This window comes from Hymenobacter lutimineralis, assembly GCF_008271285.1.
In the GTDB taxonomy this organism is placed as follows: Bacteria; Bacteroidota; Bacteroidia; order Cytophagales; family Hymenobacteraceae; genus Hymenobacter; species Hymenobacter lutimineralis.
This window is the reverse complement of the sequence record NZ_VTHL01000002.1, coordinates 172087-229757: the sequence shown is the minus strand read 5'-3', so window position 1 is coordinate 229757 and position 57671 is coordinate 172087. Positions and strand designations below refer to the sequence as shown.

The following is a 57671-nucleotide window of genomic DNA, read 5'->3' as shown; positions in this document are numbered from 1 at the left end:
AAGCTGTAACTTTGCCACAAGCTGGTAGAGAACAAGTCAGTAGATCATACTTTTCTTGTGCCCCACGCTTGCCTGAACTCCGGCATAATGATATTTTTGTATCGGAATACTTGGAGTTTCAGATTTAATTCTTAACTTGAGATGTTCGAAAGCAGTTCTTCACTGCGCTAGACATCCAGATTCTTTTTGATTACTCACTTTTTTCAGCCTACGACCATGAAAAAAGCCTTACTCCTTCCTGTTTTGAGCCTGATGCTGTTGCTGATGGCTGCTCGCCCCGCTGCTGAGGTTGAACTCATCAAAAAGCGCGTGCTGAGCGAACGTGTTGAAATCCTCATCCCCAAAGGGTTTGAGGTGATGAGCGAGCAGCAAATGGACTTCCTCTACGCCAAAGCGCAGAGCCGTCCCAGCCTGATCTACACCAACAACAAGCAGGCAAGCATCTCCTTTACCTACACCGACAACACGGCTGATCAGGACATGATCCAGATGTACACGGACAACTTTATCAAAACCTACAGCAAGCAGTTTCCCGATGCTCGTTGGTTTGGTAAAGGTCTCAAGGAAATCAGCGGCCGTCAGGTAGGTTACCTGGAGCTGATGAAGCCTGAGCTTGGCCATGAGGTATATAACCTGATTTTCTTCACTGACGTGGAGGGCAAGTTGCTCATGTGCACCTTCACCTGCGCCGACCGTCAGAAGCCGGAGTGGGAAATGGTTGCCAAGCAAATCATGAATTCCTTCAAGTCGAACGGCTAAGCTAGCCTACTCGTCTCTTCAAGGTCGTTAGTATAGTTATTCCGACCAAGCTCGCGGTATCCCGAGCTTGGTCGGAATAACTGCGTTTATAGGGTGCGCGTAATTTTCGTCAAAAACCGTTTGGCTAAATCGAATACCTGCGGAAACAGGGTAAGAGGCAGTTGCGGTGCTTGGTCGTGAACATCATGGTAGGCAGCCGTGCCACCCCGGGTGTACCAAAAGAACGCAGGAACCTGATACTCCGAAAAAGGAAAATGGTCGGAGTTGGCCGCTTGTCCTCTAGCAGCTATGGAGCCTATAGCGCCCGACTCTGAATTAAGTTGTTGGAGTAACTGGAACTCGGCAGCGTGTACTTTTCCGTTGACGACGGTTATCCCTTCTGCGCCAGTACCCACTAAGTCCAGGTTGAGTAGGAAACGAATGTTTGCCAACGGAATAGTGGGCTGATGCACGAAAAACTGCGAGCCGAGCAGGCCTGCTTCCTCCCCGCTGAAACCAATGAAAGCCACAGAATACCGAAGCCGATGGGCTGGTTGGGCAAAATAGGCAGCCAGTTCCAGCAGCATAGCCGTTCCGCTCGCGTTATCATTGGCGCCAGGGAAATATGCCTTTCGGCCGAGTTCCCCCAGATGGTCATAGTGGGCTGCTACCACTACAAAAGAGTCGGGTACTGCCGTGCCTGGAACATAGCCCAAAACGTTTTGCGTAACATATCGGGGAAGCAGGTTTGCTTCAATATTCAGGGAAAGCCAGGCTTCCCTAGTGGGCCATGCGGCTGCCCGGACGATTAGACGCGCTTGCCCACGCTGCGTAGCCGCAACAGATGCCGTAAGCTTATCCGTAGTCAATACCACCACTGCCGATGCCTGGGTTAGCTTGGCTACCAACTCAGGCCGTTGCGCCAATCGTGCCTGAACTGCTTGCGAGTACACTACTGCCGTATGCCGCAAGTCCTGCTGAAGCAGTTTGCTTAAGCTAACTGGATCTGTGAAAGCCAACGTATCGAAGTAGACGACGGCTAATTTCTCCTGTAAGGAGCCGGAAGTAGGATCAGGAATAAAGTCCTTGCCAGGGCGCAGCACGTGCTTGCCGAGCGTTACGCTTAAAGCGCCCGGAAAAGTGTTGACGGCGAGGGGAAAGGGCTGCCGGTACTTTTTTGTCCAGCTTTTTAGGCCCAAGGTCTTGAAGCGTTTGGCTAAATAAGCTGCTGCCCGTTGGTCGCCCCGGTGCGTATATCCGCGCCCATGCAGCCGCTTACTGGTAAGCACCGTTAGGGTCTGACGAACACGTGCCATATCCTGAGATGCGGCCGGTAGTGCAGTGAGTAGCCAAAAGCCTAGAAAAGGCGACGCGACCCAGCCGCCACGCAAGTAGTTGTGCCGCATACCCAGGACGGAATCAGCTGAACTTATGTCTAACTCCCCAAGCCATTAGTAGGCCGAGGCCCATACCGATAGCGTCGCTGAGGCCATCGGTCCATTCGCCGTGCCGGCCCACTGCCATGGTGGTTTGCAGTAGCTCAATCAGCAAGCCGAAGGCAACCCCCGCTACCAATAGTACCCACACGCAGTGGCGCTGTAACCAAGGCCACGTAAGCTGGCGGCGGGCCGAAAAGTAGCTAAGCACGGCCAGCATCCAGAAAACACCCGCATGCGCCGCCGTATCAAACGAAAGGAGTTGCCAGCGGGGCTGAGGCGGCATCTGGTTGGCGGGAGTAAGCGTAAGGACCAGAATAAACACCGCCCACGCGACGGGCAGCGCAAGGTAGGCGCGGCGGCGTGGCGTGGGCGGGGCCGGAGACATCAGGAAGAAAATTAAGCTCCTACCAGTTCACCGTAGGTTTCGGCGGAGAGAAGGGCTTCCAGCTCGGCGGGGTTGCTTACCGAAATCTTCACCATCCAACCATCCCCGTAGGGGTCGGAGTTAACCAGCTCGGGGCTGCTGTCGAGCTTGTCGTTTATTTCGAGTACGGTGCCGGTGATGGGGCTGAACAGATCCGAAACGGTCTTTACTGCCTCAACGGTACCAAATACGTCGTTCTGAGCTACTTCTTTATCCAGGGTGTCGATGTCAACATATACGATGTCGCCGAGTTCACGCTGGGCGTGGTCGGTGATGCCGATATACGCTACGTCGCCTTCAACACGAACCCACTCGTGTTCTTTGGTGTACTTGAGGGTGGCAGGCAAATTCATAAAAGCAGGGGTGAAATAAGAGTCTGGGATGCCACGGCAATGGGCCGTGCCCAAAAGTAAGGGTTAAATCCTGGATTGGCTAACGCAGAAGCCAGCCGAAGAGGTTAGAAAAAAGCCTCCTGTCTCACGAAGATAGGAGGCTTTTCTGTTGGCGCCGGGCGGTTACTGGGAGAGGCTATACCGCAGCTGCAGGCCGCCTTCCGTGGCCGCGTTGCGGTAGCCGGAAGTGCCCCGCGGTTCCGAAATCACGCGGGTAAAGTAGAACTGCAGGTTGAGCCGCTGGTTGAGGACATAGTCGATGGTAGGGCGTAGCTGCACCTGCCGGCTGCCATTCACAATCTGCCCGCGCGGGGTACCCAATTCGGTCGTGCTGGCATCCACAATAGTGCGCTGCGCCGTGGTGTTGTCACGGATGGATAAGTCGAGGCGGGCGGTTAGCTCGTTGCGCAGGATGCGCTGCTCCCCGCCGATGCGGAACGGTAGCTTCAACTGGCTGGTCACGTAGCCAAAGCCAAAGATTACTTCCTCCGTGTGAACTTCGGTTACCTGGGCGTTGATAGTGTTCAGGGAAACCTGGCGCTCCGTCCGGTACTCCACGTTGCCGGTCAGGTTGTTCAGCGTTTGCACGTTCAGTCGGATCAGCGGCGACATCCGCTCGATGATACTTACCTGCCCCAGCACGTAGTACGGAACAAACAGCCCGTCCTGCACCACCGTCGGAAAATCCTCGGGCTTGCTCAGGTACTGCGCCGAGGTGGAGTAGCTGCTCACATTGTACACCGAGGAGTAGGCGTGCGACAGGGTGACGGAGCGGAAGTAGCGCTGAACCAGGGGCAGCTCGCTCAAACCGTTGTAGTCGACGCGCCAGTTGGGAACCGGTAGTACCGAGAAGGGGTCGAACTTCTTGGCTTTGTAGCCGCTGGAAGACCGGCCGCGGTAGGCATCCAGGAAAGCCGGAATCAGCACGTCCTGGGAGTTGTAGCTGTACTTAGGGTCGTTGGCATCGGTAGCGGCTACCAGCTTATCGCGCACAAAGCCGCGGTTCGTCACAAACTGGCTGAAGGCCTTGGAATCCGTGCCGTCCCGGCTTAGGTCGCCAAACAGAGTGCCTACCGAAATAAAGGAAGCGGAGAAAGACCCCGTTTCCAGGGGCAGGCGGGGGGCCAGCTCGTTCAGTGGAAGCTGGGTAGTTTCGTCAATAGCCCGCCGGTAAAACGACTCGTTGTTGCGGACTGTCTGCTGGCGGGCATCCAGCTGAATGTTGAAGTCGCGGAACGGTTCCAGGCTGGTGCGCAGGTTCAGGTCCGTGGTAGCAAGGTTGCTGAGCGGGGTATTGAGGTACTGGCTTTCCGGGGTGTACCAGCCGCGCGAGTTTGCCCGGTTGTACAGCTCTTCCAACTCGTACTGGCGGCCAAGGATAAAGGGCAGGCCCGGGGCATTAAAGTCACCATCCAGGCCGAGGAACTTGGTGCGGGGCAGGTAGCCCGGCAGCAGCGTGCCGGCACTGCGGGTGTAGGTAAAGTTGAGGCTACGGGCCGTCATCAAGGAGCGCAGCACGGCCTTCACCAAGCGCAGCTCCGACTTCTTGGTGGTATCGGCCGCCGCTGGCGTAGCGGGGGTACGCCCGCGCGGGGCGTTGGGGTCGGCTGGGGCTGGGCGCTTGGGCGCGGGGGCGTTGTTGATGATGTTGAGGAAGCGCACTTTGTTGTAGAGCTTCACCAAGTCAATCTTGCCGTTGGCGCTGAACTCGCTGTTGTTTTGAATCGTGTTACCCAATTTCAGCGTTTTCAGGCTGTCGATGGGGTCTACCAGCGCCGTGGAGGCCGCCTGCCAAGAGTAGGTAGCCGCGTAGCGCGTGTCGGCCGTGAGCCAGTCAGTCAGCGGGAATTTGTCGAGCGGCAGCCGGTACGTGAGAGCTACTACTTGATTGAAGTTGGTAGTACGTCCACCGCGCTTCAGGTTTTCCCGAATCAGGGCGCGGTTGCGCTCGGCCTCGGGCGAATTGCCCAGCGTAGCCCCCGGACCTTCATCAATAACCCCACGGTTGGTGGCCGTGTAGTCAAATGCCAGGCTCTTGGTAAGGTCCCACTTCAGGTCGTAAATGCGGTTAACGAAAAAGCTCTTCTGGAAAACGCCCGGAATGCCAGCCGGAGACGGAACTTCGCCGGGCTGGGTGATGCGCTGCAGGAACCGCTCGTTGTAGCGGCGGTCCAGGTCGGCCCGAAAGGCAAACCGGCTGGGCAGGGGCGTGAAGTTGAGTTCCTTGAAAAACTTCAGGTAAGGCGAGTCCAGGGCCTTCACATTGGCCAGCGGCGTATAGTTCTTGGGCGTCGTCTGGTAGGTGTAGGCCAGCGCGCCGGTGTAGGTGCGGGTGAAATCCTTATCGGTGCGAATATCGGTGTGCAGCTGTTCGGTGAGGGCGTAGCTCAGCGCAAAGTTCTCGATGTCGTAGGGGCGCACCTTCTTTTCGGGATTGGTGCGTTCCTTGCGCAGGTTCAGCACGCTGAAGCTGCGGCTGCTGGTCTGGTCGATTACCTCTTTTCGGTACTCTTCCCGCTTGCCCGCATCCTCAAATTTCTGCAAGGACTGGCTAAGCTTCACATCCGGGTCGAGCGGGTCGTACTGGGGCGAGCGGGACTCATGCCCAGCCTGCACCAGCACTGGAATGCGCAGGCCCAGCTTCTCCGGGAGCAGCTTATCCACCGCCACTGTAGCGTTCAGGTCGCCGCGGGTAACGTCATCCAGGGAGCGTTGCTGCACCCGGTCCTGCAGGCCGCCAAACCCAATGGAGGTATAGCTGCCCGTAGCCGTAATGTTTGCCAGGTCGGCCAACTGGGTATTGAACCGGGCCGTGGCCGCCCAGCCCACCGTGCGGTCGAAGTCGAATACGCGCAGCTCGTTGGCCCAGATGCATACCGACTGATCATTCCCGTTGTCGGTGGGGTTGAAAACGCCAATCATCACGCCCTGCACGGCCGAAAAATCAGGGTTGCCCAGCACCGTGATGGTGCGCCCGTCGGCCAGGGTTTTGGTGTAGGGCGTCTGCAGGGAAATACCCAGGCGGTTGCGCTCCACCTTGGCATCGACGAAGTCCTGGAAAGCCACATCGATTACATTCTGGGGGTTCCATATCTGGGCTTCGGTGGTACTGCCCTGGGGCGTAATCTTCAGCGGCAACGAGTACTCGTAGTAGTTCTGGGTGTAGTCGGTGCCGATGCGCAGGAAGGCGCGCACCTGGTCGTCGCGGGTGCCGGTTTCACTTTCCGCGTGCAGGAACATGCGCAGGCGCTTGTAGCGCAGCATGTTAGTGCTGATGTTTTTGTAGGAAGCTTTGCCGTAGCCTTCCCGGAGGCCTTCCACGCACAGGCGCAAGCTCTGCTCATTCTGCTCGCGGTTTACCGTGCTGGAGCCGTACTCCTGGTCGCGGCGGATGCCGGGGGGCAGCACGTAGGGAATGGCGTCGCCGCCGCCGGCGCCGGAGCGGCCGTTTTCCTCAATGCTCACCGTCGAGATTGTGAACAGGTCCGCATCCGTATCGGTATTCACGTTTGGTTTGCCTGGCTCAGCCACGGTGCCCAGATAGCGGCGCCACTGGTTAGCCACAAACTGCATCTGCACAAAGCGCAACACGGTGGGCTGCTGCCACTGCGTGAGATAAAGGCGCATGAAGCGGATACTCTTAAAGCCGAACGGCTCGTTTTTGCCATCGGCGCTCCGCACGGCCGAGGGCTGACGGATGGGAATCCGGAACTGGTACCAAGTGACTATATCCCCGTTGATGCGGTTGCTGACCTTATCGATAATGTAGTTCTGGCCTACTTCCAGCTCCCCCGGGCGCAGCGGCACCCGGTACTCGTAGTAGCGCTCCGTGTCCTGGATGATGTTGTCGCGGTTCAGGTCCTCCTTGTCGGGTAGGGGCGTGGAGCTTTGCTGGCTGTTCTCGGCGGAGTTGCCCTGCAGCCCGTTGTACTCCTTGTACCGCCCCAGAATCTTGACGTCGCGGCCGCCGGAGGAATAGTAGTCACTCAGGTGGTGGCGGAAGTTGTCGGCGGAGGGGTCATCCACGTTGGCCAGCACCCCCGTCGAGAACTTGGCTTTTTCTTCGGCATCGTTCAGGCCGTCCAGGCCCACATCCTGCCGGTCGCGGCCACCGGGGGCAGTCGAGAAGGCATCGGTGAGAAACTGCAGGCGGCTGGCCCGGCCATACTGGGTTTCGTCCGTGTCGCGATTCGGCTCCGCGGGGTTGTCGGAGAGGCCGTTTTCAAACTCGTAGCGGCCATCCTTGAGGGCGTCCTCCGAAATAGTGCCCAGGTTCAGGTACAGCTCGCCGCCCGTGATATTTTCGGTGGGTGTGTTCTGAGAGTCGTTGATCTGGCCATTCTTTCCCTTCAGGAACGGGTCCATCAGCCAGAACTCCAGGTACTCAATGTTGGCGTTGTCGAAGTCAGTATCGAAGGTGATTTCCCGGCTAATGCCTGCGTAGTTGCTTGCAGCACCGGGCAGCGTGCGACCATCGGCACCCACCTGTGGGTTATAGTTGTAGGGGCCGCGCTCCGCCGGGAAATACGCCAGGTCCAGGGGGTATTCGTAGCCATTGCCCACAGTGCCTACGTCGCGGTTGGGGAAGATTTCCTTGCGCTGCACCCCCCGGGTGTAGTGGTTCAGCAGGTCGTCGGCGGTGATGTTGCTGGGGCGGCTGGGGCCGCTGTTGTAGTAGCTCTGGTCTACGCTGTACCAAGCCAGCTTGGCGCGGCGGTAGTTGGCGGCCAGGTCCGTGGTAGAGCTGCCGCTCAGCAGCGGGGTAGGCGTAGCCGCCAGCCGCCAGGCCGTGAGGGAGCTTACACCGCCCGTGAGCGTGTAGGGCGTGCGGGCGGCCTCGAAGTCATCAATGTAGGAAACCCCGTTTTCCCCGCGGCCCAACTGAGTTTTGCCGGGAACCAGCTGGGCAAATTCGCCGCTGAATGATACCGTGGAAGGGGCCTTCGTGGAAATGAGGGGCAGCATGTCCAGGTACCGCGTCAGGGCCCGCGACTCGCGGCGCAGGTTCACATCGAGGCCGTAGATGGTGTTGTTGCCCGGCTCATCGCCAATGTTCACCCGGTTGATGCCCGGGGCCTGGTTTTCCAGCAAGTGCAGTACCGTCGCCCCAAAGTTGATGTCGTCGTTGAGGCGGTAGTCGAAGCGGGCTCCCAGCAAGCTGCGGGGCTGCACCTGCACCAGGGCGTCCTTCTCAAACGTCACGCGCAGCTCGTTGGCGGCGTTCAGGTAAGCCGGGTTCAGGACTTTTACCTTGGCCTGGTCGTAGAAAACCTGGTAGTCGGTGCCTTCCGTGAGCAGGGTGCTGCCGGCGTATACCCGCACCGAGCCCTCGGCCACCCGGATGCCGGGTAGGTTAATTTCATCGGAGGAAGTAGCCTGGTAACGTCCCCGCAGGAAGAACTTGTCTTTTTCCTGGCGCTGCTGGGCGTCGCTCTGCACCTGCTCGTAGAGCTCCTGGTACACGTATTTTTCTACCAGCAGCCTTTCCCCTACCGTGTCAAACTTCGACTTCAGGTAGCGGCCAAACGGCTCCACCTGCGGGAAGATGATGCGGCCCTGCTCCGGGTCGATAGTGATGCCGGTCAGAAAGTCGAAGTTGCCATCGGAGGGCCGGTCGTTATTGGCGTTGGCGTTGTCGAGGTTGAAAACCTGCACCAGCGGAATGTTGGCAATTTTCTCCCCTTCTTTCAGCGAGAGTAAGTCTACACCCGTCTCGTCGTCCTTGTAAATGATATCCAGCCGGAACTGGTCACGGTTGAGTTGGGTAGCATTCAGGGAGTAGATGTTTTTCATCATCAAATCCCAGGTGGGGTACTGCAGTGCCGGGTTAGTGCTTTTCAGCATCTTCAGAAACACTACCTGATCCTCCTCCACGCTGGCCCCGTACGATTCCGAGGTTTCGCCCACTTTGTAGGGCTTGCCATTGTAGGTGTACTCGTACGATACACCCAGTACCTGCTCGGGCAGTAGTTGGGTGTTGAGGGAGATATAGCCTAGCTGCTCGTTGAAGGTGTACTCGCGGGGGTCGAGCTTGCGCGCCCGCACGTGCTCAAAGTCGATGTTCTTGGTGAGGCCCATGCCCGCCAGGGAAGCATCCACGCCAAGGTTGTCGCGGTTGCCTTTCACCAGGTCATACTCCTTGTTGGCGGTGTTGTCGGTGGGCGTGCGGGCGTTGCCGCCTTTGTCGAACAGGTCGCGCTGGTAGATAACTTCCGGCTCGCCCAGGTCCATGAGCGTAACCACGTTGCGTAGGTTCTCGGTGGTGCGGTTGTCGTTCGTGACGTACACCTCCAAGCGCCGGATCTGAATGCCCGACTGCAGCGTGGGCAAGTTGCGCAGGGAAGCGTCGTACCGGTCGCGGAAAAACTGGGAAAGGAAGAAGTGCCGGTCCCGCTCGTATTGGCTGGCCTTGATTTCAAACGTGCGGCTCTGCCCGCCGTTGGATACACGTACCTCGTCGGCCTGCCCGCGCAGGGTTGAGGCTACGGCCGTCACAGCCAGCTTGCCAAACTGCAGCTGGGTTTTAGCTCCAAACAGGTTCTGCCCGCCTTGGATCAGGGAGTTGTTGAGCGGCAAGCTCACGTTACCCAACTCTACCTTGCGGATGATATCCGTATCGAAGCCCGTGAAATCGAGCTTCATGTTGTTTTCGAAGTCGAAAGCAGCCTTCGTGTCATAGTTGAGCGTCACCCGCATTTTCTCCCCGATCTGGCCGGTGAGGTTCAGGTTCATGTTCTGCTCAAAGTTGAAGTCTCCGGTTTTCTGCTGGCGCAGCGTTAGGGTAGGGTTGCGGTTGCGGTTGAACTTGGCCCCGGCCCGCACCGTCACCGAGCCATTGGGTCGGATATCGACGTAGTTACCCCCGAAAATGCGATTGGCGGCGGGTCCCAGGTAAATCTTCGGAATCAGGCGCTGCGCAACGGCGGGTGCGCCGGCTTCCCCGGCTACACCGCCCGCCGCGCGGGTGCGGAAGTAGTTGCGGATGGTTTGCTGCTGCTGCCAGCGCGAGTACTCCTCAAACGACATACGCGTGGGGTCCCGGAAGTCAATGTCCGTTCCCACGCGCTCCGACACATCCACGCCCTGCAGGCTGTCGTCCACGCTTACGTTCAGGTTCACGTTCGGGGGCAGTTCCAGGAGCAGGGGGGATTCCCGGCGCTGGGGGCTCAGCCGGTTGCCGATACGGTCTTCCGGATCTACGCGGGGCCGGCGGCTGGGTCGGTAGCGGGTGGTATCGGTGGGCGTAGTGCGGGGCGTATCGGGTAACCACGCAAGCCGGCCGGCCGTATTACGCCAGGTAGCCCAGCTTAGCCGGAAGGCCGCGCTGGCGCCGCCGGTGGCACCCGCCTGCGACCACCACGCCAACAACGACGCCAGAACTAGGGATACGGTGGTAAAGGTCTTCTTGCCGGTATTCAAGCAGGGTAAACATCAAGCCGCAAGCCACGAGCCGCAAGCTGTTAGGTAGGAGGAATGGAAGGCGTAAGCGGATTTCTCCCCGGCTGCTCTGAAGTAGCTGGTAGCAGGCGGCTTACTTAATGGGACTTAAGAGCAAATTTAATTAATTCTTCCACGCTCAGGTCGTTGCCGTGACGGTTCTGAATCTGGTCGAGGGTCTTCTCGGCAGCCGCGCGCGCAAAGCCCAGGGTCACCAGAGCAGCTAACGCCTCGGAGCGGTTTGTATTGTGCGCTTTGGCCAGGGGCACGGTATCGATGCCGGCTTTGGCCAGCAGCTCATCTTTGCGCAGCTTGTCCTTAAGCTCCAGCACCACGCGCTGGGCCGTTTTAGGCCCTACGCCCTTGATGCTCTGGATAGCCCGCACATCTTCCTGCACAATGGCCTGGCGGATTTCGCCCACCGACATCGACGATACCATGACAATGCCCGTACCCGGCCCGATACCCGACACGGATATCAGCTGCATAAACAGGGCCTTTTCATTCGGGTCCAGAAAGCCGTAGAGCGTTTGCCCGTCCTCTTTGATATGCTGATAGGTATAGAGCTTGGCCAGTTCTCCTTCGGCGGGCAGCTTGGAGTAGGTAGCCAGCGAAATGCGCACTTCGTACCCAATGCCGCTCACGTCGAGGATGGCTTGGGCGTGGTCTTTATAAGCGAGTTTTCCGTTGATATAAGCAATCATGCGTGAGGAAGGAGAAAAGGTTTTCTGTAGCTAGATAACACCAGGTATGAGATTCTCTCCCAAATCTACCGGCTTTTTTCAGCAATAGCAGGGTTAGCCTTCTGTATCATTCCAGTGAAATGGATAATGGATTTAGTCGTATTCTCCACAAAGAAACTACGTGTCGTAGACCAACGGGAAACCTGTTTTCCGTTAGCGGGAAGTAATAGCTTAGCACGCAGGAAATGTAGCGCTACGCACGCTTTCTGTTGGCACTGGTAGTGGTAAATGATTATTTGTCAGCTAGTTAAACAAGTGCCCTTTGTATGTAATTTTTACTATATCGGTTTCGCAAACAGTGTAGGGGGTATAGAGACGCGACACTTCGCGTCTCCACGGTGCTGGATTTTGGTCAGGCGGCGCGAACGTAAAGACGCGAAGAGCCGCTTCTCTCCACGGCGTCTGAATCGGCCATATGAAAACGTTTTTTCCGCTCAGTCTTCGGCCGACTGAACGAAGCGGCACGCTGGCGTTTGAAGCAGAATACTTGGAGCAGCGCCTCGAAGCCGGCGAATGACAAAAAAATTGCTGACAATGAGACGGATACACGTACGGAGGCACGCGAGTTAAGACGGAAGCCAACGTTACGTTCCAGTAGACCAAGAAAGCACAAGTACTCTGAACAGCAAGGTACTCTCCGATTTTCGGACGAGCTTGTACTTTCTTTGTTTTCAATCCTACCGCAAGCACACACTATGTATAAAGGACTCCTTCTCTTTGTCGTACTAGCTATACTATTAAGTTGGCCAGTCGTTGCACAAGTGCGCCTGCTCGGCAAAGTGACGGATGCGGTAACCGGGCAGGGGTTGCCGTTCGTTAGTGTGCGGGTACCTGATACCGCTCTCGGAACGACGAGCAATGCGGATGGCGAATTTGAGTTGATATTGCCAGCAAAAGGCAAGCAACTCATCTTCTCGGAGCTTGGGTACGTGCCCGACAGCGTGCTCGTGGGTGAAGAAAAATCCTTGTTGGTGAAGCTGAAGCCTTCTCCGATGCTGTTGCCCGAAGTGCAGGTGCCCAATTACGTGGAGAACTTGCTGACTCGGGCCTATCGGGTGCTGCTTCGCAACAACCATGTCCACAGCTATGGGCAGGCGTTTTATCGGCAGGTTACGCGCCTGCAAAAGGAAGCCACGGAAGTGCAGGAGCAGCTGTGGAATACCGAAACCTGCAATACCGGGGTTAAGGGTACGGCCTTGATGCAAGGCCGGTACGCCAAGAAAAAATCACTGGTGACCTTTGAGAATTTTTCGGTAAACACCAGGGGCAATATTGACTTTATGCCGGATGCTGACAGCACGAAGGCCCGGTCTTTTCTTAGTCCCAACGCCGGACAATACTATACGCTCAAACTGCTGGGCATTGAGCAGCAGGGGGCGCAGCAACTGGCCGAAATTGGGTTTGTAAGTAAGTCCAGCCAGATGGCGGGCAGCGCAGTCATTGACGTTGTGACCGGGCAACTATTGCGACTCAAAGTAGCCATGAAGGGGTTTTCCTTCACATCCAGCAATCCAGATTTTGAGCTTCGCAACGGTGTTATGAACTTCGAATGCGCTTTTCTGCCTGGAGACCGAGTGCCAATCCTGAATTACATCAATACCACTTATACCGCTGACGCAAAGCGCAAGTTGAAGCCTACGCTGGCTGTGCACGTATCGGCCTTTGCTTTCTTCTACGGAGGGCAACCTACCCCATTACCTGGGGTTACATACGAAAAGCCTAATTTGAACCAGGCGGACTTAGCCGCCGTGAAAATGGCGCCCTATGACCCGGTGTTTTGGCAAAATAATAGCGTGGTGAAACGGACGCCCCTGGAAGAGGAGGTAATCAAGTCATTTGAGCGGGAAAAAGTTTTTGGCAATATGCTTTCTCCGCAATAAGGCCCGCACGGGCCTTATTGCGGAGAAAGCATAATTACAGTCCTTTGCCACCCGCTTTTTGCGCGTCGACCACGGCAATGGCGGCCATGTTCACAATCTCGCGCACGGAGGCGCCCAGCTGCAGAATGTGCACCGGCTTGCGCATGCCCATCAGCACCGGCCCGATTACCTCAGCCCCCCCGATTTCCTGGATAACCTTGTAGGCAATGTTGCCGCTAATCACGTTCGGGAAGATGAGCGTGTTGGCTCCGCCTTTGTCGGCCAGCTCCGAGAAGGGATATTGCTCCTGCAGCAACTCGGGGTTCAGGGCCGTGTTGGCCTGCATTTCCCCGTCCAGAATGAGTTCAGGATAGCGCTGCTTGGCCAGTTCCGTGGCGCGGCGGGCTTTGTCGGGCAGCTCGCCGGGGTTGGAGCCGAAGTTGGAGTAGCTGATAACGGCTACCCGCGGCTCGGTGTCAAAAAAGCGCACGGCATTGGCCGTCAGGCCAATGATATCCACCATTTCCTCCGCCGTGGGGTCGATGTTCACTGTGGTGTCGGCGAAGAAGTAAGGGCCCTTTTTATGCTGAATGATGTACATGGACGCTACCCGCTTGACGCCTTCGGCCACCCCAATAGCCTGGAGGGAGGGAATGATGCTTTTCCCGTAGTCTTTGCTCAGGCCGGTAATAAAGGCATCGGCCTCCCCATTCTCCAGCATCATAGAGCCGTAGTAGTTTCGCTCCCGTAGCAGGCGGCGGCCTTCGTAGCGCGTCATGCCCCGGCGCTGGCGCTTCTCATATAGCAGCTCGGCATACTGCTCCCGCTTGGCTTCTTCGTGCAGGATGTCGATAATTTCGCAGCCTTCCAGGTCAAGGTTGTTTTCGGCGGCGAGGCGGGCAATCTTGTTGCGGTTACCCAGCAGGATGGGCTGGGCAATGCCTTCGTCCTGCAGAATCTGGGCGGCTTTCAGGATCTTGTAGGTGTCGCCTTCGGCGAATACCACGCGTTTGGGGTTGCTCTTTGCCGCGTTGGTGATGCGGTTCATCAGCTTCTGATTCACGCCCAGGCGGCTCCGCAGCTCATCCTCGTAGGCGGGCCAGTCGGTGATGTGCACGCGCGCCACCCCGCTGTCCATAGCGGCTTTGGCTACGGCCGGGCTGATGGCGGTAATCAGGCGTGGGTCGAGGGGCTTGGGAATCAGGTAGGTTCGGCCAAAGCTTAGGGTATTGTCGCCGTAGGCCCGGTTTACCATATCCGGCACGGGCTCCTTGGCTAGGTCAGACAGGGCGCGCACGGCGGCCAGCTTCATGGCTTCGTTGATGCCGGTAGCCCGCACATCCAGGGCCCCACGGAAAATGTAGGGAAAGCCCAGTACGTTGTTTACCTGATTGGGATGGTCGGAGCGGCCGGTGGCCATGATGATGTCCGGGCGCGTAGCCATGGCCACCTCGTAGGCAATTTCCGGATCGGGGTTGGCCAGAGCAAACACGATAGGGTTGGGGGCCATTTTCAGCAGCAGCTCGGCGGGCAGCACGTTGGCCGCCGAAAGCCCCAGAAATACGTCGGCCCCATCCAGGGCTTCGCCCAGGGTGGTAATGGCCCGGGAAGTAGCAAACTGCAGCTGCAGGGAGGCCAGGTCCGTGCGGCCGGGGTGAATGATGCCGTCCTTGTCGAAGACCACAATGTTTTCCAGGCGTAGCCCCAGCTCCAGGTACAGGCGCAGGCAGCTGATGGCCGCGGCGCCGGCCCCGCTCACCACGACTTTAACTTCCTCGATTTTCTTGCCAACAACTTCCAGCGCATTCAGCAAGGCCGCCGACGAGATAATGGCGGTGCCGTGCTGGTCGTCGTGCATCAGCGGAATGTTCACTTTATCCCGCAGCTCCGTTTCAATGCGGAAGCACTCCGGGGCCTTGATGTCTTCCAGGTTGATGCCCCCAAACGTCGGCTCCAGCGCCTTTACGATGCGGATGAACTCGTCGGGGTCAGTAGCGTCTATTTCAATATCGAAGCAGTCGATGCCCGCAAACTTCTTGAATAGTACGCCTTTACCTTCCATTACCGGCTTGCTGGCCTCAGGACCGATGTTGCCCAGCCCGAGCACGGCCGTACCGTTGCTGATAACGGCCACCAGGTTGCCCTTGGCGGTGTATTTGTACACGGCATCTTTGTCGGCCGCAATTTCCTTGCAGGGCTCCGCTACGCCGGGTGAGTACGCCAGCGCCAGGTCCAACTGGGTGCTGACGGGCTTGGTGGGAATTACCTCAATTTTGCCGGCCGGACTCTGGGAATGATAATCAAGGGCCTCTTGCTTGTTGATTTTGAGCATGGGTGTGCAGTACTAGGTGGTACCCGCGGGGCGGGGTAAGAAGCAAGTTGGGGCGAAAACCGCCGGAATCAAAGTTTGCGCGGCATGTAGCGGACACAACAGCGCCCCGAACCGCAGGCGGCCGGGGCGCTTGTCCTAAGCAGCTCCGTTGGAGCTATTGAATTGGAAGGTTGGAAAATGTGCCCCACAACGTCAGGTTGCACCGCTCCTTGTCTGTGGGGTCCCAGGAAGCATCGGTGGGGTCCGTAATATTTTCCATGCGCATCTCATAGCTGCCGCTCAGCAGGTGGCGCTTGGCATCGTAGGCTGTTACAGTCAGCTGTCCGCCCATATGCGAGTTGTTACTGTCGTAAATGCTGCCGGATATGCTTCCGGGCTTATTCTCGCGGTAGTATACATATCGGACATCAGCAGCACCACTTTCCGTATTAGGCATTGATTTCAGCGTATACGTGCCGATAATAGCGGCCGTAAGCTGGCTGCGTTCTATCGTGAAGTTTACCGCGTCCCGGCCTTCTTTGGCATCAAAGTGAACATACAGCAACTCATCGTTCAGGATGGCCTGGTGCTGAACGTCCCCCGAGGGGTAGCTGATGGCTGCAATGACGTTTGGGGACGGATAATAAATGCTGCTGCCCATGGTAAACGTAGCTGCCGGGGCTGGAGCCTCTGGTTGTGGGTCATTCTCTTTGGAGTCACAAGCCGCCACCCCCAAGAGGAGAGTAGCGGCCAGGACGAAGCGTGCTGTTGTTTTCATAGCTAGTAGAAAAGAGTGTGGCAGGGCTTTTTGCAACCTTCGTGCCCGTTTCCAGGAAAAGTTCCTCGGATGGGCTATCTTTTTCGTGCACACAAATTTTCTAAAAGAAAATGGGAGCCTTGCTTGTGCAAGACTCCCATAAACATGTGGTTCACAGCAAAATTATCCCTGCACAATCAGCTTCTGGCCCGGTTTTACTTCATCCGAAGTCAGGTTGTTGAGTTTACGGAGTTTATCCACCGTCACGCCCTGGTAGCGCCGCGAGATATTGTAGAGCGTGTCGCCGGGCTGTACCAGGTGCACGCGGGGCGTGGGTAAAGCAGAGTGGGTAGAGCGTTTCGCAGGCGTCTGCACTGCCTGAGCCACTTCTGGGCGTGGCTCTGCTCCTGCGGGCATATCAGCGGGAGCCCGCAAGGTTAGCTTCTGCCCCGGCACAACCTGTTTAGATTCGAGCTTATTCCAGGAGGTAAGCTGGCCGACCGATACATTTTGCTCACGGGCAATTTTGGTGAGGTAGTCCCCCTTGCGTACCACGTACTCCGTAGGCAGGCTGTCGTCGGAGGAGGAGGCAACCGGCTGCAGATTTGCCACAACTTCAGGTTGCTTTTCGGCGGGTTCCGTTGGGCGCGGCTGACGGGTGATTTTGGTCGTCGGCTTTTTCGCGGCAATGGGGGGCGCAGATTGAGATACAGCGGGTGATGCGTCTTCTACTACAGCTGGTAAAGGCGTTTTCGCTTTCTCAGGAGCCGTTTCCTTGGCTGCCTTTGAAGCTGTAGCTACCGCGGGTAGTTGAGTGGGTACGCTAGGCCGAGCAGCTGCCGCAACTGTGGACACTGATTCGGCATCTACAGGCACGTACACAAAAATCTGCTGGTGAGGCGTCAGGTTCTGGCCGCGCCGCAACTTGTTCCAGCGCCGAATCTGGCTAGGGTCTACCTCGTAGCGAGCCGCTAGGCTAGCCACCGTTTCGCCCCGGCGCACGGTGTGCCGGGCCCGGCGGTAGCGGGGCTTCTCAGGCGCTGTCGCAGCCACAGCAGCCTGGGTGGAGTCGGGGGGCGGGAGCAAGGGGCTAACCGGCGTAAGCGGAGCCGGGGGCGGCAGCGTCACCTTGCAGAAATCAAGTAAGGCGGTCCGGTCTTGCACGGCCAGCTCGGTGCGCACGCACACTGGCACCTGCAGCGGATAATTCTGAAAATACTCGGGCAGATAGTGCTTACGCAACTCGGGATTATGGGCCAGAATAGCCGTCGAATCGAGGCCCACCGATTTCGCCAGCTTGTACAAATCCAGGGAGCGGCCCGAAATCAGCAGCGTGTCCGTCGGCTCCGGGTAGCGGTAGTGCAGGGCTGCATCGTGCAGGTTGTGCTCCTTGGCGTAGTTAAGCGTGTAGAGAATGGCCGTAAACGTGGGCACATAGTCGCGCGTCTCCTTGGGCAGGTATTTGTAGATAGCCCAGAAATTACGCTGTCCCCCCGCCCGGCGAATAGCCTTGTTCACGTTGCCCGAGCCGTAGTTGTAGGCAGCCAAGGCCAGCTCCCAGTCTCCGAAGTAGCGGTGCAAATCCCGGAGGAACTTGCAGGCCGCCTCCGTCGATTTCTCCGGGTTCATCCGTTCATCAATGAACTCATCACGACGCAGGCGCAGGTCGCCGGCCGTGGGACCCATGAATTGCCATAAGCCCACGGCGCCCACCCGGGAGCGAGCCTGGGGCAGCAGTGCCGATTCTACCACGGCCAAGTACTTCAGGTCCTGGGGTAGATGGTACTTGGCCAGATACTTCTCGAACAGCGGGAAATATAAGTTCTGCCGCTCCAGCACCCGCTGGGTGTAAGCCCGGTTACGCACCGTGAAGTAGTTCACGAAAGCCATAACCGTGTTGTTGAACACCAACGGCATCTCCGACTCGTAGCAGCCAATCCGGTCGGCTACCAGGTCCCGCATTTCGGGCGGAGTCTGGCGCCACACCAGCTTGGCTGAGTCGGGCGAAAAGGCGGGCTCGGCCACCAGCGAATCGGCGCGGAGTAGCTGTTGCTGGGCTTGTAGTGTATCGTCGGCACTTACCTGTCCGGGCTGTAGCACGGGCTCCGTTTGGGCCAGGGCCGGGCGGGCCGCAGCGGCCAGCAACAGAAGAAGGGCAGAGGTGCGCAACGATTTTTTCATCAGGACACGGTTGGGCTAACGGTTTCCGTGACAGCCTTGGCAAAGGCCAGCAGTTGCTCCTCGCGGAAGGCTCCGCTCAGAATCTGCAACCCAATCGGCAAGCCGGCGCTGTCTTCTCCATTCGGCACCGACACGGCCGGGACGCCCGCCAACGATGCCTGAACTGTAAAGATATCAGCAAGATACATAGCTAGCGTATCTTTATTTACATCGCCAATGTGAAAAGCGGTGGTAGGCGTGGTGGGCAGTACAAGGAAGTCGTACTGGCGCAACAGCTCATCGGTGGTGTCTTTGATAAGCCGGCGTACGCGCTGGGCCTTGGTGTAGTAGGCATCGTAGTAGCTGGCACTCAACACGAAGGTACCCAACAAGATGCGCCGCTGCACTTCCGGGCCGAAGCCCTTGGCGCGGGTCTTCTTGTAGAGCGACTCCAGATCCGTGGCATCGGGGGCGCGGTAGCCATACTTCACCCCATCAAAACGGCTCAGGTTGGAGCTGGCTTCGGCGGTGGTGAGGATGTAGTATGTAGGCACGATGTAGTCGAGGTAGGGGAAGTCGACAGCTTCCACTACGTGACCCTGCGAGCGGAACTGCTCCAAGGCATTTTCCGTGGCAGCTTTAATCTCGGGGTTCAACCCGGGCCGCTCCAGGCAGTCTTTGATATAGCCAATGCGGTAGTGCGGAGCGGGCTCCAGCTGCTGGCTGTAGGCGGGCACTTCCCGCTGGCTGGCGGTGCTGTCGAAATTGTCGGGGCCGGCCATTACTTCTAAAAGCAGCGCGGCATCGTCCACGGAGCGCGTGAGCGTACCAATCTGGTCGAAGGAAGAGGCGTAAGCCACGAGGCCGTAGCGGGAAATGCGCGAGTAAGTCGGTTTAAAACCAACAATTCCGCAGAAAGCCGCGGGCTGGCGTACCGATCCGCCCGTGTCTGAGCCAATGGAGGCTAAGCACATATCGGCCTGCACGGCTACGGCCGAGCCGCCGGACGAGCCACCCGGGACGCGGTCTGGGTCAATCTCATTGCGGGCCGGGCCAAAGTACGACGTCTCGTTGGAGGCGCCCATGGCAAACTCGTCGCAGTTCTGGCGGCCGATGAGGATGGCGTCTTCGTCGAGCAGGCGCTGCACCGCGGAGGCGGTAAACAACGACTTGAAGCCATCCAGGATGTGGCTGCTGCTCTGCAAGGCGTGGTCTTTGTAAGCCAGCACGTCTTTCAGGCCAATCACCATACCGGCCAGCTTGCCCGCCGTTCCGGCGGCCAGCTTGGCGTCTACGGCTTCGGCCTGGGCACGGGCCTCTTCGGGCCACACTTCCAGGAAAGCATTCAGCTGCGGATTTTTCTGGTTGATGTTATCCAGATAATACTCCACGAGCTGACGGCAGGTCGTAGTGCCTGCCGTCAGCTCGTGGCGAACTTCCGTGAGGGAGTTGAAGCGTCTCAAGACGAAAAGGGTTTAGTTCACTTGGTCGAGGCGGGGGCGCTCAGCGGCGGGCTGTACGGGAAGAGTAATACCCCCATCCATGGGCGGCGCGAGCGGGGTTTCGGCTACAGGCACTACCGGGGCCGCGGGGGCTTCAGTAGCGGCCGTGGCCGGGTACTGTGGCTGTTGAAACTGGGGTTGCTGGAACTGCTGCTGGTAAGGCTGCTGCTGGGGCTGGCCGGCGTTTTCAAACTCGCTCCGGATTTCCCGGGAAGCATCTTTGAACTCGCGGATGCCTTTGCCCAGGCCACGCGCCAGTTCCGGAATCTTGTTAGCGCCGAAGAAAATCAGGATGACCACCATGATGAGCATAATCTCACCACCGCCGAGGTCACCCAGGAAGAGAAACAAAGGAGTATGCATGGCAGAAAAGCTTAGTACCGGGGTTGGTTAGGATCATTGGGGTTGGCTGGCCGGTCGCGAAACTCCGGCTTCTCCTCTTTGGAGGCATCCTTGAACTCCCGAATACCCTGGCCCATCCCACGAAACAGTTCTGGAATACGCTTAGCCCCGAACAACAGAATAATGGCCAGCACAATCAGCAGGATTTCGGTGCCGCCGAGGCCGCCAATACCCAAAAACAACGAAGCAAACAGCATAAGAAAAGCCCAGGTGGGCGGGTTTGAAGTGGAAAGTCCCTTATACGCACAGCGGCGCTGCTTGGGATTGGTAAAGGTACCCGATAATTTTTTATTTCGGGGTCTCCCAACGCAGAACATGGGGTGCGGCGTGTGTGCTGAATCCAAAACCGCCCGGCGTTCCGTACGTACTTAACGGAGTTCAGTATTCGGGCGCTGGTTTGCTTGACTTACGTGCAGGTTAGCCGCCCCGGGAACTGAAACGCGCTTACCGTAATTACAGTAGTTCAGGCATACGTGTTTAGTGGGCTTACATTTTCCATCTTATCCCCCGTTCTATGGGAGTCAGGCCAGCTTCTTCCGCTACCGCGCTATCAGAAACTACCCTTATGCGCGTCGTCTCGGATGAGCAGCGCCGCCTGGATGCATTGGAGAACCAGCCCGCGTCAGAGGCGGCCCCAGAAGCTTCCCTGCAGGGCCTGACCCGGCTGGCAGCTCTCATTTGTGGCACTCCCTTGGCGCTGGTTTCGCTGCTGCCCACCGAGTATCAGTGGTTTAAGAATGGTTCGGATTCTGTATACTCCGCAGCAACGCCCCAGTCTAACCTTTTTTGCCAGCAGGCTTTGCAGAACCCCACAACTATCCTGGAAGTACCCGATGCTTCCCAGGACCCGCGGTTTAAGGACACTGACCTGCTCTTAGGCCATGCCAACGTCCGGTTTTGCGCTGGTGCCCCCTTAGTGAGCCCGGCCGGGCAGGCCTTGGGCACCCTGTGCACCATGCACACGGAACCGCACACGCTTACCCGGGAGCAACGGGAAGCGTTGAAGCTGCTGGCCCAGGAGGTAACGACGCACTTGGAACTGCGGAAAACCAATCTACGCCTGGAGCAGGAGAAGCAACGGCTGGATGGACTACTGCAGTTGGCCAACGACGCCCCACAGGCCTTGCTCACTGCCGGTCGCGACGAGGTATTTGTAAAGCACGAGCAGCGCCTCTTACGAATCAAGCTGGCGGATATCTGCTATCTGGAGGCCCTCGGCGACTACGTAAATATCTATACCTGGGCCGAGCGGCTCACGGTGTACACCACCATGAAAGACATGGAAGCCAAGCTGCCTGCAAAGGACTTTACGCGGATTCAGCGGAAGTATATTATTCGCTTGGCTTGCCTGCAGGCTATAGAGGGCGACGCCGTATTGGTAGATGGCCCAAAAGGCGCTGTGTACATTCCAATCGGAAATTCGTACAAGACGGGTTTGCTGGGTAGGCTAAATATTATTTGATTTGTCCCAAACCTTTCGGGGATAGTTACCGTTAAAAACAGTCATTCACCGAGGATTAATCAATATTTGGCGAATAGTTGGCTTCCGAAACGCCGGAATTTTCCTATCTTTCGCCTGTTATCGGGGGCTCCCTTTATTGCTTGCTGCCGCCAGCATGAAGGATAGACTGATAGCTAAGTTTGTTTTCATAGCTCAGAAAGGCACCGTACGCTGTACGGTGTTTTTTTTTTTCTTGAAGCTCAACCGTAAAGAAAAGGGCCCTTATCCTGTAATAGGATTTTTGTCAGCTAGGTCTCTGGGCGGGTTCCGGCTATTTGCGGCCCAGCCAGTTTTCGGGGTTCAGGTTAGCGCTGTTGCGCCACACCTGAAACTGCACCTCACTGGTCCCTTCCGAATCGGTATACACCGTCCCGATCTGCTGACGAGCCTGTACCGTCTGCCCTTCGCTGACCGATACGCTGCGGAGCTTGGCATATACGGTGAAATATTCGCCATGCTGCACCATCACAATGGTATTCATCCCCGGCACACTGGCTACAGTCAGCACTTTGCCCTCAAACACGGAGCGCACCGCCTCGCCCGAATTGGTTTGGATATCCACGCCGCGGTTTTCGATGACTACGTGTTTGAGCACGGGGTGCGGGTGCTTGCCAAAGCGCTGGGAAATAAACCCCCGGCTCACGGGCCACAGCAGGCGGCCGCGGTTATCGGCAAAAGAAGAGGAAAGAATAGCCGTTTCCGGCGTCAGCGTTACCCGGTCGGTACGCTCCACGGCGGCTTCACTTTCGGCCGTTTCGTTGCGGTTGGTCGCGCCCGGGCTGCGGCCGGAAGTGCTGCTGCGGCCAGCCGTATTTGACCGAGCGGCCCGCGCCGCTGCGGCCCGGGCAGCCCGCGCTATTTCCTCGCGTACCCGCTGGGCAATCAGGTTGTCGAGCCGGCGCACCGACTGTTGGCGCTTGGCCAGCTCCTGCTGCAGCTGTTGCTCTTGCCGGCTGAGCTGCGTAACTACCTGGTCTTGCTGGGTTTTGATAACGAGCAGGTTGCGGTTCTCACTCAGCTGAGTGTTGAGCAAGCTGGACTTCTGCTGGCGCTTGGCCGTGAGCCCCGTAAGCTGCTGGTGCAGCCGGGACTGCGTTTGACTAATCTCCGCGGCCTGGGCTTTGCGCACCTCGGCGTACTGGCGGACGTACTGCAGGCGCCGCACAAACTGGTTGAACGACTCGGCCGCAAACAGGAACATGATGCGGTTGTAGCTGTTGGCCGTCTTAGATGAGGCGTAAATCAGTCGGGCATACTCGGCGCGCAGCTGCTCCAGGTTCTGCTGGGTGTGCTGCACCTGCGTCTCCGTCTGGCGTACATCCGAGTCTAGGTACTTTAGCTCAGAGGATATGGTTTGAATGACGTTCTTCTGAACGGTGATTTTTTCCTTTAGCGCATTCAGCTGGCCCAGCGTGGCTTCTTTCCGCTGCTGGGTTTGCTGCAGAATGCGCGTGGTTTCCTGGATGCGCTTGAGAGCAGTGCGCTTCTCGCGTTCCAGCTGCGTGCGTGACTTGCTGGTGCGGCCCCGGCTGCGCTGCGCCCACGCGGGGCCGCACATCAACAGGAAGCCGATCAGCGCTAACGCCAGCCAGGCCTTACTTTTTCCGGGCATAATCTGAGGGCACCGAGAATGGAAAGGCAAGACGCTCTTTATCGACGTCTACGTTACGAAAGTTGATGGAAGCGGAGGAGGGCTTGGCCTTGGGCTGCTCAATCACCACGAGTAAAGCATTGGCAAACTCCTGGGGCAGGCGCTCCAGCGGCCGGAAATCGGAGAAGTCCACCGTAAACTGCAGCTGGGTGCTGTCGTCTTTCACGGCCAGCTTTTGCACCCGGCGCCGGGTGGTTTCCAGCAGTTGCTCCACCAGCAAGGCCTGTTGCTGGTACACTACTTTTTGCAGAGGCCCTTCCGTGCTCACGGTAGGGGAGGAGCCCGCCGGCGCGGCTACGTAGTTGCCCGCCAGCAACGCCTGCACCTGCTGAAAGGTGACGGGTACGTTGAAGCGCCGCCGCAACGCGGTGAAGTTGCCCGCAAAATACTCCCGATGCAGCCGGTCAATTACCTGCACGGAGTCGGGAGTAATGTGGGCCCGCATCACTTCGCCAATTACCGGCGCGGCTATGGAAAGCCAGATGAGGCTATCCTTGCGCATGCGCAGCGTGAGGGTAACGTTGGGAAGTTTGTCGCCGCCGGTTTCAATCTGGGCCTTGGCTTTGGCCGACAGATACCGGAAATCCAGGTTGGCAGTGTTGACGGCATCCTCGACCTTCGGCGCTTCTGCCCGCGACTGGGTAGGAATGGCTTTGCGGGTACAGGCCCCCAGTACAGCCATGAGCAACCCTATTACAAGCGGGGCGCAGCGTTTATTCATACAGTTTTCGGTCTTTAATCTTGCGGTCAATCAGCTTGGAAGCGCCTCCCTGGCGCTTGGCCTGCTGCCACTGTGCATGCGCCCCGACAATATCGCCAAGTTGATATAAAACGTCGCCATAGTGCTCCGTTACGGTGCCATCTTTGGTGGTACGCAGCGCCTTCTCCAGTTGGGTGCGGGCACCAGCGTAGTCCTTTTGCTTGTACAGCACCCAGGCGTAGGTATCGAGGTAGGTGTCGTTATCGGGGAACTGCTTTACCAGCTTGCTGGCCATGGCTTTCGCTTTGTCGAGCTTTTCACCGCGCAGGGACAGGTAGTAGCTGTAGTTGTTGAGCACCTGGGCGTTGTTGGCATCAAACGCCAGCGCCGCCTCATACGCGGCATCCGACTTCACAAAGTCTTTCAGCTCGTGGTAGGCGTCGCCCAGTTGAGTGTCAAACTGAGCCTGCAGCTCGGGGTTGTCGGCGGCCAGCTTGCGGCCATATTCCAAGGCTTTCACGCCCTTGGTAGCATTCTTGTTGAGCAACTGGGCTGCCCCGTTGAAGTACCAGAACACGGCCTGGTTCGGGAAGAGCTCCAGGGCCCGGTCGGTGTGCACCAGCAGGGAATCGGTTTGCCCCAGCTCGGCGTCAATGCTCACGACTTGCTGCCAGAGCTGAAACTTGGAGCTGTCGAAGCGCAGGGCTTGCAGGTAGTTGTCCCGGGCTTCCTTGCGGTGTTCGGTCAGGGCCTGGATGTCGCCGGCTACGGCGTAGGCTTTGGCTTCCTTGGGGTGGACTCGCGTGGTAATGGCCGCTAACTCCAGGGCATTCTTCTCCAGGGTTGGGTTGGGAAGCTGCTTGATGAAGTCGACGAGGATACGTACTTTCTGGTCGATGTCCAGCCCCGGGCTTTCGAAGGCCTGCTTCAGGTAGCGCTGCGACTCGACAGGGTTGTTCTGCTGCCGGTACACGTCGGCCAAAATCATGTGGGCCTGGGCGTTGCCAGGATCCTGTTGTAGGGCTTGGTTGGCAACCCGAATAGCGTCGGGGAGCCGGTTGTTGGCCGCGTACATTTCGGCCTGGGCCAGCACATAGCGCACTTCGTCGGGGTTGGCAGCAATTAGCGACTCACCTTCCTTGAGGGCTTGATCGAGCTTGTTCTGGCGCAGGTAGATCTGCTGGCGCTTAAACGAAACTTCATCCAGCGCCCCAAACTGCTTTTCGGCCTCATTCAGGGTGGTTAGTGCTTCGTCGAGCTTGTTCTGAGCCAGATACAGGTCGGCCAGATTAAAGAGGTAGTACCCTGAGTCGGGCACGTTTTTGATTAAGGTTGTATACACCTGCGCCGCCGCGTCGAACTGCTTTTGGGAGGCGTAGATCTGGGCCAGCAGCAGGTAGTAGTACGCGTTTTTGCCATCAAGCTGAATAGCCGTGTTGGCAAAATTAGTGGCATCCTTCAGGTTGCCGGTGAGCAGATTGGTTTCGGCAATCTTGTAGTTGATAGCCGCATTGTTGGGGTTGATGCGGTAGGCCGCCAACAGCCGTTCGAGGGCCTTGGTGTAGTCCTCGAGCAGGGCAAACTTCACCCCCTCCACGAAGTAGGACTCACTCAGCTCCCGCTCTTTTTCCGTCAGCTCCCGCATTTGCTGGCGCGCTTCGGTTACGGCTTTCTGGTGCTTTAGCTCCCGCCTTTCTTTGCGCGTGAGCTTGCGCCGCGGCGGCTGAGCTACGCCCGCCGCTTGCGACCAAGCCTCGGGGGCAAGGAGCAATACCAAGGCCAGCAGAACAACAGCGCGAAAACGGAACATGGGGAGAAGAGGAAAAACAACGAAACGTAACGGCCACGGCAGCCCAGGAAGGGGCCTGTATAACACTGCCGTGGCCGAAAAGGCTCCGTCAAACGCGCAGGTTGTTGTAGTCGCCCAGGCTCAGGTCGGCCGGCGTGCCAGTGAGCGTGGCGTGGTTGCCAAGCATGGAGTTGGTCACGTTGGCGTGCTGCACCGTGGCCGACTGCTGCACAATGGAGTTGGCTACCACCGAGTCGCGCACCGTCGACTGGTTGCCCAGGGAAACGTGTGGCCCTATCACTGAATTGTGTACTACCACGCCTTCGCCGATGTACACGGGCGGAATTACAACAGAATTGTGCAGCTGCGCCGACGACGATATCAGCTCTTCGCCGCGTTCCTGCAGGTACTCCAGGTAGCGCTGGTTGGTGTACACGGTAGCATCCTTGTTGCCGCAGTCGAGCCACTCCGTCACACGGCCGGGCACGAAGGTGGTACCCTTGTTTTTCATATTCTCCAGGGCATTGGTGAGCTGGTACTCGCCCTTGTCCTTGATGTCGTTGTCGAGCAGGTACTGCAGCTCCTCACGCAGGTAGCCCCCGTCCTGGAAGTAATAGATGCCGATAATGGCCAGATCCGAAACAAACTCCTGGGGCTTCTCCACAAAATCGGTGATACGGCCCTGCTCATCGAGCTTCACCACGCCGAATGGTTTGGGGTCATCCACGCGCTGCACCCAGATGGTGCCGGGTACAGAGGAATCGAGGGTGAAGTCGGCCTTGAATAGTGTATCGGCAAAAGCTACTACCACCGGGCCCGTCAGGGCTTCCTTGGCGCACAGGATGGCGTGAGCCGTACCCAGCGGCTCGTCCTGGTAATGAATAGTGCCCTTGGCTCCAATGGAGTCGGCAATGGCCAGCAGGCTTTTCTCTACTTCCGCCCCAAAGCGGCCCACAATAAACGCCACTTGGTCTACTGGTTCGCCGCACACTTTGGCAATATCCTCTACCAGCCGCTGCACAATGGGCTTGCCGGCAATGGGAATAAGCGGTTTAGGTACGGTAAGCGTGTGGGGGCGCATGCGTTTGCCCATACCGGCCATCGGAACGATGATTTTCATAGAGTGGCTGAGTTTGAAAAGCGGAAAAGTAAAAGTATGTGTGGGTACGTACTACTGGAAAGGGGCGCTTGGGTTACACACCCGGCCCCATACGCCCTCTGTTTGGGAGCTACTGCACGCCGGTACTGCCGTAGCCGCCACTGCCGCGGGCGGTTTCGCTCAGTACTTCAGCGGGCTGCCAGTCAATAACTTCGTGGCGAGCCACCACCAGCTGGGCAATTCGCTCCCCGTCCTGCACCAGAAAGTCGGTGTCAGAGAGATTGACGAGCAATACCTTCAGCTCGCCCCGATAATCGGCATCGATGGTGCCGGGGCTGTTGACGATGCCGATGCCGTGCTTGTACGCCAAGCCACTGCGGGGACGAACCTGCACTTCGTAGCCTACCGGAATTTCGAGGAAAAGACCCGTAGGAATAAGGGCGCGTTGCAGGGGCTTCAACGTAACGGCCTCTGCGAGGTTGGCGCGCACGTCGAGGCCAGCCGCGTGGGCCGTCTGGTATTCAGGTAGCGGGTGGTGAGAACGGTTGATAATGGGAATGAGCATGCAGCAAATGTATTGATTACAACCCCACAAGCTGCCAGTGCCCGCGGAGAAGTATGACGTTATTGCCGATACTGGCCTAGCCCCGCACCAGGCGCTGCGGCTTTTCCACCAGCACCAGCGCCGCTACGAAGGCCAGGCTGAGCAGCAGGTGCCACCCGTGGCGTAGCCAGTAGGCCTCGGGCTGCACCAGCCACCCCAGCGCCACCAGCGCCACCGCTGCCAGCAACCAGAGAAGTAGCCGCGCCACGGGGTAAGGCACGGGGAAATGCCGCTCGCCCAGCCACCAGCAGATAGCCGCCATCGTAAAATAGCAGGCCAGCGTAGCCAAGGCCGAGCCCATGTAGCCCAGCACCGGAATCAGCAGGAAGTTGAGGCCAATGGTAAGCACGGCCCCGGCGCCGCCAATATACGTGCCGTAATAGGTTTTATCGGTGAGCTTAAACCACACCGACAGGTTCCAGTACACGCCCAGAAAGAGGTTGGCCAGCAGCAGCACCGGCACTACGGCAATGCCCTGTCGGTATTCGGGCCGGCGCAGAAACGCCCAGGCAAAATCCTCAATGTTCAGGCTGATGAAAACAAAGATAACGGCGCAGCAAAGTGTAAACCACTTGAGGACCAGGGCAAACGTTCTGGGGGAATTCTTTTCGGTGCTCTGGGAGAAAAAGAAGGGCTCCGCGGCGTAGCGGAAAGCCTGGATAACCAGGCTCATGAAGATGCTCAGCTTGTAGCAGGCCCCGTAAATGCCCACCGCCGTGAGGCTGCTCTGGCCGGGATAGAAGTTCTTGGGCAGCCACTGGGGCAGCAGAATCCGGTCCAGGGTTTCGTTTACCATCCCGGCCAGGCCCATCAGCATAATCGGGTAGGCGTAGCGCAGCATGGCGGCCAGGGGCGTAGCGTCCAGCCGAAACCGGAAATCCAGCAGCTCCCGGCTCAGGAGCAGCAGCGTAAAAGCACTGGCCGCCAGGTTCGACAGGAAGACATACCCAACGCCGATGGATGGGTCGTATACTTGGGTTACCAGCGGCTGTAACCCGACCAAGTACTTGCCCGCCAGCACATCGGGGCAAAGCACGATGAAGAACAGGTTCAGGCCTACGTTCAGCAGGATGTTGGCCACCCGGATGGTGGCAAAGCGTCGGGCCTGGTTTTCGAGGCGCAGGCGGGCAAATGGAATAGCCACCAGGGCATCCAGCCCCAGGATCAGGGCCAACCAGATGGCGTACCGCTCCCGGCCGGGCGGCAAATCCAGCAGCTGCATCAGCGGCCGGGCCAGCAGCACCAGCAGCCCTGTCAGGACCACGGTACTCACTACTACCTGGCTCATCACCCGGTCGTAAAGCAGGCGGCGGTCGGCATCCGGGCGGTTGGCAAAGCGGAAGAATGTCGTTTCCATCCCGTAGGTGAACACGATGTTCAGAAACGAGACGTAGGCGTAGAGCCCCGTCACAATGCCGTATTCGGCTGCCACAAACCGGGCCGTATAGATAGGCACCAGCAGGTAGTTGAGTACGCGTACCAGAATGCTGCTGATGCCGTACACGGCCGTTTGACTGGCCAGCTTTTTGGCGACGCTCAAATGCAGAAGGAAATCAGGTGAACAGAGAAGAAAGGCGGCCACGTCCCATTTGGCCGGTTGTGTTTACAGCCGACTAGCGGCCCGTAAATACGGCCGGGCGCTTTTCTAGAAAGGCACTGGTGCCCTCCCGGAAATCGTCCGAATCGAAGCAGCGGCTGAAGGCATTGGCTTCGGCCTGATAGCCTTGGCGCTCTTTGTCGTAGGCCGCATTCACGCAGTCGATTACCAGCCCAATGGCTATTGGTGCCTTGCTCAGGATACGGGTGAGCAATTGGCGGGTGAAATCCAGCAGTTCGCTTTGCGGCACTACGTGGTTGACTAGGCCCAGGCGCAGTGCTTCGTCTGCTTTGATAATGTCGGCCGTCATGAGTAGCTCCAGGGCTTTGCCTTTGCCAATCAGCTGCGGCAGGCGCTGGGTTCCGCCATATCCGGGCACCAAGCCCAGGTTGACTTCCGGCTGGCCGAAACGGGCATTTTCGGCAGCTATCCGAAAGTGGCAGGCCATAGCCAACTCGCAGCCCCCACCCAGGGCAAAGCCATTGACGGCAGCAATAACGGGTTTGGTGCTTTCTTCAATCAGGGCAAAAGCTTCCTGCCCAAACTCCGCGGCCTGGCGGCCGGCCACATCGTCCAGCACCGTCAGCTCGGCAATATCGGCGCCGGCTACAAAGGCTTTTTCTCCGCTGCCGGTGAGGATAATGCCGCGCACCTGGGCATCGTTCAGCGCCGTTTGCATGGCTTCGCGCAACTCACCTATGGTGGCGTTACTCAAGGCATTAAGCTTGGTAGGGCGGTTAATGGTAAGCGTCAGAATGCCGCTGGCCGCGTCGAGGTCGTAGAGCAGGTTGGCGAAGGAGGGCATAGAAGCAGAAGATGGGTGAGGAATGGACGGGCGCAAAGATAGAGTAAAAGGCCACGTCCGGTGAGGGCGCCTGAATAGGCTACCGTGGGGTTATTGAAAAAACATCTATATTCAGCCGTAACATCTTCTAACCATCTAAAACCACTGTTCGCGTATGGGCTTCGTCTCGGAATTCAAGGAGTTTATTTCGAAGGGCAACGTGCTGGATCTGGCCGTGGGCGTCATCATCGGGGCCTCCTTCGGGGGCATCGTTAAATCACTGACCGACGATATCCTCATGCCGGTGCTTACACTGCTCACGGGCGGCTTAGACTTCAAAGACTGGTTTATTGCTCTGGATGGTAATTCCTACAAAGACCTGGCGGCTGCCAAAGCGGCCAGCGCCTCTACCTTGAACTACGGGCTGTTTCTTAATGCTGTTATTGCCTTCCTACTAATGGCTTTTGCCATTTTCTGGCTAGTAAAACTGGCTAACCGCTTTAAAAAGCCCCAGGAAGTAGTGGCCGTAAACGACCCAGGGCCCACCAAAGAACAGGTGCTGCTGATGGAAATCCGGGACGCGCTGAGGGCCCGGTAGCCCAAGCTACGTCACCAGCATAAGCGCGGGGGCCTGATGTACGCGTGCTTTGTCCGTAAGGCCGTGCTTGTCAGGCGAGTGAGTTGCAAGAAGGGATGTGGAAGTCCTAAAATTTGAACTACCTTCGCACCCAAGCCGTTAGAGCGAAAAATGGCTGCTACCCAGTGCGGTAGCGCCATTTTTGTATATAGGCATCTCATTTTATCAAAATAGCATGAAGAACCTGGTAGCGGCTTTGGTAGTGGCCGCAGGCATAGTCGGCTTTACAAGTGAAGCCCATGCCCAGGCTGATGCCCCACAAGGGCCTGCCGGACCTGTATTTGAAGCGCCAGCGGCCCAACAAAAGGCCCCGCGCAAGCGGAAGGCCTCGGCCAATGATATTGCTCGTATGCAGCGCCGGATGGCTATGAATCCTGATCAGGCCAAGCGCGACCAGCAAATAGAAGTGCTTGAAGCTCGGGCGGGTGGAAGTACTAGTATGGGGCGGGGTACTTCCCGGCAGTATGAAAGCGGCAACGGGGGATTCGTGGTACGCCGTTTCCGCGATAAAACGGGTTCCGCCACGCAGAAGCGCGGTCAGACCCGCCCGGCCCCGGGCATCAACCCCAAAGGAAAACCTTTGAAGCATAAGAAAGCCAAGCGCTTCTTGTTCTTCAACGCTTAATTCGTAGGTAACCCACAAAAAAATCCCCGAAACATCGTTTCGGGGATTTTTGCTTTCACAACGAGGTGAAGCCACCGTTCGCCTCCACCAGGTCATAAAAGGAGCAAGCTCCAGCAAGTCATATTCACTTGCTTTACTTATACGTCAGCCACTGGAGCCAGGGTGGCTACGGAAATCAATGCAATAACTCTATAGCGTATTTCGGAGCGAGTACCAGTACACCGGCTGGTACTTTGCCCGGCTTATAGCTTAATAAACTCAGTGCGCTGGTTAAGGCTGTCGAGGCCCGTGGAGGAATCTGTTTCCAGGGGCTTGGTGCCTCCGTAGCCTTTCGTCGTCAGGCGCGCTGCATCTACCCCGCCGCGTACCAGCGCAGCCCGAACGGCATCGGCCCGGCGTTGCGATAAGGTGAGGTTAGTGGCTGCATTACCTTCCCGCAGCGTGTGCGCTTCAATCCGAACTTTAACGTCTGGGTTAGCGGCTAGCGTATTGGCCAAAGCCCGAACAACTGGCTGGGATGCTGCCGTGATGGTAGCCGTGCCGGGCTCGAACTGAATGCCGTGGCAGACGATTTTGCCATCGGCCAGCAGGGTGCTGTAGTACTCAGTGGTAGCTTCGTTGGTTTTGCGTTCCACGGCAGCTTCGGCTTTTTTGCTGAGGCGGTCGGCTACTTTTTGTGAAGCCTTGTCGGCCAGTTTGTCTTCAACTCGCCAGAGCAGGCCTAACTGGGCCTGAGCCGGCGCGGCAACTAACTGCAGGACTATCCACAGCGTGCAGAATGACAAGAGCGTTTTCATAGCTAAAGGCAGGAAAGGTGGTAAGGCGGAGCTTTGCTAGGCTTGAAGGAATTGTAAACTGGGCCGTATCAGCGTGGATAGGGTAAAAGCCTCTTTACACTAGAAGCGCACCGAAGCACCGATCTTCAGATAAGACATATCGTACCCAGCCTCAGCAAATGCCCCGATTTTGTCGGTGACATAGTAACGAGCTCCAAGGAAAAGGCCGCTGGTTACGTAGGTACCACCCCAAGCGTTTGAGTCGGCGTACCCATAGTTGTCTGAATAATTTTCAATGCGGGCACCAAGGGCAAGACCAGCGTAGGTATCCAGCTTCTCGTTGTCAGTGAAGTTGTAGTGATAAGTGCCGCGGACTCCTACATAAATATTGCTCCAGGTAGCCTTGTAGTCGCCGGAGCGCCAGGTATAAGCCTTATAACCAACCATAGCACCTACCCCGATAACGCCTGGGCCTAAGCCCTCATACATTCCACGCTCAACTGATAAGCTGAGGGCTGGAATAGACTTCCCGGTGCCTCCCAGCAGGCCATAACCATAGCCTAAGCCTACACCCAAGCCCAAATTGGCAACCGTTGAGCCTTTGCCAAAGGTTTGAATAGAAGCAGAAGCGCTGCTTTCCTTCGCTGGAGCCGCAGCCTTAGTGGCGGTTGGTTTGGCAGTAGCGGCTGGAGCAGCAGACTCTGTTGCCGGCCGGGCCGTAGCAACGGGCTTAGCAGTAGTGGTAGTTGGCTTAGCTGCCGCAGGTTTGGCCGCTGGCTTAGCCGTAGTAGTGGTCGTACGCGCAGCTGCAGGTTTGGCAGTGCTTTTAGCAGCTGGTTTTGTTTGAGCCAGAGCGGTGGTAGCCAGGCAGGATACAGCCAGGCAGAGGGTAAGTGCTTTCATAGCAGCAGAGTGAAGAGGGCAGAAACGGATTATGGTCGAACACGATGAGTACAATTCGTTCGTGTTGTGATACAAAAGTACCGTGTGCCCCTGCCTGCGTCAATCGCATGATGATGTGAGCAGCATTAAGTAGGTATGCTCAAAAGCCTGCTGAACCTATCACCAGCCGAGATATCAGTTGCGCGATGCGCTGATTACCCGCTATTTATGTGATGCAGTGGCTGCCTCGGTAAACAAAAACCCCCAACCTGCTAGCAGGTTGGGGGTTCATAACCAAGTGTATCAGGCCTTACAGCGTACGTTTCACTTCTTGCTCTTCAAAGCCCTCAATGTTGTCGCCTTCGCGCAGGTCATTGAAGCCTTTCAGCGAGATACCGCACTCGTAGCCCTGGCGTACTTCCGACACGTCGTCTTTGTAGCGCTTGAGGTCCTGGATTTCGCCCGAGTGTACCACGATGCCGTCGCGCACGAGGCGCACCTTGGTTTTGCGGGTGAACGTGCCATCCGTTACCATACAGCCAGCAATGGTGCCCACTTTGGTAATGTTGAACACCTGACGAATCTCGGCGTTGGCTACTACAACTTCTTTCACCGTTGGTGCCAGCATGCCTTCCATAGCATCCTTCACCTCGTTGATGGCGTTGTAGATAATCGAGTAGAGGCGGATATCGATCTGCTCCTGCTCGGCCAGCTTGCGGGCACTCAGCGAAGGACGAACCTGGAAGCCAATGATGATGGCGTCGGAAGCCGAAGCCAGCAGAACGTCGGACTCCGAAATGGCGCCCACACCCTTCGAGAGGATGTTCACGGCCACTTCCGGCGTGCTCAGCTTCAACAACGAGTCGGCCAGTGCTTCTACCGAGCCGTCCACGTCGCCTTTCACAATGACGTTGAGCTCCTTGAACGAGCCAATTGCCAGACGACGACCAATTTCGTCCAGGGTAATGTGCTTCTTGGTGCGCATGCTCTGCTCACGAGCCAGCTGCTGACGCTGCGTAGCCAGTTCGCGGGCTTCGCGCTCCGTCTCCATCACCTGAATCTTGTCGCCGGCTTGCGGGGCGCCCGTAAGGCCAAGTACCTGCACCGGTGTGGCCGGGCCAGCCGTCTTCATCTTCTTGCCGCGGTGGTCGGTCATAGCCTTCACGCGGCCGAAGTGCGGACCTGCCAGCACGATGTCGCCAACGCGCATGGTACCTGTCTGCACCAGAATGGTGGTTACGTAGCCCCGGCCCTTGTCAAGCGAGGCTTCAATAACGGTACCAATGGCGTTGCGGTCAGGATTGGCTTTCAACTCCAGAATCTCGGCTTCCAGCAGGACTTTCTCCAGCAGGTCGTCAATGCCCAGGCCGGTTTTGGCCGATACTTCCTGGCTCTGGTACTTACCGCCCCATTCTTCTACCAGCACGTTGATTACCGACAGCTCCTCGCGGACCTTATCGGGATTGGCGCCGGGCTTGTCAATCTTGTTGAGTGCAATAACGATGGGTACCCCCGCCGCTTGGGCGTGGTTGATGGCTTCCTTCGTTTGGGGCATCACCGAGTCATCGGCCGCTACCACAATAATGGCAATGTCAGTAACCTTGGCACCCCGGGCACGCATGGCGGTAAACGCTTCGTGACCTGGTGTATCGAGGAAAGTTACCCGCTTGCCCGACTTGGTCATTACATCGTAGGCACCGATGTGCTGGGTGATACCGCCGGCTTCGCCTTTAGCCACGCTGGCACTCCGGATGTAGTCAAGCAACGACGTCTTACCGTGGTCGACGTGACCCATGATGGTGACGATAGGCGCCCGAGGCTGCAGGTCTTCTTCGTTGTCTTCGACTTCGATAACGGTATCCTCTTCCTCCGCGCTCAGGAATTCTACGTCGTAGCCAAACTCATCCGCAATAACGGTAATGGCTTCGGCGTCGAGGCGCTGGTTGATGGATACGAACATGCCCATGTTCAGACACACCTTAATTACCTCGTTTACCGACACGTCCATCAGGGACGACAGGTCGTTGGCCGAAATAAACTCGGTTACTTTCAGCGTCTTCGAGTCAAGCTCGTTTTGCTGACGAGCCAGTTCGCTGGCTTCGGCCACCCCGGCCCGCTTGTCGCGGCGGTACTTGGCGCGGTTCTGCTGCTGACCACGGCCGCCGCTGAGCTTGGCCAGCGTAGCCTTGATCTGCTCCTGAATCTGCTTTTCGTTTTGCTCCGGCGTAAGCGCGGGCGCGGGCTGGCGCTGACCGCCACCTTGGCCGGACCGCTGGTCGGGGCGCGGACCGCGCTGGTCGCCCGGGCGGCCACCACCCTGGCCAGGACGGCCGCCCTGGCTGGGAACTACTGGCCGGTTCTGGCCCGTATTCGGTCCGGCGTTCTGATTATTGCCTCCCGGCGTGCCAGGCACTGGCAGCCGCTGGCGCTTCTTCTTGGCATCAGCACCCAAGCCGCTCTTACGCACATCGGAGGATGCCACGGGGCGCGGGCCCCGGCCACCACCGCGGCGGGAAGAGTCAACAGGAAGCTCAATTTTGCCCAGTACCGTAAGTCCTTTCAGCTGGTCAGCTTTGGCTACGATGGTACCAGCATCCTCTGGCGTTTCCGAAGCTTCTGCCTCAGGCTGCGGAGCGGGTGCCGATGCCACCACGGGGGCGGGGGCCGCTGGCTGCGGTGCAGCAGGGGGGACCGGAGTAGGAGCCTGCGGCTGGCGTACTTCGGCTGGGGCAGCCGCGGGAGCCGGGGCTACGGCTGTCGGCGTTGGAGCTACTGGTGCTGGGGCAGGGGCTGGCGTAGGCTTCGGCTTAGGAGCCGGGGCCACTTCGGCCACCGGCTGAGGAGCCGGTGTGGGTGCTGGTGTAGGCTGAGGCGTAGCAACGGGAGCCGCTGCAACGGGGGCCGGCGCAGGGCGCGGGGGCACGGGGCGGCCTTTAGCGTCCAGCTCAATTTTCCCCAATACTTTCAGGCCCGGTGCCTTCGGGGCTTCGACCACGGGGGGCGTAGCGGCAGGTGCGGGAGCCGGTTTAGGCTCTTCGGCGGGCTTGGGAGCGGGAGTAGCAACCGGGGCGGGAGCAGGAGCCGGTGCCTTGGGAGCCTGGGGCTCTGGCTTGGGCGGATGTGCTTCAAGCTCACTCTGGCGCTTGGCCTGGGTGAGCTTAACGGCATCAATTTTATCCTGTGCTGAAGAAGCAAATTCTCTCTCCAGCAGTCCTACCTGCTCGGCAGTCAGCTTCGTGGTAGGCTTATTGTCTACCTGATGCCCTTTTTTAGCCAAGGTTTCTACCACCGTGGCCATTCCAATATTCAGGTCTTTGGCTGCCTGCTGTAGCCGTTTAGGTGCTGCTTCCGCCATTCTATGCTCGCGAACGATACTCTTAATCAGTTGCAAAGGTACTATTTAAATCTTGCCGGGCAGCGTTAAATCAAGCCACCCGGCTTGATTTAATGCCTTTGCCGTACCGGCCGCTGCGCCCTCATTGGGCGGCGTCGGCTGGAGGGGTTTCGGATTCTTCCTCGTCTTCGAACTCCTGACGAATGACGCGGAAGACTTCTTCCACGCTTTCTTCTTCCAGTTCGGTGCGACGAACGAGGTCTTCTTTGCTGACGGCTAATACGGCGCGGCCCGTGTCGAGGCCAATCTTTTTCAGCTCGTCCAGCACCCAGGCGTCAATTTCATCCCGGAATTCGTCCAAAGCAATGTCTTCTTCGTAATCCCCGGCTTCGCGGAATACGTCGATTTCCATGCCCACCAAACGCGAGGCCAGCTTGATGTTGGCGCCGCCGCGGCCAATGGCCAGCGAAACCTGGTCTGGCTTTAAGAATACCGAAACCCGGCCTGTTTGTTCGTTTATTTTCATCGAGCCGATTTTAGCCGGCGACAAGGCCCGCTGAATGTATAGCTCGAGGTTGTTGGTGTAGTTGATTACGTCGATGTTCTCGTTTTCCAGCTCCCGCACCACGGCATGGATTCGGGAGCCTTTCATGCCTACGCAGGCACCAACGGGGTCGATGCGGTCATCGTAGCTTTCTACGGCCACTTTGGCCCGCTCGCCGGGCTCGCGCACAATGTTCTTGATGGTGATCAGGCCATCGTAGATTTCGGGTACTTCCTGCTCAAACAAACGCTCCAGGAAAGCCGGCGCGGCGCGGGAAAGGATAATCTTGGGTGTGCCGTTCAGGATTTCTACGCGGTGTACCACGGCGCGCACGGTGTCGCCCTTGCGGTAGCGGTCCTTCGGGATCTGCTCCGACTTGGGCAGTACCAGCTCGTTTTCGTCCTTGTCCAAGATCAGGGCCTCGCGGCTCCACACCTGGTACACTTCGCCAGCAATGATTTCGCCTACCTGATCTTTGTAGGTCTGGTAGAGGTTGTCGCGCTCCAGGTCTTTCACGCGCTGAATGAGCGTCTGACGGGCCATGAGCACGGCGCGGCGGCCGAAGTCTTCCAGCTTCACTTCTTCTGCTACCGATTCGCCGATTTCAAAGTCAGGCTCGATTTTCTGTGCTTCGGCCAGCGGAATTTTGTCGAAGTCCCAGATGTCCTCCGAGTTGTCGTCCACAATTTCGCGGTTGCGCCAGATTTCCAAGTCGCCCTTGTCCACGTTGATGATGACGTCGAAGTTCTCATCCGTCGTGTACTTCTTGCGAATCATGGTCCGGAATACGTCTTCCAGGATGCTCATCATCGTGGGACGGTCAATGTTTTTGGACCGGGCAAACTCGGCAAACGATTCAATCAGGACGTGGCTGTTCATCTGATTTAAATTGTTGAATTGTTGATGGGCTGGAAGGAGGCAGGTTGCATGTTTATGAATGTACAATCAGCCGTTTGGCCTTCCGGCTACTTACTTAAATGAAATAACCACTTTGGCTTCCTGGATAGTCTCGAAAGGCAACAGGACGGCGGGCAGGGTTTTCTTTTTGTTTTTCTCTTTTACTGTTTCGGCCAGTTGAATGCCGCCAGCTTCCACGGCTTCCAGAGTGCCGGTTTTCTCGGTGCCATCGGCGAGCTTGAGGCTGAGCGTACGGCCCACGTGGCGAACGTACTGGCGGGGGTCGGTCAGGGGCTGGTCGGCCCCGGGCGACGTTACCTCCAGCGTGTAGCTAGCTTCTTCGCCGTAGGCCTCCTCGATGCGGCGGGCCAAACGACGACTAACCAGGGCGCACTCATCAATACCAAGACCCTGCTCCCCATCCAGAATAGCCGTTACCTTGGGGCGAACGGCATCGGATACAGTAAGCCCAACAATGAACAGCTCCGGTCCGGGTAGGCTGTCCTGCAGCATCTCGGCAATCTGGGCGCGGTCAAATTTCATAAAGACGAACCAGGTGATAAAAGAAAGAGGGGACTACGCGTCCCCTCTCTGATTCTTTAGTTGCTGGGGCAAAGATACAACGAAATATCCCGCAACGCAACCAAGCCGCCATTACGGGGCCTAGCGGTGGATATCCAGCCAGCCTTTGTACTGCCGGCCATCCGTGTCGCGCAGCAGGAAGTAATAGACGCCCCCCGGCAGCTGGCCCCCGTTCCAGTCGTTCTGGTAGTTGTTGGTGCTGTACACTTCCTGCCCCCAGCGCGAAAATACCTTAAGGTTGACGGGCAGGCAGGTGTAGTGCTGCACGAAGGTTTCGTTGAATTCGTCACCGTTGGGGGTGATGATGTTGGGCACCAGCGGATCAGCCACTACTATCTGCAGGTAGCGCGTCTGCACCTGGCAGCTACTGTTGTAGTAGGCCGACATAGCCACGGTGTAGGTGCCGGCCTGCGTATAGGTATGCTCTACATCGGCCGTGGTGCCGTGGGGGGTGCCGTCGCCGAAGTCCCAGTCGTACTCGTTGGCGTACTGGGCCGGGGACGAGAAGCGGATGGTGAAGGGCGCCAAGCCGGTTTTGCCCGGGTAGGCGGGGCACTCCGGTACGGGCAAGGGCTCCAGGTTCGTGTTCAGGGGCGCCATCACCACAAACCGGTCATCGGACTCCGGGCAGCCGTTGGCGGCCGTGTAGGTATAGGTGAGCGTGAGGCGCTGGGCTTTAGTGGTAGCAGCCGGCGGCGTAAACATACCCTCGGGGGTAACACCCGTGCCCGACCACACGCCCCCCGCCGGAGAAGCGCCCAACAGCTGATACGGGGTATTCTGAAAGCTGCACAAGGCCGTGTCGCGGCCGGCATTTACGGAAGGCGGAGGCAGAATAACAATCTGCTGGCTGGCCTGCCCGCACTGGTCGGAGGGCAGGATATAGCGGATGGTGTGAGTGCCGGGACCCGCTACGGCCGGGTCAAACACGTTGCCTTGTACCCCCGGTCCGCTGAACGTGCCACCTACCGGCGTAGCCGTCAGCGTTATTTTTCCGGCATTAGAGCATTGCTGGGGCGCCAGCGTAAAGTCGACGGGCAACACGGGGCGCACCGTCATGCGCAGGGTGCCTTTGGTGAAACATGTCCCGGTAGAGGCCACCGAATACACTAGGCGCTGCTCCCCTACCAGATCGGGGCTGGGCGTGAAGATGTAGCTGCCATCGGCGTTTTTGCTTACGCCCGGTCCCGACCAGCTGCCGCCGCCCGGGCTGCCCGTCAGGGGAATAGGGCTGCCGTCGGCGCAGACGGCCTGGGCCGGACCGGGGTTGGCGATGCGCAGCTCGAAGTCAATCTTAAAGGCAGCGTTGTTGCAGTTGGAGCTGTTGTTGCGGGTGGAGTACGTGTTGGCGCCCGGGGGAATGGGAAACTGGGAGGAGCCCCGGCAGCCCCCGCACACGGCGTGGTACACTACGCCGCGCTTGTCGAAGCGGCTGGTGCCCCCATCCACGTGGTCTCGGCCGCCGTTTTCGCCGAAGTACGTAGCGTATTCAATGGCCCGGGCGCCGGCCCCAAACTGCACAATGTAGAAGTCGGAGCCATCGGTGCGCGGCTGCACGGCATTGCTGGTCACTACCAGGTCCTCGGTGGTGCCATTGGTGTAGCCGCTGTTTACGCTGCCGCCCCAGCCGCAGGCGTAAATCCGCTCACACTCATCTACCAGGAAGGCCGTCAAGGATAGGTCGATGCCGCCCCGGCCACTGCCAAACACCGTAGCGTAGGTAAGAGAGCTGAGTTGAGGGTCCAGCTTTTGAATGAATTGCCCCCCGCGCCGCCGCCGGTTGTCGTACAAGCCCGGGGTAATAGGAAAGTTGCCAAAGCTTTGCCCCAGCACGTACACGTTGTCGGCGGCATCCAGCTGCAGGAAATACACCTGGTCGTACTGGGAGGTGCCGCGGTAGGTAGCCTGCAGTAGGGAGGTGCCATCGGCCGAGAGGTGGGCGATGAACCCGTCGGTGTTGCCGGCCGGAGCCGGCTGCAGGGCGCCCGCGGTGATGGGGAAGTTGGTACCGGTAGTGCCCCCGGCCACGTAAATGGAGCCATCCGACGCCAGCTGGATAGAATAGGCAGCATCGGCCCCGCTGCTGCCCAGGTAGCTGGCCCAGTACAGCTGGTTGAGGGTGGGGGAAAACTTCATCACTACGCCATCGAGCAGGGCACCGCCGTAGCCCCGGTTCAGGCCATTCCGGACGGGAAAGTCGGTGCTGTTGGTGCAGGAGGCCACGTACACGTTGCCTTCCTCATCGGTAGTAATGTCTCCCCGGAAAGTGTCGCCGTAATTGCGGGCCAGGTAGTTTTCCGCCCGGGTGTAGGTATCGATGTTCAGGCCATCCTGCCCGGAGCCGCCAATGAGCGTGGACGCTACCAGGCTGCTTCCTTCCGGCGAAAGGGTGGCCACAAACAAATCCGAGCCGTTGGCATACGTATAGTCCTGAAAGACGCTGTAGCTGCGGCCCGGCTGCAGGGTGCGGCTAAAAGCGCCCCGGGTAGTGGGAAACTGCTTGGACGAAGTAGAGCCGAATACAAGCAGTTCCCCTTTGGCATTCACCACCAAGCTGTGGGGCGTTTCGGTGTTTTCGCCGCCCAGATACGTGGCGTAGAGGCGGGCTGCCGGGCCGCTCACCCGCGTGTCGTACTTGATGATGCCAATATCGATAACGCCCCCGAATGACGTGCTGAAGGCCCCGGCCGAAACCGGGTAGCCGGGGTTGAACACAACGCCGCCGGAATAGAGGTGGCCTTCCTCGTCGTAGGTAGCGGTATTGCCCCAGTTATCGGCGCTGGAGCCGGTATAGGAAGAAAACACCACGGTAGGGTCGATAGTCAGGGCCACTTCCTTACGGTAGCCCTGCGGAAACTCGAAGGCCACGGTTTGCCCGCGTAGCGTGTAGCGGCACGGCACCGGCACCCGGGTGCCTTTGATATCCTGCCAGGCCCGCGGGGCCAGCTCCGTGACTGAGCCCACCGATGTACCTACCACCAGGTTGCCTTCCTGGAGGCGGAGCGTGTTGGTACCCTGGTAGCGCAGGCGAATAGCTTCGGGCCGGCCGCCTGGCTGCACCAGAAAATCGTATTCGAGTTGCCCGCGGGCATTTTCATACAGCTGCATATCGGTTTTAGGGTACAGCTGCTGATACTGCACTTGGCGGAAGCTGCGCACGTTGGTAGCCCACTGGCGGGCGTCGGAGCCATTGAAATAGTTGCGCCGCTCGGCCGTAGGCACAGCCCCCGCTACCTGGGGTGCAGGGTTACTGCCTTCGAAGCTGACGGTGTAGGCGTGGCCCCGCAGGCCCGCGGCTTGCGCTGGGGTCGTACTCGCCTGCTGGTGGCTGTGCCGGGCCAGGTCCTCGGCTGAGAAAAGGGAATACGTGAAGCCGGTAGGGCGCAAAAACAACCGGCCCGCCGGCAGGCTGGCGGCGTAGCGGACGGCTTTGGGCCACTGCCCCCGGTTTTCAATAAACTCCAGACTCTTCTCCGGGGCAGGAGAAGCGCCGCGCGTGACCGAGCCGAACGTGGTTAGCGTGCCCAACACGAGTAACCACCGGTAAAAACGCTTCATTAACTGGCAGAATGTAAAGCTTAAGAGAACGGAAAGATACCGTAAAGCGCCGATTGGTGGCATGGCCCGCCGGAAACCTCGGGAAATCGTATTTTGCGCCCTCATTCGTGTTTGAATTCGTGCGTCGTTCGTTTGCCTTTAAGTGCACTTTGCTTACGGTGGCCTGGGTGCTGCTGGCCATTGGCGCACTGCAGATTCCCCCGTATCAGCTGTGGCCGGCCGCTTTTGTGGGCATGAGCCTGCCCGTAGCCTTGGCCGCCACGGGCGCCTGGCTGGTGTACTGGGTGCTGCGCCGCTGGACAGTAGCCCTGCTGCCCCTGGCCGTGCTGGTGCTCACCTGGCCGCACGTGCAGCGCGGTGTAGCCTTGCACTTGCTGAGTCCTGCGCCGGCCAATGGTCCGGCTGTGCGGGTGCTGAGCGCCAACGTACGCATCTTTAATGTGTACCGACATCTGCGCGACGAAAACTACACCACGTCCAAGGCCCTGATTAAGTGGGTAGCCGAGCAGCCTGCTGACCTGGTGTGCCTCCAAGAGTTTTACAACGAGCCGCAGCCTACCCGGGAAAACGGGCGGGTGTTTCAGAGCGTGCAGCGCATCGGCGAGGACCAGCAGCGCCACCCTTTCGTGTCCGTGACGTTGCAGAATGGCATTGGCGCGCAGTTTGGGCTGGCCATTTTCTCCCGCTACCCCATTGTGCACCGCGGCACCATTCCGTTTGGGCGGCTCACGCAGAACCACGCCATGTTTGCGGATGTGCGCTTGCCCCAGGGCGACACCATCCGCATTTACAACGCCCACCTGCAAAGCATGAGCATGGCCGAGCAGGATATTGTGGATAGCTATTCCAGCAAGGCAGGCCTCAAGGCGAAGGGGTTGGGGCTGCTACGCCGGTTTAAGCGCGGCCTGGTAGCCCGGGCCCGGCAGGTCGATACGCTCCGCCGGCACATGGACCAGTGCCGTTACCCCATCCTCTTCTGCGCTGACCTCAACGACTTGCCCTACAGCTACACCTACGACCAGCTAGCTGATAAGCTGCAGAATGCCCAGGCCACGGCCGGCAACGGGGTGGGCGCTACCTACAACGGCCGCTTGCCATTCGTGCGCATTGATAACCAGTTTGCCGGGCCGCAGTGGCAGGTCGAAAATTTTCGGGTGCACGAGGAAATTCCGTACTCCGACCATTTTCCAACGTCCGCTACCTACCGCCTGCTTCCGGCAAGCAAACAGTAGGAATTATATACCAGGCGCTGGAATGAATATACCGCTCATGGAACTTTATAGACTAACCCAACTGATTTTTGTGCCGCAAAAGCAGCCTTTTAGACTTTGTTGCGGCTAAATCAGGAAAATAGCAGATCAAAAGCAGCCTCAGGCTGTTAATGCATTCTTTGCCACTGCTCATGCGGATGGCACACTTTTTAAATCTTCTTCCGCTCTCAATCTGCGAAAACAGCGGTTACTTTTGTCCTTATGCAGCACCCACTTTCGCTCTACAACACGCTTACCCGCCGAAAAGACGCTTTTCAACCCCTGCATGCGCCTTTCGTGGGCGTATACTTGTGCGGGCCTACCGTGTACAGCGAAGCCCATATAGGCAATGCCCGCGGGCCGGTGGTTTTTGACGTGCTGACGCGCTACCTGCGCTACCTAGGCTACACCGTGCGCTACGTGCGCAACATCACCGACGTGGGCCACCTGGAAAGCGACGCCGACGAAGGCGAAGATAAAATCAGCCGGATGGCGCGGGCCCGGCAGCTGGAGCCCATGCAGGTGGCCGAGCAGTTTGCCAACCTCTACCACCGCCACATGGAGGTGCTGGGCTGCCTGCCGCCTGATATCGAGCCCCGCGCCAGCGGCCACATCACCGAGCAGATTCAGCTGATTCAGGAAATCATCGACAACGGCTTTGGCTACGAGGCGGGCGGCTCGGTGTACTTTGATGTGCCGGCTTACAACGCCGCCGGGCGCGGCTACGGCAAGCTGTCCAACCGCGTGGTGGAAGAACTGCTGGCTGGCTCCCGCGACAACCTCGCCGGGCAGGAGGAAAAGCGCAGCCCCCTCGACTTCGCCCTCTGGAAAAAGGCCGATGCCCGCCACCTCATGCGTTGGCCCTCACCCTGGGGTGAAGGGTTCCCCGGCTGGCACCTGGAGTGCTCGGCCATGAGCCGCAAGTACCTGGGCGCCGAGTTCGACATCCACGGTGGCGGGCTGGATCTGATGTTCCCGCACCACGAGTGCGAAATTGCCCAAAGCCAGGCCAGCCACTCCCACTCCGACGAGGCCCGGGTGTGGATGCACAACAATATGATTACGGTGAACGGGCAGAAGATGAGCAAGTCGCTCGGCAACTTCGTCACCATTTCCGACCTGTTCCGGGGCGGTAGCAGCATCCTCACCCAGCCCTACTCGCCCATGACGGCGCGCTTCTTCCTCCTGCAGGCCCACTACCGCAGCACCGTAGACGTGAGCGACGAGGCCATGCAGGCCGCCCGCAAAGGCTACCGCAAGCTGATGAATGGCTTGCGCGTGCTGGATAAGCTCGTGTTGCCCGAGGGCACGGAGCGGACAGCGGATACCGCAGCCGCCGACGCAGAGCTGCGCAAGCTTACCCAGGACTGCTTTGCCGGCTTAAATGATGATCTGAACACGGCCCGGTGCGTGGCCTCGCTCTTCAACCTGCTGCGGAAGTTCAATGGCTACGCAGCCAACCTGGCCACGCTGGCCCAGCTCAGCGAGGCTGCCCTCACGGAGGCTACTACCACCTACCGGGCGCTGGTAGAAGAGGTCCTGGGCTTGCAGGACGAGCCGCGGGCCAATGTGGAAGATCTGCTGACGCTGACGCTGGGCTTTTACCAGGAAGCCAAAACAGCCAAAGACTACGGCAAAGTAGATGCTATTCGCGCCGCCCTGAAAGAGCAGGGAATTGTGGTGAAAGACACCAAAGCCGGCGTTGACTGGGCTTACAGTGAAGAGTAGCCAACGCTGGCCTACGCCCCGCTGCGTAGCACCAAGGCTGGCTCAAAACCAATAAAAAGGCCAAGGCCATCGGTATTTAAGCCGCTTGCCTTGGCTAATGACTTTCCCGCTGCTATGAACTACCGACTTCCTCGTTTCGCTTCCTTTGCATTGGCTGCTTTGCTGTTTGCCACCGGGTGCCGGGATGAAAAGAAAACCACTGAGTCGACTACCGGGGCGCAGGAGCAGAAGCTGGCCAAGGCTCCCGTCTTCAATGCCGACTCAGCCTATGCTTACGTGGCCCGCCAAGTGGCTTTCGGGCCCCGGGTGCCCAACTCGAAGGCCCACGTAAATACCGGCGACTGGCTAGTGCGGGAATTCAAGAAGTATGGTCTCACGGTGCGGGAGCAGCCATTCGAAGCCATGGCTTTTGATGGCAAGATGCTGAAGTCGCGCAATATCATTGCCCAGTTTAACCCCCAGGCGGCCCGGCGCGTGGCCATTTTCTCGCACTGGGACACGCGCCCCTTCGCCGATAAAGACAAAGAGCACAAGAACGCACCGCTTGATGGGGCCTGTGATGGGGCCAGCGGGGTAGGGGTGGCCCTGGAAATGGCCCGGGTACTGGCTGCCCAGCCCGACAGCCTCCAGCCCAAGGTCGGCGTAGACTTTATTCTCTTCGATGCCGAAGACTATGGTCACGACGACACTACCCAGGGAAACCTGACCAATCAGCTGGAAGCCCTGGGCAAAGACAGCTGGTGCCTGGGCTCCCAGTACTGGGCTCAAAACGTGCTGCCCGTGGGCTACAAAGCCAGCTATGGCGTTTTGCTGGATATGGTGGGCGCCAAAAACGGCAAGTTCAGCCGTGAACAGCTTTCCCGCCAATATGCTTTGCCCATCGTAGGAAAGGTTTGGGACACGGCCGCCCAATTAGGCTACTCCGACTTTTTCCTGTTCAAGGATATGGGCGGCATCACCGATGACCACGTCTACACCAACCAGGCTGGGGTGCCTACCATCGATATTATCGATACCCTCCCGTTTGGTGATGAAACCTTCCCCGCTTACCACCACACCACCCAGGACAATATGAGTGTCATTGACCGCCGCACGCTGAAGGCGGTGGGCCAGACGCTCGTGCAGGTGCTGTACGGCGAATAATACTGCCCTGCCTCATTAATAGGCGTCCAGGGAAGCCGGCCCTTGTGTGCTAGCCGCGGCGTGCTGCAACTGCTGCCTATACGTAAGCTACCCGGGCCCCTTCGGCCGATACAGTAAGGCGGGCTTCCCGGCCCACAATTAAGGCTAGGTTGTGGGCCTCGTGGCCTACGGGAAAGCCGTGCGCCACCGGGAAGCCATATTTCGCGGCGTACTGCTGGATGATTTCGTTAGGCGTCTGCCCGTAGGGCGTGGTATTGTCCTGCGGGTTGGTGAAGTGCCCTACCAGCAGCCCGGCCAGGTTGCGCAGCTTGCCGGTCCGGTCCAGGTGCACCAGCATCCGGTCGATGGCGTACAGGTATTCGTCGATGTCTTCCAGGAACAGGATGCGGCCGGCGGTAGTCACATCGGAAGCCGTACCAGTGAGGGTTTGGAGCAAACTCAGGTTGCCACCAACCAGCTCCCCCGTCGCTTCACCGAGCTGGTTGAGTGGATGGGCCGGTAATGCGTAGGGCAAGGCCTCGCCAAACAGGGCCCGGCGCAGGCTGTCCAGCGACTCGGCCCCGCCTTCCTGGTGAAACAGCAAGGGCATCACTCCATGAATGCTCTGGTAGCCCAGCCGCAACAGGTGGCAGTTGAGGGTGGTAATATCCGAAAAGCCAGCCAGCCATTTTGGGGAGTCGCCGAACCGTGAAAAGTCAATCTGGTCGATAATTCGCGGGGTGCCATATCCGCCGCGCGCCACGAAGATGGCCCGGATGGCGGGGTTATCGAGCTGCTGCTGTAAGTCGCGGCGGCGTAGCGTATCGTCGCCGCCAAACTGGTGGTGGGCCACATTAGTCGATTCCCCTAAAACCACGCGCAGTCCCCAGCTCTCGAGGGTAGCTACGGCCGCCGCCAGTTCTTCGTGGGAGGCTTTGCGGGCCGTGCAGACAATGGCAACCTGGTCGCCGGAGCGAAGTGGAGAAGGAGCAATAGCGGACATAAGGCAAAGCTAGAAGAAACCCCGACGTCTGGTGTAAGGCAGTATTTCTATTTCCGTAAAGCACTGCCCTTGGCCCCGGCAGCAGCTACACCGCATCAGGGCTCAGCACTTCCAGCACCAGCAGCCAACGGTCTGAGCTTCGGCGCCAAACGTGCAGGAAAAAGCCCCGCTCGGGTTTGCTTTCCAGGTAGCCCAGGGTGTAGCCAAAGTCGCCAGCGGCCGAAACGCCCGTGCGCAGGGGCGTAAGCTGCACGGCCTTGGGCGAGGTCTCAACCAGTGCCCGGGCGCCGTTGCCTACGTAAGGAAGTTGCCCCTCGCGCAAAAGACGGAGCTCTTGTGTAGGGCCCAGTACGGGCTTATAGGCTTGGCGCAGGCTTAATCGGGCGCGTTGCACCAGGGCTTGCTCTGCGGCTATCAGGCTGAGCCGGGCTTGAGCAGTATCGGCTGTTGCCGGCCGCTTTACGGGGTAAGTAGTGGGCCAGGCTGCCTTAGGAGCAGTGGTGTAAGCCATGTGGGAGATGCCCCCATCGTAAATAGCTTGCCAGGTACCGTTGCTGCCTTTCTGCCAAAGGGTTACAAAGTCGCCAAAAGCAACGGGCTTCTCATTGGCGCCGCCGGGCCGCAGCTCCCAGGGGCCTGTGGTAAAGCCCAGGTCGCCGGAGGCCGAAATATCCGCGTACGTAGGGCGCCACAAGATGCGTCCGGGCTGTTCGGGCTGATTACCGTAGAGGGCAGCGCCCGTCTGAAAAGCACCGCCGCCGAACATCCAGGCGGTGCTCAGGTAGCGGCTGAAAGCATCCTGCACGCTGTGCTGACTGCCATAAGCCGCGAAGGCTACCTCCGCCGCCACCATCTGCCGGAAGTCAGTCTTCACGGTGGGGTCGGGTTTTCCGAATAAGGGCAGCCAACTGGTCAGCAGACTCAGCAGGGGAGCCGTAAGGAGCGGTAGCATGGGTGGGCTTGCGAGGGCGGGTTCGCAGGCTAATATATGCCCTTCTGCGGCATACGCAAGGCAGGTGCCAAGCTGAGCAGGTGGACCGCAGAGCTGGCCTGGTAAATCTTAAGCTGCCGGTTAATACACGGCGGTGCGCACGTGGAACTGCTCCAGAAGCTGGGTGATTTGCGCGGTTTCAATCAGGAAGCCGTCGTGGCCAAAGCCCGAGTCCATTTCCGCGTACACCGCCCCGGGAATATGGCGGGCGAGTAGCTGCTGTTCGGCGGGCGGAAACAGCACGTCGGAGCTAATGCCGATAACTAGCGTGCGTGCCTGGATGCCGGCCAGCACCGGGCCTAACTCTCCACCCCGCCCCCGGCCCAGGTGGTGCGTATCCATGGTGCGCGACAGGGCCACATAGGTATAGGCGTTAAAGCGTGCCACCAGCTTGTCGCCCTGGTATTGCTGGTAGGCGCTGGCCCGAAAATCGGTTAGCTGATCGTCGGTGGGTTCGGCTTGCGTTTGGCCGTAGGCTTGGTAGCTGCGGTAGCTGAGCAGGGCCGTGGCCCGGGCTGCCCGTAGTCCCGCTGCCCCACCCGTAGGCGAGGCCGTGTGGTAGGTGGCATCGGCGAAGATGGCCAGGCGCTGCGCCTCATTAAAGGCTATACCCCAGGGCGAGTGCCGCGCATTGGTGGCCAGCACCACTAGGTTGCTGAACAGGGAAGGTTGCTGCACGGCCCATTCCAAGGCCTGCTGCCCGCCCATCGACCCCCCAATCAGGGTGTGAATGTGCCGGATGCCCAGGTGCTGCCGAAGCTCCTCATGGGCCGCCACTAGGTCGCGAATGGTGAGCAGCGGAAACGCCTGGTACCACGGGCCTTCTCCCGGGGTGCGGGCATTTAGTGGGCCCGTACTGCCGTAGCAGGAACCCAGAATATTGGCGCACACAATGAAATGCTCCTCGGCATTGTAGTAGCAGCCCGGGCCAAACAAGCCGGGCCACCAAGCCAGCACATCGGAGTTGGCGGTCAGGGCGTGGCACACCCAAATGACGTTCGTGCCTTCAGCGTTCAGGCGGCCGTAGGTATGGTAGGCTATCTGAACGTGGGGAAGAAGTGCTCCGCTTTCCAGCGGCAGCGGATGAGGAAGAGTATATAGGTGTGGTTGGGAGGTCATATACGACGGTAACAAAAAGCCCCAGCCGGGGGCTGAACCAGCAAGTGCCGAAGGTAAGTAGCTTACCCACCACCTGCGGTTGCGAACTGCCAATTCAGCCCGAGCCGGGGTAAAGAAGCCGGCCGGTACGCGGGGTTGCGGCTTGTGTGCCGGTACTGCGGCAGAAAAGGCCAAAGCCCGGCTGCTCTATTCGGGCAGCCGGGCTTCTTCCTGTAAATAGACTTAGACCTCCAGTGGAGCCGCGTGCTCCGTTTCGGGCTCTGGCAGCAGCGTGCTGTCGGCACTTTCCAGGGGCGCGGCATTCTTCACCGCCTCAAACGCCTGGGCCAGATCAGCGCGGATGTCGTCGAAGTGCTCGATGCCCACTGACAGGCGGAGCAGCGTGGGCGTCACGCCTGCGGCCTGCTGCTCGGTTTCGGAGAGCTGCTGGTGCGTGGTAGCCGAGGGCTGGATGATCAGCGTTTTGGCGTCACCTACGTTGGCCAGGTGGCTAATGAGTTTCAGGCTGTCGATAAACTGCGTAGCCGTTTCCTTGGAGCCTTTGATGGCAAAGGTGAGCACCCCGCCGTAGCCGCGCTTCAGATATTTCTGGGCCAGGCCATGGTAAGGGCTGCTTTTCAGACCAGGGTAGTTCACGGCTTCTACCTGCGGGTGCTGCTCCAGCCACTCGGCAATCTTCAGCGCATTTTCTACGGTACGCTCTACGCGCAGGCTCAGGGTTTCGAGGCCAATGAGTAGCTGCCAGGCATTGAAAGGGCTTTGCGAGGGACCAAAGTCGCGCAGGCCTTCTACCCGGGCCCGGATGATGAAGGCAATGTTGCCAAAGGGGCCGTTCTTGCCGAATACGTCATTGAACACCAGGCCGTGGTAGCCCTCCGAGGGCTCCGTAAACTGGGGGTACTTGCCGTTGCCGAAGTCGTACTTGCCGCCATCCACAATCACCCCGCCAATGGAGGTGCCGTGGCCGCCAATCCATTTCGTGGCCGATTCTACCACAATGTGGGCGCCGTGCTCCAGGGGCCGGAACAGGTAGCCGCCCGCCCCAAAGGTATTGTCCACGATGAGTGGCAGGTCGTGCTTCTGCGCAATGGCGGCAATGGCTTCAAAGTCCGGCACGTTAAAGCTGGGGTTGCCGATGGTTTCCAAGTACAGGGCCTTGGTATTCTCGTCAATCAGCGCCTCGAAGCTTTCGGCTTTGTCGCCATCGGCAAAGCGCACTTCAATGCCCAGACGCTTGAAGGCTACTTTAAACTGGTTATAGGTGCCGCCGTACAGGAAGGAGGTAGAGACGAAGTTGTCGCCGGCCTGCAGAATGTTATTAAGCGCAATAAACTGGGCCGCCTGCCCCGAGGAAACGGCCAGCGCCGCTACTCCGCCCTCCAGCGCCGCAACGCGCTGCTCAAACACGTCGGTGGTAGGGTTCATCAACCGGGTGTAGATGTTGCCGAACTCCTTCAGGGCAAACAGATTGGCACCGTGTTCGGCATTTTTGAATACGTAGCTGGTGGTCTGGTACAGCGGCACGGCGCGGGCACCGGTGGTGGGGTCGGGCTGCTGGCCGGCGTGGAGTTGGAGCGTTTCGAACTGGAGGCTTTGCGTGGACATAGTTGTGGCTGATTTGAAGGCGGAGGGAAAAGAAACCGGGAGAGAAAGCAGGGAAAAAACGGGCTACGAAGACACGTAGCCGAACCCGTATCGAATCTGAAAAGCGGCTGATTAACAGCGGGTCAGGTTAGGCGATACTGCCACAGTGCGTTGAAAAGCGGCAACACTGGGCTGTGCAGGGCAGGGGGAAAGCTGAGGCCGGGAGGCTAGCAACAGCAACAACACGCGCCGCAACAGGGGCGCATTCGCATTCGCTCGGTAGTTGGGCCAAAGGGCGCCACGCGGAAACCCCAGGGCTGAGCGGCAAGTAAGGCAGCAGCCGGAGCGGTGGGGAAGGTAGAGGCGAAAGCGAAGGAGTTTTCCATGGTACTCGAAGGTTATATGCCCCGCCGCCGTAAGGCTGGTCGGGCAGGAATTGGCACCTTTCGCGCGGTCGAAGGTTGCCAGCGGGTCACGGAGCCTGTTCTCTCGCCGCTTCTGTATAAATCCTATGAAAACTACCCCGCCGCGAGCGAGGGAGTACCGGGTTGGTATTGCAAAGGTATAGCCATGAATTTGACATATGCAATAGCCCTTGAATTTTTTCTTCAAAAACGAAAAGACCGTGGGTAGCTGAAGTATTGACAGATAAAAAATTGATATTCAGTAAATACTGTTGAAATAGTGCCTTTTTGAAGATAGCAAGGCTTGCAAATTATATGGCTGATACAATAAGGTTACTGTAGCCTCTACAGTGGTTGGGGGATAAAGACAGCTGCTGGTTTAGCACGAAAAGCCAGCAAAAAAGCCACGCTTTGGGGCGTGGCTTTTTTGGATATTAACAGGAAGCCTTCTGGCTTACAGCTTAGGCAGCGTCAGCACTTGGCCTACTTCAATGTGGTCGGGGTTGGCGCCAATAGTGGCTTTGTTGGCATCGTAGATCTGGTGCCATTTGGCAGCGTCACCGTAGTGGTGCTTGGCAATTTTCGAGAGCGAGTCGCCGCTAACTACGGTGTAGGTGTCACCGGTAGCTGCGGTAGTTTGGTTGGCGTTGCCGAAGAAATCAGTATTGCCAGCGGGAGCGGGGTTCGTTACGGGAGTAACTGGCTTTTTTTCGCCTTTGTCGGAAAGGAAATCAAATAGTCCCATGGTGGTGCGAAAGTTTAAAGGTGTAGGGAGAAGTAACCGGCTATCAGGGAGATGCCTGCAGGGTTGCGCTTTCATACGCCGATCGGGGCAATTAGTTTTTGTACCGAGTGGGCGCAAACATCTTCTGCACCTGCGCCGTAAGAGGGGCACAAGTGGCTGGTTGGCTATATAGTGCCAGTTAGCTGCTTACCCTGAACTCTCTCCGTTCACCAACTCCCTATTCTTTCCGATGAAAAATCAAACCAACCCATTCCGCTACCTGGCCGCTTTGCTGGTGCTGGTCGCCTTGTTTGCCTCGTCCTGTGGTAGCAAAGAAGGCAAAGTTGAGGGCGTAAACATGCTCTACGGCACCGACAGCAAAGTCTGGAAAACCGACAAGGAGCTGAGCGCCACTGGCGACAAAGTAGCCCAGACGGATGCCCAGGAAGACGAACGAATTACGTTCTACGCCAACGGTCAGTACAACATGGCCTCGCCCGCGGGCAGCACGGCCGGCAAATACACTTTCGACCAGGGAACCAATAAAATCACGATGACGCCCGATGGCGGTGCCCAAAGCAACACCTTTGACGTAGTAACCTTGACCGACGACAAGCTTACGCTGAAGAGCCCCGCGGGGGCCGAGCTGCGCCTCGAAAAAGAATAACCTTTGCTGCCAGGTTTAAAAAAGCAGTCTGAAAAACTCGAAAAAGCCCTTCTGCCTCGTGCGGAAGGGCTTTTTTGATATATGGCCGTGCGCCATGCAGCTTTTACCCCGTCGGATGGCTCACCTAAGCAAGCCAACTCGGCACCACTTGGTAGCTTACGGCGCATTAGCTTTTATTCCCTGGCCTTCTACGCCCAATCATTACCTCTACCGCTGGCTGCTAACCTTGCTGTGTAGTACCATTGCCACGATTTGCGGAGCGCAAACTGTTCCCGCCAGCTCGGCAATGGCTGCGCACCCCATTCGCAGCATTAGTCCTACAGATACCGACTTCGGTGACCTAGAATTTTTGCGCCAGGAAATAGGCGGCGCCCGGGGAGTTATGCTGGGGGAGCCCACCCACGGCGAAGGCAACGTGTTTGAGGCCAAAGTCCGGCTGCTACAGTTTCTGCAGGCGCGCTTGGGCTTCACCACGGTGGCTTTTGAAAGTGGCTTTTATGAGCTTGATAGAGCTCAGCGGGCTATGGAGGCCGGTACTTCGGCCGCTGAAGCCATCGACAACAGCGTGTTTGGCGTGTGGACCAGCACCCGCGAATTTCGGGAGGTGCTACCGCTGCTAGGGCCCGGTAAACTAAAAGTAGCCGGGTTCGACTACCAGCTGAGCGGAGCTTACCAGGAGGAACTGCTGGAAGAGCTGGAAATGTTGCTCAAACCCGAAAAAGGAGCCGACGGCATTGCCTACGACTACCTCGACGAGTGCCTGAGCATGATGGGGGAGCATTTCCTGTTTCCGCCTTCTCACCAGATTCAACTCTTCGATCTGCAGCTGGGCAAAGCCCGCCGTTTGTTGGAAAAAGTGGCGGCTGGTTCTGATGCTAAACGCCGCGAACGGGCAACCTTCTGGCTTCAGAACCTACGTAGCCTGCAAGCCGCCGCCCACGACTACGCCGCTAACGACCCCGGCGTGAAGGACTCCACCGAGTTTAAAGCTGCCGACAGCAACCCCCGTGATGCGCAGATGGCCGCCAACCTGCTGTGGTATCTGCGCCAGCATCCGCAGGAAAAAGTAGTCTGCTGGGGTGCCCTGCCGCATCTGTCGAACAAGGTGGAAAAGCTCGACGATGCGGAAATCAAAACCTATAAGCCCATGGGCCGGGCCGTGAAAGCTGCTCTGGGTGAAGATGCTGTGTATGTGCTGGGCACGCTGGCCGGTGGCGGCACCCATGGCTTTTTGGGCATGGGCGGCTACCAAACCGTACCAGTGCCGGCCGCGGGCACTCTGGAAGCCGAGCTGCTGGCCACGGGCCAGGAATACGCTTTCGTGAGCCTGAAGCACGATGCGCCCGGCAAAGTGCTGACCACCTATGCCTTCGAATACAAGCCCCAAACCGGCCCGTGGAGTGAAGTAGTGGATGGGTTCCTGTTCCTGAAGTCGGTGAACCCGCCGCACGGGGCCGCGCCGGCCGTAGCGGCGGAGCCAGCCGAAACCCCGGCAAAACCCAGCGAAGTTCCAGTTGCTCCTGGCCGCCTGAACCCGGCGGCTCGGCCTATTGGGAAAACGGGGGCTGCCCTGACGCTTAATGGTACGGTGCTCGACCGCAAAACGGGCCGGCCGGTGCCGTTTGCAACGGTAGCCGTGCCCGCCCGGAGTGCAGGAGTAACGGCTAATGCGCAGGGGAGCTTCCGGCTGGAAGTGCGGCGGGGTGAGCTGGTGCAGGTAAGCAGCATTGGGTACGAGGCACTCATCCTGGCGGCGCAACCTGCGGGTAAGCTCACGCTCCACCTGGTGCCGGCCGCTTTTGCCCTGGCCAATGTGCGGGTAAGTGCCCAGTCCCAGGATCCAAAGCGCATCATGAAAAAGGTGATTCAGGCGGCCGAAACCAACTACGAGCAGCAGGATTACCTGGCGCAGGTGTACACGCACCGCCGCATCAGCAACTTCGACACGGTGCAGACCGAGCTGGAGTATACAAGCCAGTTGTTCGAGCCGGCCGGGTACCGTCATCGGGATGGCGGCTTTCTGATGGCCGGGCCCTTCACTAAGCGCCGGGTTCAGGAAAAGCACCTGGTCATTCAGCCAGCTGACTCTACCAGGCCCGTAGGGTTACCCATCGGGAGTGGGGCCGAAACAACTGACCCCGTCCGGACGTCCCCGCTGTTCAAGTCGGCTACGCTAGGCAAGTACGTGTTGCGCCTGGATACCATCCAGCAATATGCCGGAGCTACGGTGTACGTTATCAATTTTGCCGTGAAGCGCGCTACCCACCGCAGCACGGGTACCTACCTGGAAAAAAGCTACTCGGGCAAGGTCTATGTACGCCAGGATGATTATGCCGTGGTACGCTACGAGGCCTTGTGGCAGTTTGATACCGTCCGTTATAACTCTGTTTCCCGCAAATACTACGGCCGCAACAATCAGATTTCCCGGCTCTATACCGAAGTCTTCTCCGAGAACCGGTCGGCCAATATTGTGCTCTATGAAAAGGGAAGCAACGGCCGCTACCACACTGCCGTCAGCGTGTCTCAGAGTTTGGCCATCGGCCGCCGGCTGGGAGGGAGGCCTTTCTACTACCAAGGCAGCGGGGAGGAGTACTTTACTAGCCTACCCGCGGGTACCGCAGTCTTGCCCCTGAACCCGAAGCTTGCCCCCCGAGCTGCCGAGATGGTACACGTGCAGTTGCAGCATACCCCGTACCGCCCCGAGTTTTGGCGAACTTATCAGCGTCCCTTACCCGCCGAACTGGCCCCGGAGCTGGAAGCCACCAAGAAGTAAAGGAGTAAGAAACTAAAGCTACAGGCCCAGGCTGCCGGGCTCGGGCCGCCGCCCGAATACGCGCGTAATCCAGCGGGGTAGAAACACGGCTCCAAATACCAAATACAAGTAGTACGTGACGATGCGGTAAAGCAGCACGATAAAGTTGGTCATGGTAGGTGTGCCGATGAACTTGCCGAAGAACGTGGGGAATGCGCCTTCCGCAATGCCCGCCCCGCCCGGCGTAATGGCCACTAGCAGGATAACTTTGTACGTGATGTTGCGGGCAAACATCATAGTGAATTCACTGGGCGTGGTGGGCACGAAAGCCGCAATCAGGCAGCCAATAACCAGGTAGCGCGCCGTCCACACGAACACGGTGCTGAGCACGGCCCGCAGCCAGTAGCCCGCCCCATTTCCCCGGATCTGGGTAGAGGCCCACACCATCTCGTTGGCGTGCTGGTAGGCCTTGGGGCGCCAGCGGCGGAGGATGCGCAAGGAAAACAGTCGCACCAGTACCCGCTTCACCGACAAAGGGTTGATGAACAGCGCGTACAGCATGAGCGCGGAGTAAGCCGTTACCATCACGTAGCTGAGCCCAAAGGCCACCTTCAGCGTGGTCATAAAGCCGCTGTTCAGGTTCTCATCGGGGTACAGGCCCTCGTGCGCCAGCCACACGACCAGCGGCACCATCACCACGTAGTAGAGGTTGTCGAGCAGGGCCGTTACCATCACGTAGGCCAACGACTTGCCCAGCGTGATGCCTTCTTTGTTGAGCAGGAACGGCGCCACGGACGTGCCGCCCACCGCCGAGGGCAGAATGCACGAGGAAAACTCCCAGATCATAATCACGTCCAGCGAAGCGCGCCAACTGAGCACCCGCTCCGAAATGTGGCGGATGCGGTACACATAGCCGGCGTCGCGGGCCACCAACACCAGCAGGGTTACCAACAGCCACAGCGGACTGGCGTTGGCCAGCGGGGCCAGGTCGCCGGGCTTGTAGCTGCGCCAGAACATAAAGCCCACCACGCTCAGGCCCAGCAGCACGGGCAGCACAATGCGCGAAGGCCGGAGCTTGTCGAGCAGTTGCTGTTCCTGGGTGGGCTGCGTTACGGGCATAAGCGAAGCGAAAAGTATGCACAAAGGTAGCCATTAATCGGCCCCGGTAAGGAGGCGTACGTGCGGGCAGGAATGTCGTTCCGGCTCAACCGGTAGTAGGGAAAACTCGTACCTTTGGCCACTACGTGGCACCGCGGTAAAAGAAGCGGCCAACCTTTCGGCTTAACTCCCTGTTGTCTCGTCAGTTTCGTCCCTACTTTATTTCCGAAGATGATTGTTGAACCTGGTGCCTTGTTGGCCGCTATAAACTCGCCCGACGACCTTAAAAAGCTGAGCCCCGACCAGTTGGTGCAGGTAAGCCAGGAGCTGCGGCAATTTATCATCGATTCGGTATCCATCTACGGAGGCCACTTTGGGGCTTCCCTGGGCGTGGTGGAGCTGACTGTCGCGCTGCACTACGTGTTCAACACGCCCTACGACCAGCTGGTCTGGGATGTGGGCCACCAGGCCTACGGCCACAAAATCCTGACTGGCCGCCGCGACCAGTTCCCCACCAACCGCCGCTACCACGGCATGTCGGGTTTCCCGAAGCGCAGTGAAAGTCCTTATGACGCCTTTGGCGTGGGCCACAGCAGCACCAGCATTGGCGCTGCGCTGGGCATGGCCGTGGCTTCCGACTATAAAAAGGAATTCGACCGCCAGCACATTGCCGTCATCGGCGACGGCGCCATGACGGCGGGTATGGCCTTCGAGGCCCTCAACCATGCGGGGGTAGAAAAGTCCAACCTGCTCGTTATCCTCAACGACAACTGCATGAGCATCGACCCCAACGTGGGCGCGCTCAAGGAGTACCTCACCGATATTACTACCTCCCGCACCTACAACAAGGTGCGCGACGAACTATGGAATGTGCTGGGCAAGCTCAGCAAGTTCGGCCCCAATCCTCAGCAGATAGCCCGCCGCGTGGAGCAGGCCATGAAAGCCACGCTGCTCAAGCAAGGTAACCTGTTTGAAGCCCTTAACTTCCGCTACTTCGGCCCCGTGGATGGCCACGACGTGCAGCACCTGGCTACCATTCTGCACGACCTGAAGAGCATTCCCGGCCCCAAGCTGCTGCACTGCGTGACGGTGAAAGGCAAAGGCTACGCGCTGGCCGAGAAAGACCAGACCCTGTGGCACGCCCCCGGCTTGTTCGACAAAATCACGGGGGAGATATACAAGAAAGTCCCCGACAAACCCCAGCCGCCCAAGTACCAGGATGTATTTGGGCACACGTTGGTGGAGCTGGCCGAGCAGAACGACAAGATCATGGGCGTGACGCCGGCAATGCCCTCGGGCTCGTCGCTGAACATCATGATGAAGGCCATGCCCGACCGCGCCTTCGATGTGGGCATTGCCGAACAGCACGCCGTCACGTTTTCGGCGGGGCTGGCTACGCAGGGGCTGATACCCTTCTGCAACATCTACTCTTCCTTCATGCAGCGGGCCTACGACCAGGTAGTGCACGATGTAGCCCTGCAAAACCTGCACGTGGTGTTCTGCCT

General features: G+C 58.5%; 41 protein-coding genes and 1 riboswitch (1 of these 42 running past the window's edge). Of the genes, 10 read left to right on the top strand and 31 right to left on the bottom strand.

Annotated features, from left to right (window positions below; all coding sequences use genetic code 11):
- Window positions 1-216: 216 nt before the first annotated feature.
- Window positions 217-759 (top strand): hypothetical protein, encoded by a 543-nt coding sequence (locus tag FY528_RS03235; protein ID WP_149069552.1) that lies wholly within the window; start codon window positions 217-219, stop codon window positions 757-759.
- A gap of 86 nt (window positions 760-845) precedes the next feature.
- Here FY528_RS03235 and FY528_RS03230 read toward each other — a convergent pair whose 3' ends face one another.
- The 5 genes from FY528_RS03230 to ruvA form a co-directional block, all read right to left on the bottom strand.
- Window positions 846-2144 carry a M28 family metallopeptidase gene (locus FY528_RS03230; RefSeq protein ID WP_149069551.1) on the bottom strand — a complete coding sequence of 433 codons (1299 nt, stop codon included), beginning with the start codon at window positions 2142-2144 and terminating at the stop codon, window positions 846-848.
- Between the two features lie 13 nt (window positions 2145-2157).
- The gene (locus FY528_RS03225; protein WP_149069550.1) at window positions 2158-2562 is read right to left on the bottom strand and encodes a VanZ family protein; all 405 of its coding nucleotides are present in this window, start codon (window positions 2560-2562) and stop codon (window positions 2158-2160) included.
- Window positions 2563-2573: 11 nt separating this feature from the next.
- Window positions 2574-2954, bottom strand: a complete 381-nt coding sequence (gcvH, locus tag FY528_RS03220) for a glycine cleavage system protein GcvH (RefSeq protein ID WP_149069549.1) — start codon at window positions 2952-2954, stop codon at window positions 2574-2576.
- Between the two features lie 162 nt (window positions 2955-3116).
- Window positions 3117-10412, bottom strand: a complete 7296-nt coding sequence (sov, locus tag FY528_RS03215) for a T9SS outer membrane translocon Sov/SprA (protein WP_262383893.1) — start codon at window positions 10410-10412, stop codon at window positions 3117-3119.
- A 116-nt stretch (window positions 10413-10528) separates the two neighbouring features.
- Window positions 10529-11134, bottom strand: a complete 606-nt coding sequence (gene ruvA / locus FY528_RS03210) for a Holliday junction branch migration protein RuvA (protein WP_149069548.1) — start codon at window positions 11132-11134, stop codon at window positions 10529-10531.
- A 734-nt stretch (window positions 11135-11868) separates the two neighbouring features.
- On the opposite strand from ruvA, the gene FY528_RS03205 reads away from it, so the two are divergent.
- On the top strand, window positions 11869-13053 hold the full coding sequence (locus FY528_RS03205; RefSeq protein WP_149069547.1) for a carboxypeptidase-like regulatory domain-containing protein: 1185 nt from the start codon (window positions 11869-11871) through the stop codon (window positions 13051-13053).
- A 34-nt stretch (window positions 13054-13087) separates the two neighbouring features.
- Here the strand turns inward: FY528_RS03205 and FY528_RS03200 are convergent, their stop codons facing one another.
- The 6 genes from FY528_RS03200 to FY528_RS03175 all read right to left on the bottom strand — a co-directional run bounded on the left by FY528_RS03200 (window position 13088) and on the right by FY528_RS03175 (window position 20361).
- Complete coding sequence (locus tag FY528_RS03200) at window positions 13088-15364, bottom strand: NADP-dependent malic enzyme (protein WP_149069546.1); 2277 nt, start codon at window positions 15362-15364, stop codon at window positions 13088-13090.
- 154 nt (window positions 15365-15518) lie between these two features.
- A complete protein-coding gene (locus FY528_RS03195; protein ID WP_149069545.1) occupies window positions 15519-16121 on the bottom strand; it encodes a hypothetical protein in 603 nt (200 codons plus the stop codon).
- A gap of 162 nt (window positions 16122-16283) precedes the next feature.
- The gene (locus tag FY528_RS03190; protein ID WP_149069544.1) at window positions 16284-18281 is read right to left on the bottom strand and encodes a LysM peptidoglycan-binding domain-containing protein; all 1998 of its coding nucleotides are present in this window, start codon (window positions 18279-18281) and stop codon (window positions 16284-16286) included.
- Window positions 18281-19723 (bottom strand): Asp-tRNA(Asn)/Glu-tRNA(Gln) amidotransferase subunit GatA, encoded by a 1443-nt coding sequence (gene gatA, locus FY528_RS03185; protein WP_149069543.1) that lies wholly within the window; start codon window positions 19721-19723, stop codon window positions 18281-18283. Before gatA ends, FY528_RS03190 begins: the two co-directional genes overlap by 1 nt.
- A gap of 12 nt (window positions 19724-19735) precedes the next feature.
- Window positions 19736-20125: a Sec-independent protein translocase subunit TatA/TatB gene (locus FY528_RS21720; protein WP_149069542.1), complete on the bottom strand. Its 390-nt coding sequence runs from the start codon at window positions 20123-20125 to the stop codon at window positions 19736-19738.
- Window positions 20126-20136: 11 nt separating this feature from the next.
- Window positions 20137-20361 (bottom strand): twin-arginine translocase TatA/TatE family subunit, encoded by a 225-nt coding sequence (locus FY528_RS03175; protein WP_187631984.1) that lies wholly within the window; start codon window positions 20359-20361, stop codon window positions 20137-20139.
- 368 nt (window positions 20362-20729) lie between these two features.
- Between FY528_RS03175 and FY528_RS03170 the strand changes: the two genes are divergently transcribed.
- Window positions 20730-21626: a LytTR family transcriptional regulator DNA-binding domain-containing protein gene (locus tag FY528_RS03170; protein ID WP_187631983.1), complete on the top strand. Its 897-nt coding sequence runs from the start codon at window positions 20730-20732 to the stop codon at window positions 21624-21626.
- A gap of 310 nt (window positions 21627-21936) precedes the next feature.
- On the opposite strand, the gene FY528_RS03165 is transcribed toward FY528_RS03170, so the two are convergent.
- From FY528_RS03165 to FY528_RS03135, 7 genes are all read right to left on the bottom strand, one after another.
- Window positions 21937-23277: a murein hydrolase activator EnvC family protein gene (locus tag FY528_RS03165; protein ID WP_262383892.1), complete on the bottom strand. Its 1341-nt coding sequence runs from the start codon at window positions 23275-23277 to the stop codon at window positions 21937-21939.
- On the bottom strand, window positions 23261-24037 hold the full coding sequence (lolB1, locus tag FY528_RS03160) for a lipoprotein insertase outer membrane protein LolB1 (protein ID WP_149069540.1): 777 nt from the start codon (window positions 24035-24037) through the stop codon (window positions 23261-23263). Before lolB1 ends, FY528_RS03165 begins: the two co-directional genes overlap by 17 nt.
- Window positions 24030-25826, bottom strand: coding sequence for a tetratricopeptide repeat protein (locus FY528_RS03155; protein ID WP_149069539.1), 1797 nt, complete (start codon window positions 25824-25826; stop codon window positions 24030-24032). The genes lolB1 and FY528_RS03155 overlap by 8 nt, the downstream gene beginning before the upstream one ends.
- 88 nt (window positions 25827-25914) lie before the next feature.
- Window positions 25915-26925, bottom strand: a complete 1011-nt coding sequence (locus FY528_RS03150; protein ID WP_149069538.1) for a sugar nucleotidyltransferase — start codon at window positions 26923-26925, stop codon at window positions 25915-25917.
- Window positions 26926-27034: 109 nt separating this feature from the next.
- Window positions 27035-27469 (bottom strand): dUTP diphosphatase, encoded by a 435-nt coding sequence (dut, locus tag FY528_RS03145; protein WP_149069537.1) that lies wholly within the window; start codon window positions 27467-27469, stop codon window positions 27035-27037.
- Window positions 27470-27545: 76 nt separating this feature from the next.
- Window positions 27546-29048, bottom strand: coding sequence for an oligosaccharide flippase family protein (locus FY528_RS03140; RefSeq protein ID WP_149069536.1), 1503 nt, complete (start codon window positions 29046-29048; stop codon window positions 27546-27548).
- 73 nt (window positions 29049-29121) lie between these two features.
- Window positions 29122-29910, bottom strand: coding sequence for an enoyl-CoA hydratase/isomerase family protein (locus FY528_RS03135; RefSeq protein WP_149069535.1), 789 nt, complete (start codon window positions 29908-29910; stop codon window positions 29122-29124).
- Between the two features lie 154 nt (window positions 29911-30064).
- Between FY528_RS03135 and mscL the strand changes: the two genes are divergently transcribed.
- The gene (mscL, locus tag FY528_RS03130; protein ID WP_149069534.1) at window positions 30065-30487 is read left to right on the top strand and encodes a large conductance mechanosensitive channel protein MscL; all 423 of its coding nucleotides are present in this window, start codon (window positions 30065-30067) and stop codon (window positions 30485-30487) included.
- 196 nt (window positions 30488-30683) lie between these two features.
- Here mscL and FY528_RS03125 read toward each other — a convergent pair whose 3' ends face one another.
- From FY528_RS03125 to FY528_RS03095, 7 genes are all read right to left on the bottom strand, one after another.
- Window positions 30684-31268 carry a hypothetical protein gene (locus FY528_RS03125; RefSeq protein ID WP_187631982.1) on the bottom strand — a complete coding sequence of 195 codons (585 nt, stop codon included), beginning with the start codon at window positions 31266-31268 and terminating at the stop codon, window positions 30684-30686.
- A gap of 125 nt (window positions 31269-31393) precedes the next feature.
- Complete coding sequence (locus FY528_RS03120) at window positions 31394-31948, bottom strand: OmpA family protein (RefSeq protein ID WP_149069532.1); 555 nt, start codon at window positions 31946-31948, stop codon at window positions 31394-31396.
- Window positions 31949-32047: 99 nt separating this feature from the next.
- Window positions 32048-32905, bottom strand: a complete 858-nt coding sequence (locus FY528_RS21150) for a hypothetical protein (protein ID WP_187631981.1) — start codon at window positions 32903-32905, stop codon at window positions 32048-32050.
- A 214-nt stretch (window positions 32906-33119) separates the two neighbouring features.
- Complete coding sequence (gene infB, locus FY528_RS03110) at window positions 33120-36164, bottom strand: translation initiation factor IF-2 (RefSeq protein ID WP_149069531.1); 3045 nt, start codon at window positions 36162-36164, stop codon at window positions 33120-33122.
- 121 nt (window positions 36165-36285) lie between these two features.
- Window positions 36286-37566, bottom strand: coding sequence for a transcription termination factor NusA (gene nusA, locus FY528_RS03105; RefSeq protein ID WP_149069530.1), 1281 nt, complete (start codon window positions 37564-37566; stop codon window positions 36286-36288).
- A gap of 90 nt (window positions 37567-37656) precedes the next feature.
- Window positions 37657-38127: a ribosome maturation factor RimP gene (rimP, locus tag FY528_RS03100; protein WP_262383891.1), complete on the bottom strand. Its 471-nt coding sequence runs from the start codon at window positions 38125-38127 to the stop codon at window positions 37657-37659.
- Window positions 38128-38247: 120 nt separating this feature from the next.
- On the bottom strand, window positions 38248-41724 hold the full coding sequence (locus FY528_RS03095; protein WP_187631980.1) for a DUF7948 domain-containing protein: 3477 nt from the start codon (window positions 41722-41724) through the stop codon (window positions 38248-38250).
- A gap of 107 nt (window positions 41725-41831) precedes the next feature.
- Here FY528_RS03095 and FY528_RS03090 point away from each other — a divergent pair, with 107 nt between their 5' ends.
- From FY528_RS03090 to FY528_RS03080, 3 genes are all read left to right on the top strand, one after another.
- Entirely contained in the window at window positions 41832-42956 is a 1125-nt protein-coding gene (locus tag FY528_RS03090) for an endonuclease/exonuclease/phosphatase family protein (RefSeq protein WP_222931783.1), read from the top strand.
- A gap of 240 nt (window positions 42957-43196) precedes the next feature.
- Window positions 43197-44702: a cysteine--tRNA ligase gene (gene cysS / locus FY528_RS03085; RefSeq protein ID WP_149069527.1), complete on the top strand. Its 1506-nt coding sequence runs from the start codon at window positions 43197-43199 to the stop codon at window positions 44700-44702.
- 114 nt (window positions 44703-44816) lie between these two features.
- The gene (locus FY528_RS03080) at window positions 44817-45845 is read left to right on the top strand and encodes a M28 family peptidase (protein WP_149069526.1); all 1029 of its coding nucleotides are present in this window, start codon (window positions 44817-44819) and stop codon (window positions 45843-45845) included.
- A gap of 76 nt (window positions 45846-45921) precedes the next feature.
- On the opposite strand, the gene FY528_RS03075 is transcribed toward FY528_RS03080, so the two are convergent.
- The 5 genes from FY528_RS03075 to FY528_RS03055 all read right to left on the bottom strand — a co-directional run bounded on the left by FY528_RS03075 (window position 45922) and on the right by FY528_RS03055 (window position 51670).
- Window positions 45922-46827, bottom strand: a complete 906-nt coding sequence (locus FY528_RS03075) for a S66 peptidase family protein (RefSeq protein WP_149069525.1) — start codon at window positions 46825-46827, stop codon at window positions 45922-45924.
- A gap of 85 nt (window positions 46828-46912) precedes the next feature.
- On the bottom strand, window positions 46913-47779 hold the full coding sequence (locus tag FY528_RS03070; protein WP_149069524.1) for a Cif family virulence factor: 867 nt from the start codon (window positions 47777-47779) through the stop codon (window positions 46913-46915).
- 120 nt (window positions 47780-47899) lie between these two features.
- The gene (locus FY528_RS03065; RefSeq protein WP_149069523.1) at window positions 47900-48937 is read right to left on the bottom strand and encodes a homoserine O-acetyltransferase family protein; all 1038 of its coding nucleotides are present in this window, start codon (window positions 48935-48937) and stop codon (window positions 47900-47902) included.
- Between the two features lie 222 nt (window positions 48938-49159).
- A complete protein-coding gene (locus FY528_RS03060) occupies window positions 49160-50542 on the bottom strand; it encodes an O-acetylhomoserine aminocarboxypropyltransferase/cysteine synthase family protein (protein ID WP_149069522.1) in 1383 nt (460 codons plus the stop codon).
- A gap of 374 nt (window positions 50543-50916) precedes the next feature.
- Window positions 50917-51030, bottom strand: a riboswitch (SAM riboswitch).
- Between the two features lie 349 nt (window positions 51031-51379).
- On the bottom strand, window positions 51380-51670 hold the full coding sequence (locus FY528_RS03055) for a LysM peptidoglycan-binding domain-containing protein (protein ID WP_149069521.1): 291 nt from the start codon (window positions 51668-51670) through the stop codon (window positions 51380-51382).
- Window positions 51671-51899: 229 nt separating this feature from the next.
- Here FY528_RS03055 and FY528_RS03050 point away from each other — a divergent pair, with 229 nt between their 5' ends.
- A complete protein-coding gene (locus tag FY528_RS03050) occupies window positions 51900-52316 on the top strand; it encodes a lipocalin family protein (RefSeq protein ID WP_149069520.1) in 417 nt (138 codons plus the stop codon).
- A gap of 286 nt (window positions 52317-52602) precedes the next feature.
- Window positions 52603-55089 (top strand): erythromycin esterase family protein, encoded by a 2487-nt coding sequence (locus tag FY528_RS03045; protein WP_187631979.1) that lies wholly within the window; start codon window positions 52603-52605, stop codon window positions 55087-55089.
- An 18-nt stretch (window positions 55090-55107) separates the two neighbouring features.
- Here FY528_RS03045 and FY528_RS03040 read toward each other — a convergent pair whose 3' ends face one another.
- Complete coding sequence (locus FY528_RS03040) at window positions 55108-56187, bottom strand: lysylphosphatidylglycerol synthase transmembrane domain-containing protein (RefSeq protein ID WP_149069518.1); 1080 nt, start codon at window positions 56185-56187, stop codon at window positions 55108-55110.
- A 210-nt stretch (window positions 56188-56397) separates the two neighbouring features.
- On the opposite strand from FY528_RS03040, the gene dxs reads away from it, so the two are divergent.
- Window positions 56398-57671, top strand: partial view of a 1-deoxy-D-xylulose-5-phosphate synthase gene (gene dxs / locus FY528_RS03035; RefSeq protein WP_149069517.1) — the 5' portion only. 670 nt of this gene lie beyond the right edge of the window; the window shows 1274 of its 1944 coding nt (coding positions 1-1274); its start codon is at window positions 56398-56400; its stop codon lies beyond the right edge, outside the window.

Excerpts from the sequence above, each read along its gene's own strand:
- FY528_RS03235 (WP_149069552.1), top strand. The coding sequence starts at position 217 with ATGAAAAAAGCCTTACTCCTTCCTGTTTTGAGCCTGATGCTGTTGCTG.
- FY528_RS03230 (WP_149069551.1), bottom strand. The coding sequence starts at position 2,144 with ATGCGGCACAACTACTTGCGTGGCGGCTGGGTCGCGTCGCCTTTTCTA.
- FY528_RS03225 (WP_149069550.1), bottom strand. The coding sequence starts at position 2,562 with ATGTCTCCGGCCCCGCCCACGCCACGCCGCCGCGCCTACCTTGCGCTG.
- gcvH (WP_149069549.1), bottom strand. The coding sequence starts at position 2,954 with ATGAATTTGCCTGCCACCCTCAAGTACACCAAAGAACACGAGTGGGTT.
- ruvA (WP_149069548.1), bottom strand. The coding sequence starts at position 11,134 with ATGATTGCTTATATCAACGGAAAACTCGCTTATAAAGACCACGCCCAA.
- FY528_RS03205 (WP_149069547.1), top strand. The coding sequence starts at position 11,869 with ATGTATAAAGGACTCCTTCTCTTTGTCGTACTAGCTATACTATTAAGT.
- FY528_RS03200 (WP_149069546.1), bottom strand. The coding sequence starts at position 15,364 with ATGCTCAAAATCAACAAGCAAGAGGCCCTTGATTATCATTCCCAGAGT.
- FY528_RS03195 (WP_149069545.1), bottom strand. The coding sequence starts at position 16,121 with ATGAAAACAACAGCACGCTTCGTCCTGGCCGCTACTCTCCTCTTGGGG.
- FY528_RS03190 (WP_149069544.1), bottom strand. The coding sequence starts at position 18,281 with ATGAAAAAATCGTTGCGCACCTCTGCCCTTCTTCTGTTGCTGGCCGCT.
- FY528_RS21720 (WP_149069542.1), bottom strand. The coding sequence starts at position 20,125 with ATGCATACTCCTTTGTTTCTCTTCCTGGGTGACCTCGGCGGTGGTGAG.
- FY528_RS03175 (WP_187631984.1), bottom strand. The coding sequence starts at position 20,361 with ATGCTGTTTGCTTCGTTGTTTTTGGGTATTGGCGGCCTCGGCGGCACC.
- FY528_RS03170 (WP_187631983.1), top strand. The coding sequence starts at position 20,730 with ATGCGCGTCGTCTCGGATGAGCAGCGCCGCCTGGATGCATTGGAGAAC.
- FY528_RS03165 (WP_262383892.1), bottom strand. The coding sequence starts at position 23,277 with ATGCCCGGAAAAAGTAAGGCCTGGCTGGCGTTAGCGCTGATCGGCTTC.
- lolB1 (WP_149069540.1), bottom strand. The coding sequence starts at position 24,037 with ATGAATAAACGCTGCGCCCCGCTTGTAATAGGGTTGCTCATGGCTGTA.
- FY528_RS03155 (WP_149069539.1), bottom strand. The coding sequence starts at position 25,826 with ATGTTCCGTTTTCGCGCTGTTGTTCTGCTGGCCTTGGTATTGCTCCTT.
- FY528_RS03150 (WP_149069538.1), bottom strand. The coding sequence starts at position 26,925 with ATGAAAATCATCGTTCCGATGGCCGGTATGGGCAAACGCATGCGCCCC.
- dut (WP_149069537.1), bottom strand. The coding sequence starts at position 27,469 with ATGCTCATTCCCATTATCAACCGTTCTCACCACCCGCTACCTGAATAC.
- FY528_RS03135 (WP_149069535.1), bottom strand. The coding sequence starts at position 29,910 with ATGCCCTCCTTCGCCAACCTGCTCTACGACCTCGACGCGGCCAGCGGC.
- mscL (WP_149069534.1), top strand. The coding sequence starts at position 30,065 with ATGGGCTTCGTCTCGGAATTCAAGGAGTTTATTTCGAAGGGCAACGTG.
- FY528_RS03120 (WP_149069532.1), bottom strand. The coding sequence starts at position 31,948 with ATGAAAACGCTCTTGTCATTCTGCACGCTGTGGATAGTCCTGCAGTTA.
- infB (WP_149069531.1), bottom strand. The coding sequence starts at position 36,164 with ATGGCGGAAGCAGCACCTAAACGGCTACAGCAGGCAGCCAAAGACCTG.
- nusA (WP_149069530.1), bottom strand. The coding sequence starts at position 37,566 with ATGAACAGCCACGTCCTGATTGAATCGTTTGCCGAGTTTGCCCGGTCC.
- rimP (WP_262383891.1), bottom strand. The coding sequence starts at position 38,127 with ATGAAATTTGACCGCGCCCAGATTGCCGAGATGCTGCAGGACAGCCTA.
- FY528_RS03095 (WP_187631980.1), bottom strand. The coding sequence starts at position 41,724 with ATGAAGCGTTTTTACCGGTGGTTACTCGTGTTGGGCACGCTAACCACG.
- cysS (WP_149069527.1), top strand. The coding sequence starts at position 43,197 with ATGCAGCACCCACTTTCGCTCTACAACACGCTTACCCGCCGAAAAGAC.
- FY528_RS03080 (WP_149069526.1), top strand. The coding sequence starts at position 44,817 with ATGAACTACCGACTTCCTCGTTTCGCTTCCTTTGCATTGGCTGCTTTG.
- FY528_RS03075 (WP_149069525.1), bottom strand. The coding sequence starts at position 46,827 with ATGTCCGCTATTGCTCCTTCTCCACTTCGCTCCGGCGACCAGGTTGCC.
- FY528_RS03070 (WP_149069524.1), bottom strand. The coding sequence starts at position 47,779 with ATGCTACCGCTCCTTACGGCTCCCCTGCTGAGTCTGCTGACCAGTTGG.
- FY528_RS03065 (WP_149069523.1), bottom strand. The coding sequence starts at position 48,937 with ATGACCTCCCAACCACACCTATATACTCTTCCTCATCCGCTGCCGCTG.
- FY528_RS03060 (WP_149069522.1), bottom strand. The coding sequence starts at position 50,542 with ATGTCCACGCAAAGCCTCCAGTTCGAAACGCTCCAACTCCACGCCGGC.
- FY528_RS03055 (WP_149069521.1), bottom strand. The coding sequence starts at position 51,670 with ATGGGACTATTTGATTTCCTTTCCGACAAAGGCGAAAAAAAGCCAGTT.
- FY528_RS03050 (WP_149069520.1), top strand. The coding sequence starts at position 51,900 with ATGAAAAATCAAACCAACCCATTCCGCTACCTGGCCGCTTTGCTGGTG.
- FY528_RS03045 (WP_187631979.1), top strand. The coding sequence starts at position 52,603 with ATGGCTGCGCACCCCATTCGCAGCATTAGTCCTACAGATACCGACTTC.
- FY528_RS03040 (WP_149069518.1), bottom strand. The coding sequence starts at position 56,187 with ATGCCCGTAACGCAGCCCACCCAGGAACAGCAACTGCTCGACAAGCTC.